Origin of the sequence: Novosphingobium percolationis (assembly GCF_020179425.1) — a bacterium.
In the GTDB taxonomy this organism is placed as follows: domain Bacteria; phylum Pseudomonadota; class Alphaproteobacteria; order Sphingomonadales; family Sphingomonadaceae; genus Novosphingobium; species Novosphingobium percolationis.
Genome location: NZ_JAILYM010000008.1, coordinates 113,337 through 155,240 on the forward strand (window position 1 = coordinate 113,337; position 41,904 = coordinate 155,240).

Annotated in this window: 38 protein-coding genes and 4 pseudogenes (1 of these 42 cut by a window edge); 29 read left to right on the top strand and 13 right to left on the bottom strand. The window is 63.3% G+C overall.

What is annotated here, in order from left to right; translation table 11 throughout:
* Positions 1 to 172: pseudogene (locus tag K3A84_RS20685) on the top strand (IS30 family transposase); it begins 802 nt to the left of the window's first position.
* 127 nt (positions 173 to 299) lie between these two features.
* Here K3A84_RS20685 and K3A84_RS18270 read toward each other — a convergent pair.
* Together K3A84_RS18270 and K3A84_RS18275 are read right to left on the bottom strand one after the other, a co-directional pair.
* Positions 300 to 476, bottom strand: coding sequence for an AbrB/MazE/SpoVT family DNA-binding domain-containing protein (locus K3A84_RS18270; protein WP_225010918.1), 177 nt, complete (start codon positions 474 to 476; stop codon positions 300 to 302).
* A 422-nt stretch (positions 477 to 898) separates the two neighbouring features.
* On the bottom strand, positions 899 to 1,348 hold the full coding sequence (locus K3A84_RS18275; protein WP_225010919.1) for a hypothetical protein: 450 nt from the start codon (positions 1,346 to 1,348) through the stop codon (positions 899 to 901).
* 133 nt (positions 1,349 to 1,481) lie between these two features.
* Between K3A84_RS18275 and K3A84_RS18280 the strand changes: the two genes are divergently transcribed.
* Positions 1,482 to 1,883, top strand: coding sequence for a nucleotidyl transferase AbiEii/AbiGii toxin family protein (locus K3A84_RS18280; RefSeq protein ID WP_225010920.1), 402 nt, complete (start codon positions 1,482 to 1,484; stop codon positions 1,881 to 1,883).
* 56 nt (positions 1,884 to 1,939) lie between these two features.
* Here K3A84_RS18280 and K3A84_RS18285 read toward each other — a convergent pair whose 3' ends face one another.
* A complete protein-coding gene (locus K3A84_RS18285; RefSeq protein WP_225010921.1) occupies positions 1,940 to 2,209 on the bottom strand; it encodes a PilW family protein in 270 nt (89 codons plus the stop codon).
* 620 nt (positions 2,210 to 2,829) lie between these two features.
* Here K3A84_RS18285 and K3A84_RS18290 point away from each other — a divergent pair.
* A pseudogene (locus K3A84_RS18290) lies at positions 2,830 to 3,822 on the top strand (DUF2493 domain-containing protein); the annotation flags it as partial.
* A 1,083-nt stretch (positions 3,823 to 4,905) separates the two neighbouring features.
* On the opposite strand, the gene K3A84_RS18300 reads toward K3A84_RS18290, so the two are convergent.
* On the bottom strand, positions 4,906 to 5,367 hold the full coding sequence (locus K3A84_RS18300; protein ID WP_225010922.1) for a lytic transglycosylase domain-containing protein: 462 nt from the start codon (positions 5,365 to 5,367) through the stop codon (positions 4,906 to 4,908).
* A gap of 462 nt (positions 5,368 to 5,829) precedes the next feature.
* Between K3A84_RS18300 and K3A84_RS18305 the strand changes: the two are divergent.
* A pseudogene (locus tag K3A84_RS18305) lies at positions 5,830 to 5,988 on the top strand (transposase); the annotation flags it as partial.
* 69 nt (positions 5,989 to 6,057) lie between these two features.
* Here K3A84_RS18305 and tnpC read toward each other — a convergent pair.
* The 3 genes from tnpC to tnpA form a co-directional block, all read right to left on the bottom strand.
* Entirely contained in the window at positions 6,058 to 7,635 is a 1,578-nt protein-coding gene (gene tnpC / locus K3A84_RS18310) for an IS66 family transposase (RefSeq protein ID WP_404823185.1), read from the bottom strand.
* 103 nt (positions 7,636 to 7,738) lie between these two features.
* Positions 7,739 to 8,092 (bottom strand): IS66 family insertion sequence element accessory protein TnpB, encoded by a 354-nt coding sequence (gene tnpB, locus K3A84_RS18315; RefSeq protein ID WP_225010923.1) that lies wholly within the window; start codon positions 8,090 to 8,092, stop codon positions 7,739 to 7,741.
* Positions 8,089 to 8,517, bottom strand: a complete 429-nt coding sequence (gene tnpA / locus K3A84_RS18320) for an IS66-like element accessory protein TnpA (protein ID WP_162896113.1) — start codon at positions 8,515 to 8,517, stop codon at positions 8,089 to 8,091. The genes tnpB and tnpA overlap by 4 nt, the downstream gene beginning before the upstream one ends.
* A gap of 75 nt (positions 8,518 to 8,592) precedes the next feature.
* Between tnpA and K3A84_RS18325 the strand changes: the two are divergent.
* A pseudogene (locus K3A84_RS18325) lies at positions 8,593 to 8,757 on the top strand (IS256 family transposase); the annotation flags it as partial.
* Between the two features lie 81 nt (positions 8,758 to 8,838).
* On the opposite strand, the gene K3A84_RS18330 reads toward K3A84_RS18325, so the two are convergent.
* From K3A84_RS18330 to K3A84_RS18340, 3 genes are all read right to left on the bottom strand, one after another.
* Positions 8,839 to 9,159 (bottom strand): site-specific integrase, encoded by a 321-nt coding sequence (locus K3A84_RS18330; RefSeq protein ID WP_225010924.1) that lies wholly within the window; start codon positions 9,157 to 9,159, stop codon positions 8,839 to 8,841.
* Between the two features lie 342 nt (positions 9,160 to 9,501).
* Positions 9,502 to 11,430 (bottom strand): AMP-binding protein, encoded by a 1,929-nt coding sequence (locus K3A84_RS18335; protein WP_225010925.1) that lies wholly within the window; start codon positions 11,428 to 11,430, stop codon positions 9,502 to 9,504.
* Positions 11,427 to 12,386 carry a DMT family transporter gene (locus K3A84_RS18340; protein WP_225010926.1) on the bottom strand — a complete coding sequence of 320 codons (960 nt, stop codon included), beginning with the start codon at positions 12,384 to 12,386 and terminating at the stop codon, positions 11,427 to 11,429. Before K3A84_RS18340 ends, K3A84_RS18335 begins: the two co-directional genes overlap by 4 nt.
* A 129-nt stretch (positions 12,387 to 12,515) precedes the next feature.
* Between K3A84_RS18340 and K3A84_RS18345 the strand changes: the two genes are divergently transcribed.
* The 10 genes from K3A84_RS18345 to K3A84_RS18390 all read left to right on the top strand — a co-directional run bounded on the left by K3A84_RS18345 (position 12,516) and on the right by K3A84_RS18390 (position 23,640).
* On the top strand, positions 12,516 to 13,880 hold the full coding sequence (locus K3A84_RS18345) for an aromatic ring-hydroxylating dioxygenase subunit alpha (protein ID WP_225010927.1): 1,365 nt from the start codon (positions 12,516 to 12,518) through the stop codon (positions 13,878 to 13,880).
* 41 nt (positions 13,881 to 13,921) lie between these two features.
* The gene (locus K3A84_RS18350) at positions 13,922 to 14,446 is read left to right on the top strand and encodes an aromatic-ring-hydroxylating dioxygenase subunit beta (RefSeq protein WP_225010928.1); all 525 of its coding nucleotides are present in this window, start codon (positions 13,922 to 13,924) and stop codon (positions 14,444 to 14,446) included.
* Positions 14,447 to 14,482: 36 nt separating this feature from the next.
* Positions 14,483 to 15,580, top strand: coding sequence for an NAD(P)-dependent alcohol dehydrogenase (locus K3A84_RS18355; RefSeq protein WP_225010929.1), 1,098 nt, complete (start codon positions 14,483 to 14,485; stop codon positions 15,578 to 15,580).
* Positions 15,581 to 15,686: 106 nt separating this feature from the next.
* Positions 15,687 to 18,353 (top strand): pyruvate, phosphate dikinase, encoded by a 2,667-nt coding sequence (gene ppdK / locus K3A84_RS18360; RefSeq protein ID WP_225010930.1) that lies wholly within the window; start codon positions 15,687 to 15,689, stop codon positions 18,351 to 18,353.
* Between the two features lie 51 nt (positions 18,354 to 18,404).
* Positions 18,405 to 19,367 (top strand): dihydrodipicolinate synthase family protein, encoded by a 963-nt coding sequence (locus K3A84_RS18365; RefSeq protein WP_225010931.1) that lies wholly within the window; start codon positions 18,405 to 18,407, stop codon positions 19,365 to 19,367.
* A 20-nt stretch (positions 19,368 to 19,387) separates the two neighbouring features.
* Entirely contained in the window at positions 19,388 to 20,401 is a 1,014-nt protein-coding gene (locus K3A84_RS18370; RefSeq protein ID WP_225010932.1) for a ketopantoate reductase family protein, read from the top strand.
* A 22-nt stretch (positions 20,402 to 20,423) separates the two neighbouring features.
* Entirely contained in the window at positions 20,424 to 21,491 is a 1,068-nt protein-coding gene (locus tag K3A84_RS18375) for a tartrate dehydrogenase (RefSeq protein WP_225010933.1), read from the top strand.
* A 38-nt stretch (positions 21,492 to 21,529) separates the two neighbouring features.
* Complete coding sequence (locus K3A84_RS18380; protein WP_225010934.1) at positions 21,530 to 22,852, top strand: LLM class flavin-dependent oxidoreductase; 1,323 nt, start codon at positions 21,530 to 21,532, stop codon at positions 22,850 to 22,852.
* Between the two features lie 54 nt (positions 22,853 to 22,906).
* Positions 22,907 to 23,194 (top strand): DUF1330 domain-containing protein, encoded by a 288-nt coding sequence (locus K3A84_RS18385; RefSeq protein ID WP_225010935.1) that lies wholly within the window; start codon positions 22,907 to 22,909, stop codon positions 23,192 to 23,194.
* Between the two features lie 26 nt (positions 23,195 to 23,220).
* Complete coding sequence (locus K3A84_RS18390; protein ID WP_225010936.1) at positions 23,221 to 23,640, top strand: BphX family protein; 420 nt, start codon at positions 23,221 to 23,223, stop codon at positions 23,638 to 23,640.
* 38 nt (positions 23,641 to 23,678) lie between these two features.
* Here the strand turns inward: K3A84_RS18390 and K3A84_RS18395 are convergent, their stop codons facing one another.
* Both K3A84_RS18395 and K3A84_RS18400 read right to left on the bottom strand, forming a co-directional pair.
* Positions 23,679 to 24,005, bottom strand: a complete 327-nt coding sequence (locus K3A84_RS18395) for a 2Fe-2S iron-sulfur cluster-binding protein (protein ID WP_225010937.1) — start codon at positions 24,003 to 24,005, stop codon at positions 23,679 to 23,681.
* 29 nt (positions 24,006 to 24,034) lie between these two features.
* Positions 24,035 to 25,312, bottom strand: a complete 1,278-nt coding sequence (locus K3A84_RS18400) for a cytochrome P450 (protein WP_225010938.1) — start codon at positions 25,310 to 25,312, stop codon at positions 24,035 to 24,037.
* A gap of 202 nt (positions 25,313 to 25,514) precedes the next feature.
* On the opposite strand from K3A84_RS18400, the gene K3A84_RS18405 reads away from it, so the two are divergent.
* From K3A84_RS18405 to K3A84_RS18450, 10 genes are all read left to right on the top strand, one after another.
* Positions 25,515 to 26,252, top strand: a complete 738-nt coding sequence (locus tag K3A84_RS18405; RefSeq protein WP_225010939.1) for a FadR/GntR family transcriptional regulator — start codon at positions 25,515 to 25,517, stop codon at positions 26,250 to 26,252.
* Between the two features lie 13 nt (positions 26,253 to 26,265).
* Positions 26,266 to 27,405, top strand: a complete 1,140-nt coding sequence (locus K3A84_RS18410; RefSeq protein WP_263626391.1) for an NAD(P)H-dependent flavin oxidoreductase — start codon at positions 26,266 to 26,268, stop codon at positions 27,403 to 27,405.
* Positions 27,406 to 27,420: 15 nt separating this feature from the next.
* Entirely contained in the window at positions 27,421 to 28,596 is a 1,176-nt protein-coding gene (locus K3A84_RS20585; protein WP_225010940.1) for a thiolase C-terminal domain-containing protein, read from the top strand.
* Positions 28,593 to 29,069 (top strand): Zn-ribbon domain-containing OB-fold protein, encoded by a 477-nt coding sequence (locus tag K3A84_RS18420; RefSeq protein ID WP_225010941.1) that lies wholly within the window; start codon positions 28,593 to 28,595, stop codon positions 29,067 to 29,069. The genes K3A84_RS20585 and K3A84_RS18420 overlap by 4 nt, the downstream gene beginning before the upstream one ends.
* The gene (locus tag K3A84_RS18425; RefSeq protein WP_225010942.1) at positions 29,066 to 30,289 is read left to right on the top strand and encodes an acyl-CoA dehydrogenase family protein; all 1,224 of its coding nucleotides are present in this window, start codon (positions 29,066 to 29,068) and stop codon (positions 30,287 to 30,289) included. Before K3A84_RS18420 ends, K3A84_RS18425 begins: the two co-directional genes overlap by 4 nt.
* Complete coding sequence (locus K3A84_RS18430; protein WP_225010943.1) at positions 30,289 to 31,383, top strand: acyl-CoA dehydrogenase family protein; 1,095 nt, start codon at positions 30,289 to 30,291, stop codon at positions 31,381 to 31,383. Before K3A84_RS18425 ends, K3A84_RS18430 begins: the two co-directional genes overlap by 1 nt.
* Positions 31,384 to 31,404: 21 nt before the next feature.
* Positions 31,405 to 33,018: an acyl-CoA synthetase gene (locus K3A84_RS18435; RefSeq protein ID WP_225010944.1), complete on the top strand. Its 1,614-nt coding sequence runs from the start codon at positions 31,405 to 31,407 to the stop codon at positions 33,016 to 33,018.
* A gap of 5 nt (positions 33,019 to 33,023) precedes the next feature.
* A complete protein-coding gene (locus K3A84_RS18440; protein ID WP_225010945.1) occupies positions 33,024 to 34,622 on the top strand; it encodes a flavin-containing monooxygenase in 1,599 nt (532 codons plus the stop codon).
* Positions 34,619 to 35,599 carry an alpha/beta fold hydrolase gene (locus K3A84_RS18445; RefSeq protein ID WP_225010946.1) on the top strand — a complete coding sequence of 327 codons (981 nt, stop codon included), beginning with the start codon at positions 34,619 to 34,621 and terminating at the stop codon, positions 35,597 to 35,599. The genes K3A84_RS18440 and K3A84_RS18445 overlap by 4 nt, the downstream gene beginning before the upstream one ends.
* A gap of 111 nt (positions 35,600 to 35,710) precedes the next feature.
* Positions 35,711 to 36,496, top strand: a complete 786-nt coding sequence (locus K3A84_RS18450) for an NUDIX hydrolase (RefSeq protein WP_225010947.1) — start codon at positions 35,711 to 35,713, stop codon at positions 36,494 to 36,496.
* Between the two features lie 49 nt (positions 36,497 to 36,545).
* Here the strand turns inward: K3A84_RS18450 and K3A84_RS18455 are convergent, their stop codons facing one another.
* Positions 36,546 to 36,998 carry a MarR family winged helix-turn-helix transcriptional regulator gene (locus K3A84_RS18455; RefSeq protein WP_225010948.1) on the bottom strand — a complete coding sequence of 151 codons (453 nt, stop codon included), beginning with the start codon at positions 36,996 to 36,998 and terminating at the stop codon, positions 36,546 to 36,548.
* A 158-nt stretch (positions 36,999 to 37,156) separates the two neighbouring features.
* Between K3A84_RS18455 and K3A84_RS18460 the strand changes: the two genes are divergently transcribed.
* From K3A84_RS18460 to K3A84_RS18475, 4 genes are read left to right on the top strand one after another with little or no spacing between them, the layout of a single operon-like run.
* Positions 37,157 to 37,570 (top strand): hotdog fold thioesterase, encoded by a 414-nt coding sequence (locus tag K3A84_RS18460; RefSeq protein ID WP_225010949.1) that lies wholly within the window; start codon positions 37,157 to 37,159, stop codon positions 37,568 to 37,570.
* A complete protein-coding gene (locus K3A84_RS18465) occupies positions 37,560 to 39,011 on the top strand; it encodes an efflux transporter outer membrane subunit (protein ID WP_225010950.1) in 1,452 nt (483 codons plus the stop codon). Before K3A84_RS18460 ends, K3A84_RS18465 begins: the two co-directional genes overlap by 11 nt.
* The gene (locus tag K3A84_RS18470) at positions 39,008 to 40,153 is read left to right on the top strand and encodes an EmrA/EmrK family multidrug efflux transporter periplasmic adaptor subunit (protein WP_225010951.1); all 1,146 of its coding nucleotides are present in this window, start codon (positions 39,008 to 39,010) and stop codon (positions 40,151 to 40,153) included. The genes K3A84_RS18465 and K3A84_RS18470 overlap by 4 nt, the downstream gene beginning before the upstream one ends.
* 2 nt (positions 40,154 to 40,155) lie before the next feature.
* Entirely contained in the window at positions 40,156 to 41,691 is a 1,536-nt protein-coding gene (locus K3A84_RS18475; RefSeq protein ID WP_225010952.1) for a DHA2 family efflux MFS transporter permease subunit, read from the top strand.
* The last annotated feature ends 213 nt before the right edge of the window (positions 41,692 to 41,904 follow it).

Below are 41,904 nucleotides of genomic sequence, written 5' to 3' on the forward strand. Positions count from 1 at the left end.
GAGCGGCAATGGTCGCCTCAGGCGTTTCCTGCCCCTCGATACAGACTTGGCGGACGTGCCGGACGAACAGCTGCAGGCTGTCGCAGCGCGCCTCAACCAAACCCCGCGCAAGTGTTTGGGCTTCCGGACACCTCACGAGGTCCTGTCGGAGCAGATCGTGAGATCCCGATGATTTTTTCCGCCGGGGGTGGGGCTCGCCCCACCCCCGGCAAAGTTCTACCCAACCTAACGATCTTCGCACCTCAAATAGAAATCACACAAAATATAGATGTCAGCCGAGGCCCATCGGCCTGTCCGGCTCAGCTTTGGGCACCTTCCTGAACATCTTCGTGCGGCGCATCCTTCAACAGCAAGCCACCTGGAACCAGTTCGGCGACGAGACGCGATCCAGGTCGCCAACCGTGCCGGGCCATGACCTCATCCGGAAGCTGGAGCTCACCGTTGGCGTCAATCGGGACGATCTTGTCTTGTCGCATTGTCAAATCCCTCAGCGCAGCTTCGAGGCTTCCAGACGCGACCATGCGTACCGACCCGCCACGAGGCAAGATTTACCCTGCATTTTGCCAAAGTGGCTTTCTTGCAGGGTAACGCTGGTCGCGCGCGCCGCTGGCGCGACCCACCGAAGACGCCCAGTAGGCATTGCTTGAAATCTTTACGACTTGGGCCTATCTGGATGCCGTAAACGTCGTATGTTGGTTGAACGATGCCGAGGCTTGCGAACCAGATTCTGGCCTCCATTCCAGAGAATGTGACCGTTGATCGCGGCGCGCTCCTGCTGGCGGCTGACTACGATTCGGTCGGACGCGCGCTCAAGCAGCTCGCCCAGACCGGTAAGCTGGTGCGCGTCGGCCGCGGCCGTTACCGCAAATCTGGTGGTCCGGCGACCTGTTCAGCTTCGTCAATTGCAGACCTCATTGCGCAGCGGGTCCGGCGGTGCCGGCGCAACGTGTTCCTGCGGGCCGATTTTGACGCGTTCGGCAGCTATGATGGTGTCGGGCGCGCGCTGCGCCAGCAGGTCCAGGCCGGCCGCCTGATCCAGATCGGCTATGGCCTCTATGCCAAGGCCGAGCCATCGCCGCTGACCGGCAAGCCCGCGCCTGTTGTCGGTATTCGCACGCTGGCGAGCGAAGCCATCAGGCGGCTCAGGAAGTCGGTCGAGCCCTCGCGCTTCGACAAAGCCTATAACAGCGGACGCTCGACCCAGGTCCCCACGGGGCGCACCCTGACGGTGAATGCCCGGATCCGGCGCCGGATCGGCTACGATGGCAATTATCTGGAAGTCGAGGCCCGCAGCGGCAATTCCTTCCTGCAATTCGAAATGAATTACCCGACCAAGCTCGGCGGACATGCGGCGCTGCGCCCGCACATCCTTGCCGAACTGTCCGCCAAGCCGCCCGCCCTCCAGCCGGTCTCACGATCGATTGCCTCGTTTGTCGCGCAGTTCCGTGCAGCGGAACCCGAGGTACCTGCCATCCTCTGCATTGATCCGGTCGACCGCCGCGGACAAGCTGAGCGCCTTTGCCTGGCGCTCGATTGCGCGCGATCGCAGCCACCGCGACGACGATCCAACCATCGTGCGCCACCTTCACGATCTTTCGGCCTTGGAGACGGTCGCCGGCGCCAGCGCGGATTTTCCGGTCCTGCTTCTGGACGCACTTCATGCAGATACGATGCGCGGCCAGGGCGCGGTGCAAGACCTACCCCCGCGAGAACGGCTCATGGCGATGCTCGACCGCGTGAAGCGCGATCCGGACTATGCGGCCGAGTACCGGCAGTTTGTAGAAAGCATGGCCTTCGCAGGAGCCAGTGACATCCCCGATTTCGAGCAAGCTTTCGCGGCGCTCGAAAGGCTCTGCGCCATGCTTGCACCCGAGGTAGCCTAGCAACACCCCTATGTGTTGCACGCTGGGGAGTGACGCCTTTCCTGGACAGGCTGCAATCAGCTGTCCTCGCCGGCATTTGCCTTATCGAGCAGGTCCATGAAGGTCCGCGCCGCTTCGCGGTCGGCAGGGTCCTTGAACGCAACGTCAAGGTCCGGCGCGGAACCCAGCATGTAGAGCAGCGACCACATGGCGAACCTGCGTCCCTTGTCGGTCTCGAGCCCGAACTCGACCCGCATGTGCTCGATCCCGCTGGCAAGCCCTTCGGGCGAAACCGCACCGAGATCATCGGTTCCGAAAAAGCGCCGCATCTGGTCGTCGAATTCCATAGCCATGCTTCAACAAGGTTGAGCGGCCCTGTCAAGTTGGACGCACTCAGTTCCGCGCGACTTGCAGCCGCGCTCCTGCGGGTGCGGTGTTTTTCGCAATGGGCCGCCGGCACTCTTGCCCTCCTCTCCGTCGCCGTCCCCCCCGCCCGTGCGCTGCACCGGGCCGCGGGCCGACTGACAGTCTCCGGCAAGGGGTCCGTCTTTGGTGCTGGCCGCGCTGCGGACATCGCAGCCAGGGCGCCCCGCCTCCAGCCTGAGTCTGACTCCTCGAACGCGCAAAGGCGGAGCGCAGAGGGCATCGAGTTTTGCGGTTAACCCCGAACGCCCGCACGGGGATTCGGGGGCAAAACCGTAATCTCTCTCTCATCTCGGTGGCTGAGCGAAATCAGCATCGCCATAGCATGACGCCTGGGAGATTGGCGGCCGTCAAGGATCGCGGGTGCCCCCCGATTTTGGCCTGCTGCGGCTAGTGCCTTGCGAGCAAAAATCGGCTCCTCCCACGCCCGCGACACGCGGCGGCAGTGCGTGCGCGCCGCCGTCCCTGACTGCCTGACTCCGGCGTCTTTCCGATGGGCATCTTTCATCAGCGTGATGAGAGAAAATTCCATTTGGAGGTTATTATGACGGACCGTTTCTCGAACTTTGCCGACCTTGCCGAGCACTATGCGCGCGAAATCGCCACGCCCGACTACGCCCGGGCATTCATGGAGCAGACCGAACTGGCCAAGCTCTCGATCGAGCATGAGCCGAGCGCTGTCGAAATGCCCGACGCGATGCAAGCGCAGGCGGCGATCGAGATGATGCTCGCGACCGTCTTCGACCTGAGCTGCGACACGCGGATGGAGGACTTCGCGAGCGAAGTCGCCTGGGGCATCGCCAACAGCTTCCATGTCGTCGCCAAGCGCCTCAATGACCGCGAAGACGCGATGGCGAACCGGCTCCAGGAAAAGCTGCGCGAATACGATCCGAGCGAGGTTTACGCGACCGATCTGGAAGACCTCACCATGCAGGCCCGCAGCCTCGCCGAATGCCGCGATGCGATGGAGTGCATGCGTAACCATGCCGCGCGGATCTACCTCGTCGAGACCGGCCGCCCCTTCTCGCCGGTGCTGGGCTCGCGGGTCTCGTCCAGGACCAATGCTTCGATGATCGAAGCGCGCGACTATCTCGCGGCACAGAAAGCGCAGCGGCGCGAGCAGTATGCACCCACCGGCCCCGTCGTCGTGTTCTCGGGCCGACAGCAGTTCACCGACATTGCGCTGGTAGAAGCCTATCTCGATGCGATCCATGCCCGGGTTCCGTCGATGGCGCTGGCAACAACCGCCCAGAACAAGGGTGCGGACGTGATCGCGGCAGCCTGGGCATCGCGCCACAATGTGCCGGTGATCCTGTGCAAGCCCGATACGTCGCGGCGACCTTCGGCGCCCTATCAGCGCAACGCCCGCATGCTCGCCTTCAAGCCGGTCGAGGCGGTGGTGTGCAGCGGCGGCGGCATTCAGGCGAACCTTGCCGACCGGCTGCGCGAAGCCCGCATTCCCTTGCACATCGTGCGCGACGCTTCGGTCCTGAACGAGGCTCCGGCTAGAGGCGGGCCCCGATCACGTCGCTCGCGCAGCCGAGCTGTGGTTGTCGCTCAGCCCCGACAAGCGCGAGGCGACCGCGATCTTCACTGCCGGCGCGATGACCGCGCCGAGATCGATGCGCGGGTCCAGGCGGGATTGCTCAAGGAAGGCACGCTTACTGGGCCAGGCCTCACGCTCACCACCCTGCAGAGCGCCAACACCACGCGCGAGGAGCTTCGCTTCGCCTCGACCTACCGGGTGGGCCAGGTGCTCGACGCGCGGATGGACGTGCGCGAACTAGGGCTGAAGCGCGGGGAGTACGCGGTCCGCGAGATCCGCAAGGACGGCAAGGTCCTGCTCGAGGCCGAGGGACGGCGAGAGCGCGCTGACCCCGTAATAGACCTGCGCGAGCTTGCGGCCCTGGCGCATCTCGTCTTGAACGTACTGCCATTCATCGCGCTGCTCGGAGAGCCGGGGCGGGAATCGGGCAGAGCGGCTGTCGGCAAGGCTGGTCGTGCGCATGACCTTGAGCCCGGCGCGCGACTGGGCTGCCTCCTCGTCTTGGAAGACGAGGCCATCCTGCAAAACCCGATAGCCCGTCGCCGGGCTGAACCCGGCCTTCGCCGCCGCCAGAGCGACGGGGTCATTACGTCTGTTGGTCATAAAAAGTCTCACCTGATGATCGTTGATGTGTCGGCCGGCCACACTTCAGGTCCTCCTCCCCGGAAAACCCAACACATAGCGGCCACCACGACCATCACAGGCACCTCGCAAAGAGGGCCACTGGTGTGTCGGGACAGGCTACGGGCTACGCCCTCCGCCGATCACGACACACCGGATTCTCATCTTGATTGTCGCGCGACAGCCCGAGACCATTCTGGCCTGGCAGAAGCTGTACGGCGCCGTGGCGCTGCTTGCAGCGATCTGCTCCGTGTGTGCGGCGCTCAAGACGTGCTACGATGTCCGAACCGGCGGTCTCTGCCCCCCACCCCCCGTAAATCGGCACTGGGATGGATGGTCTGGTTGCCGCGCGTGTGGTTGCACTTCCAGCTTGCGTACTTCCTTGGTTTTCCGAGCGTTCTGGCGATCGCGGTCCTGTATGCCCACTATATCGGGTTTGCATCGTTCATTCCGTCATAGACCGAAAGATTGACCTCGCGATATCCCGACGATCTGATCGCCAGAGTCGCAGCGCTGACTCTGGCCGCTGCGCCCGTATTCGGTGGAGGCGGCGGCGGCGAGTCTGGCCCAGTTCGTAGTTATCGTGCGTACGTAGCGCAGTGTTTCCGGGATGGCCGGAATATAGCCCGCATTGAGAGACTTGCGTTCAGGTCCCGCGTTGTAGGCAGCCAAGGCTAGGTCCATGCGTCCAAACCGGTCCTTCTGGTCGCGCAGATACCGGGCGCCTGCGCGCATGTTCGCGATTGGATCCCACGGGAGGGCGAGCCCCAAAGTACGGGTGGTTGTCGGCATGATTTGCATCATACCCATTGCGCCCGCAGAACTTATTGCTCTGGGGTTATAGCCGGATTCCTGAGCGATAACGGCGTCTAACAGGCGGGCCGGGAGGCCGAACTCACAGGCTACCTGTGCCATTGCCGGATAATAGATTGCTCGCCGAGCCTCAACAATATGGGGCAGCCACCATGTCGGCCGATATGCTACTTGCTCGCAGGCAGGCACGTTCAACGATGACCAAAACTCCCCCATAGCGATCGGAGTAGGCGGGACCTTTGGCGAGGCCGGCCCAGCGTATAATTCCTGCAGGATCGGCTCTCTTGCAAATGCGCCGCTCGGAATCGCAATCAACAAGAACGAAGCAAGCCGTATTTTAGTGAAGTCCATCACACACCTTTTCAAGGCGTGTGGACCAGTCGAGATTGCGCTCTACGGGCATCATGAAACATTTCGATTTGGCAAGCAACTTTTCGCCTGGCTGCTCGAATCGCAGCCAAGTGAACATCGCGTTAAGTTCTGCTTGCTGCTGCTCGAGCCTGCACCAATCCATCAGGTCGGGATTAGCTTATCATCCTGTCCAGGAAACCGGCACCACCTCAGATCGCCAAGTGGAGCGGCAGATATCCCAAGCTGGCCGACTGGGTCGAAGCGACGATCGAGGAGACCTTCACCTTCTACCGGCTGCCCCGAAGGCATCACGAGCACCTGAAAAGCACCAACATGCTCGAACGCTTCAACGAGGAAATCCGCCGCAGAACCTTAAGCGGTAAAAATCCCCCACTTGCCTTACGGCGCGGCGACGGTGGTTTGCTGTTGTAATGTTTGTTGTCAGGCGGCGCTGGCGATGCCGGTCATTTCGAACACGGTTTGTCCGGCATTTGTATTGACCCAGTTGTACGGCAACAGGTCGTCGACCTGATCAGTGTCCGCACGGCTGATGACCCTGGTAAGCACATCGGTGAGGTAGGCGTAAGGGTTGATGTCGAGCATCTTGCAGGTTTCGACCAGCGAGGCGATCGCCGCCCAGTTCTCGGCGCCGAGCTGGTGTCCTGCGAACAACGCATTCTGTCTCTGGAGAGTCACTGGCCGGATCGCTCGTTCGGCGGCGTTGTTGTCGATCTCGATGCGGCCGTCGTCGAGGAAGCGGGTGAAGCCTGACCAGCGCTTCAGTGCGTACTTCATCGCGTCGCTGGTCGCTGAGCCCGCCATTATGCGCGGAGCCGTGGCCACGAACCAGGCATGGAGTTTGTTGACCAGCGGCTGCGTTCGCTCCCGCCGAACCGCAAGGCGATCTTCAGCCGAACGCCCGCGGATGTCTTTCTCGATCGCGTAGATTGCAGCGATGCGTTGCAAGGCATTCTGGGCCACTGGGGCATCGCTGCCCGCGTCTATAAACCCGCGCCGCAGATGCGCCCAGCAGTAGGATTTCTCGACGCCAGCGTTGGCGCCGTCTTCCTTGCCGAACTGGTCACAGGCTTGCCACGCGTCGACCTGCAGGATTCCCTGGTATGAACCCAGCAACTGCTTGGCCCACATCTTTCCACGTCCCGGCAGGTAGGTGTAGAGCGCCAAAGGCGGATCGGTGCCGCCATGCGTGCGATCGTCACGCACGATGACCCACATGTAGCCGGTCATCGTCTTGCCGGTTCCGGGCGCCAGCACCTTGACTGTGGTTTCGTCGACGAACAACCGCGCGCTTGCCAGCGCATCGGCGCGCATCCGGGTGATGATCGGCAGCAGAGCCGCGATCCCGCGCCCAACCCAACCAGCCATAGTGGCGCGGCTGATGGTGATGCCTTGGCGAGCAAGGATCTGGGACTGCCGATAAAGTGGCAAGTGGTCGCAGTACTTGCCCACCAGGACATTGGCGATCAGCGCCTCGGTTGGCAAACCGCCGGGAACCACATGCTTCGGCGCGGGTGCCTGTTGGACGCCATCTGTACAACAGCGGCAGGCATAGCGCGGGCGGACCGTCACGATCCCGCGGTGTTGCGCCGGGATGATGTCGAGCCGCTCGGAACGGTCTTCACCGATCCGATGCAGCGCGCCGCCGCAGCCGCATTCCAGACTGCCGGGCTCGATGACCACCTCGAAGCGCGGCAGGTGTCCGGGCAAGGAGCCGCGCTCGGCATCAGGTGCACGCCGTCGGCGCGGCTTGCGGTCGTAGCGCTCGGCCTCCTCGTCAGTCTTGTCCTGCAATCCGTCGGCCCCACCGAGCGCCACCTGCTGGTCTTCGAGAGCCAGCGCCAACTGGTCGGCCGGAATCTTTTCGGAACGTTTGCCAAAGGTCGTACGGTTGATCAGCTTCAGGATGTGTTCGAGCCGTGCAGCACGGGCGCGTTCAGCCAGCAGCATCGCCTTGAGCTGCCCAACGTCGTCAGGAAGCTCGTCATATCCGGCTTCCACACCGGTCGCCGCAAGGGGTTCAGGATGCTCCTCCACGCCCACAGTCTAGCCGATTTTGCGTGGCGGGAAACGGGTTTGAGCCCAAGGGAATCGGGCGTAAGACCTACTGTGCGTGCAGCGGCTTGGGCACTCGCGGCACGTGTACACGCGACCAGTCCAGGCCCTCGATCAGCGCGGAAGCTTGCGCCGCCGACAGCTTCATCACGCCGTCTCCCGGCCTGGGCCAGCGGAATTTTCCATCCTGGAGTCGCTTCGTCACCAACACCAGACCGGTCCCGTCCCAGACTAGGAGTTTTATCCTGTCTGCCCGCCGAGCACGGAAGATAAACAGCATCCCCGAGAACGGGTCGAGACGCAGTTCACTCTGCACCAGCGCGGCGAGCCCCACCATGCCTTTCCTGAAGTCTACGGGCTGCGTCGCTACCAGCACCTTCAGCGGCCCCGGCGGAATAATCACGAGTTCGCCTGCACCGCCAGCAATACCCGCTCGATGTGATCCGCGCTAACTCCCGCTGGTATCCGGATCGCCAGCCTCGCAGTCTCGATCACGATCTCGCCGTCTACGACCCGCAGCGTCTCGCGGAAAGGCTCTTCAACGTGCTCTACCATCGCCGGCACGAACAGCGCGGAATCTGGCCGCATCTTTTCCGCGTGCTCCTGAAACCCGCGTCGCCAAGTGTACAACTGCTGCGGATATATCCCGTGCCGACGCGCCACTTCAGACACATTGACCCCCGGCACCAGGCTTTCCGCAATAATCCGTGCCCGCGCCTCGGGCGTCCAGCTGCGCCTCCCGCGCGGCGCGGCAACCACATCAAGCCGCTCAGGCCGAACCAGTGCATTCGTTTCGAAACTCGTTTCGAAATCCGTTTCGTCGCTCATCACCAACCTCGCCATCCATACAGGCGAAACTACCAATCAGCGCACAATTGAAAATGTGGGGTTCTCGACCGCTTACGCAGAACCTACGTCGTGCGGATCTTCCCCAACACCCCCAGTTGCCTTCCCTTGGTCCGGGCGCTCGTGGTCGAAACCCACGAAAACGGGCTCGAAGCCAATCGCTATGTCAACATAGACGACCTGCGTGAGCATAAGAAACCCGAACTACGCCAAGTCGCTTGACCAGCACCATGGCCGCCAATTTGCAGAACTTGACGCACACAACCATCTGTAATGACTGGCACTATTCTGCGCTATTCAGGACTATAGCAACATCGATTCCCTATAGAAACCCCTCGCCCGCATGGTTTTCGAACAATTCTGCCGCGACACCTCCTGCATCTTGGCGATCGAAGCCCCGTTGCGCGCCACCGAGCGATCGGACATCGCCCCCTCGACTACCCACCCCTGCGGATCGATCCGCCAGAACAGCGGTCCGGGCACGGCTCCCCGTATCGCCAGCCAAGCTTGCAGACGCACCACGGGCCTGAGCACCCTGCCCGAGAGCACCGCGATCACCTGCCCCGCGCCCTTCTGGTCGGTTTTCGAATGCCGGATGGTGAGCCGCAGCCCAACGCACTCCATTCAGCCAGCATCTCGTCGACCCAGCGCAAGCTATCGATCCGGCTAATGCGCTTGCGGCGAGGATCGTCCCGCAGCATCTGGCCGCCGAGCGAAAGGTCGCGATCCTGCGACAAATTTGTTTGGTTGAGCGTTCTCCTTAAACACAAATAACCGACTCATCTCCGACCGCATCAAGTCCATGAGTTTGCTCGTCCAGTCGAACACGCCGCTTGGCCGATCTCTGCCTTGTCGCTGACCAAGTTCCTCGCGCCGAGCGATCACGAACGCCTCCTGTCCCGGCCAATGAAATCCTGAAGCGGCAGCGTTGGCTCTAAACGGTCGAAAACTCGTGATGTGGGTCAATCACTTACCGGAATGTGGCGGATGAGGGTCAATGAATCCCAATTCTTCCCGATAAACTGCCCCAATCTTGGCCGGCGTTTCTGGCTCGTCAATTGTCGCGGGGATATCAAAGGGTTCGCGGTTCACGATCTTGCGGAGCAGGCCACGCAAGATCTTGCCAGAACGGGTTTTGGGCAATTGCTCAACGACCAGCACCGCCTTCATCGCCGCGATCGCACCAAGCTCGCTACGCACGGCAAGGACAGAGCGCTCGGCTATGCTCTTGTCTGCCGCATAACCAATCTGCGGGGTGACGAAAGCAATCGGTACCATACCTTTGAGGTCATCGTCCGCACCGACGATGGCGCATTCAGCGACACCTGGTTGGCGCGCCACGATCTCTTCCATCTGTCCGGTCGAAAGCCGATGACCGGCGATGTTGATGATGTCGTCGGTTCGTCCCATGATGTGCATGAAGCCCTCGCTGTCGCGAAAGCCTGCATCCCCAGTTTCGTAGTATCCAGGGAACGTCTCGAAATTCCGGACGAACGTGGTGTTGTTGTTCCACAGCGAACGGAAGGCGCCGGGCGGCAGCGGGGTCTTGATCACAACATTGCCGCTTGCCCCGTCGGGCAAAGCAAATCCTTCGTCGTCGAGGATGGCGAACTGATATCCTGGCACCGGAAAGCCAGCGCTGCCAGGCTTGCGGCGCAGATCCCCCATCGCGAAGCACGAAGCAATGGCCGGCCAGCCAAGCTCGGTCTGCCACCAGTGATCGATCACCGGCAAACCGCTTTCCCGCTCCAGCCAGGCGATCGTTTCGGGGTCGGCGCGTTCGCCAGCCAGAAACACCGCACGGCACGCGCCGATGCCGATCTCCTTCAGGTACCGGGCTTCGGGATCCTCCTTGCGGATCGCCCGAATCGCGGTCGGCGCGGTGAAGAAGCTCTTGACATTATGGCGCGCTATGGTCCGCCAGAATGAGCCGGGATCGGGTGTGCCGACAGGCTTGCCTTCGAACAGGACGGTCGTGGCCCCAACCAGCAGCGGGGCATAGACGATGTAGCTATGCCCCACCACCCAACCGACGTCCGAGGCTGCCCAAAACGTGTCCCCTGCCCCGATGCCGTAGATGTTGGCCATCGACCACGCCAGGGCCACGGCGTGTCCGCCATTGTCGCGCACCACTCCCTTGGGAGTTCCTGTGGTGCCCGAAGTGTAGAGGATGTAGAGCAGATCGCCGGAGGCGAGAGGAACGCATGGAGGCACCGGCATATCGGCGGTCCTCCGCCGCAGATCGTGCCAGTCAATGTCTCGGACGGGCATCAAGTCCGCGGTTAGCTGTTCGCGCTGGACCAGGACGACATGCTCGACCGAGTGGGCGGCAAGGACCAGCGCTTCGTCGACCAACGGCTTGTAGGCAATGGTGCGGCTGCCCTCGATTCCGCACGAAGCGGTGAGCACCAGTTTGGGGGTGGCATCGTCGATCCGCTTGGCCAGTTCGGGTGGGGCGAACCCGCCGAACACAACGCAATGGATCACACCGAGCCGCGCGCAAGCCAGCATCGCGAAAACCGTCTCGGGGATCATCGGCATGTAGAGTATTACCCGATCCCCCTTTTCCGCGCCGAGGCTCGCCAGCATCGCCGCCGTACGTTCGGTTTCGTCCAGCAGTTCGCGGTAGGTGTAATGGCGGATGGTTCCGGTTACCGGGCTGTCATAGGCAAGCGCCAGCGCATCGCCGCGTCCGGCCTGGACATGCCGGTCGAGGCAATTGTGGCATGTGTTCAGGATGCCTTCGGGAAACCAGCCCATGCTTTGGTCGTGGGCGCGCGGCGGATTTTCGACCCAGTCGATCGCCTTTGCGGCCTCGAGCCAGAATTGGTCAGGTCGGTTTGCAGCCCACCGCACTGCGCCATCGTAGGCCATCGCCCCGGTCTCATCACTCATGGTTTCCGCTCTCCCCTGTTTTCTGTCTGGCCCGCCGCTACTCGGCGCGAAACGAATATTGCGGCCACCACAATGGCTGCTCCGACCATGTGATAGGTTTCAAGTCTCTCTCCCAACAGCAGCACCGCCAGAAAAACACCGAACACTGTGGGCAGGTTCATGTGGACGCCGGCTCTTACTGAACCGATCAGGACTACCGCGCGGTTGAAGAACGCATAGGCAATCAGCGAGGGAAAGATGCCGACATAGAGCACCGCGCCAATCACTTCAATTTGTGGCATGGCGACCCCGCTATCGGCCAGGCTGACCAGGTAAGGTACAGCCAGCGTTCCCATGCCGACCGCGAATAGCACCGCGAGCAGAGTGATGTGGTGTATGGTGGGCACCTTGCGCAAGAATGTCGCGTAGGCCGAGTAAAGGAAAACCCCGGTCAGGGCGAGCAAGTCGCCATGGTTGAGCCCGCCAAGATGCAACGCGAAAGGCTGCCCTCTGGTCACGATCCAGACGACTCCGGCAAAGGACAGCGTCGCACTGGCTATCAATAGCGGCCTGATCCGCTCCCCAAAGAGGATGCTCGGCATGACCAGAGTCATGATCGGCATGGTCGATTGCAGCAGCAGGCTGTTGGTGGCTGTGGTGAGTTGCAGGCTCCAGTAAACGATGAAGGCGAACACCCCCACGCCGAACACGCCCAGCATCGCCAGCAGGCGCCAGGACTCTCGCAGGACCCGACGATCGGCCACGACGTGCCGCCAGGCAAAAGGCAGAACGAACAGCAACGCAACCACCCAACGCCAAAAGGCCAGCGACAGGGGAGAAAACAAGTCGCGCGCCGCCCGGCCGACGATGGGGTTCAAGGCCCAGAACAGCGAAGCGAGCGAAAGCAGCAAGAATGGTGAATTCCACAGGTAACGCGGGGCACGCCGCCAGCCTGGAGGACAGTTGGCAGCACCCATCAGAACGAGCGGTCCGGCTGTCTCAATCCCACTTGCGTAGTATCGGCTTTTTGCATATCGTGCATCGCATTGCCCTTAGTGCACGAATCTGCCGAAGACAATCGCAGGTCGTGAAAACCGGAGAGAGCCATGAGTGGCGACACCACACTCGTAGACACAGTCAATTCCAGCCAGTCCCGCCAGATTTTCTGGGACAAGGATGTCTACGATCTTGAAATTGAGCGGATTTTTTCCCGTGCATGGCTGATGCTCGGCCACGAATCGCTTGTGCCCAAGCCGGGCGACTTCATCACGACCTACATGGCCGAAGACAAGGTCATCCTCTCGCACCAAAGCGACGGGACGTTTCGCGCCTTCATCAACTCTTGCAGCCATCGCGGCAACCAGATCTGTCACGCCGACAGCGGAAATGCCAAGGCGTTCGTCTGCAACTATCATGGCTGGGTGTTCGGACAGGATGGATCGCTGGTCGATGTCCCGCTCGAGTCGCGTTGCTACCACAACAGCCTTGACAAGGATGCGTTGGCGGCAAAGTCCGTTCGGGTCGAAACCTATAAGGGTTTCATTTTCGGTTGCCACGATCCCGAAGCGCCCAGCCTTGAGGACTATCTGGGTGAGTTCCGCTTCTATCTCGATACCATCTGGGAGGGCGCCGACGGCGGACTGGAATTGCTTGGCCCGCCGATGAAGAGCCTGCTCCAGTGCAACTGGAAGGTACCGACCGAGAACTTCATCGGCGACGGTTATCACGTCGGCTGGACACATGCCGCCGCGCTCGGCCAGATCGGCGGCGAGCTGGCAGGCCTTTCGGGCAATCGCGCGGACATTCCCTTCGACGATCTTGGGCTGCAGTTCACGACCCGTCATGGCCACGGCTTCGGGGTGATCGACAACGCAGCGGCCGCAATCCACGTCAAGCGCGAGGGCTGGACCAAATATCTCGAGGATACGCGCGGCGAAGTGCGCCGCAAGTTCGGCCCGGAGCGCGAACGGCTCTATATGGGGCATTGGAACTGCTCGATCTTCCCGAACTGCTCGTTCCTCTACGGGACCAACACCTTCAAGATCTGGCATCCGCGCGGACCGCATGAAATCGAGGTCTGGACCTACACCATGGTGCCGCGCGATGCCGATCCAGCCACCAAGAGCATGATCCAGCGCGAAGCGATCCGCACCTTCGGCACCGCCGGAACGCTGGAAAGCGATGACGGCGAAAACATGTCTTCGGCAACCTACATGAACCGTGGCGTGATCACGCGCGATGGCAGAATGAATTCCACGATGGGGGCCGGCTACGAAGGACCGCATCCGGTCTATCCCGGCATCGTCGGAATCAGCTTCATCGGCGAAACCTCCTACCGGGGCTTCTACCGGTTCTGGAAGGAAATGATCGATGCCCCGGATTGGGCGAGCGTGAAAGCAAACGACGACACTTGGGATTCGGTTTTCCCGAACCGCAATTTCTGGACCGAAAAGCTCGACGCCGCCGAGTGAGAGCCAGCGCCGATCCAAGAATCGAGAATTACGGAGAGAACATGTCGTCCGAACAAGTACTGGTGACGCCGGATGTGCACTATGCCGTCGAGGCTCACTATCGCGCCGAGGTCAGACTTTTGCAGACCGGGCAGTACCGGGAATGGCTGCACGGAATGGTTGCCGAAGACATCCATTACTGGATGCCGATCTACGAACAGCGCTTCGCAAGGGACCGGCGCCCGGACCCGACGCCGGACGATGCGGCAATCTACAACGACGATTTCGGAGAGCTCAAGCAGCGCGTCGAGCGGCTTTATTCAGGCCAGGTCTGGATGGAGGATCCGCCGTCCAAGATCCGATACTTCGTTTCGAATGTCGAAGCATTCGAAGCTGGCGACGGCGAACTGGATGTGCTGTCGAACATCCTTGTCTACCGTAACCGCCGCCAGACCGAGGTCACGGTCCATACGTTGGGGCGCGAGGACAAGCTGCGCCGGGACGGCAATGGCTTCAAGGTCTTCCGGCGCAAGCTCATCCTCGATGCCAGAGTCACGCAAGACAAGAATCTGTATTTCTTTTGCTAATAACGCGCGATTTGGCGCAAAACCGGGAGAATGTGAATGGAGGCCTATGCCGCTATCGTCGAACGCCAAGGCGGGGAATTTGTCCTCGATAACGTATCGATCGAAGACCCCCGGGATGGTGAGGTGCTCGTCAAGGTTGCCGCGGCGGGCATGTGCCACACCGACCTGACTGTCCGCGACCAGTACTATCCGACCCCGCTGCCGGCCGTGCTCGGCCACGAAGGCTCGGGCGTCGTCGAAAAGATCGGGCGCGGCGTTTCCACTGTCAAGCCCGGCGACAAGGTGGTCCTGTCGTTCAGCTACTGCGGCACCTGCCCGTCGTGCCTCAAGGGGCATCAGGCCTATTGCCCCAGCCTGTTCCCGCTGAATTTCATGGGCCGCAGGCTCGACGGATCGACCCCGATCACCCGCAACGGCGAGGACGTGAACGCCTGCTTCTTCGGCCAGTCCTCGTTCGCGACCTATTCGATCGCGAGCGAGAACAATTGCGTCAAGGTTGCCGACGACGCGCAGATCGAATTGCTCGGCCCGCTGGGCTGCGGCATCCAGACCGGAGCGGGCGCAGTCCTCAATTCGCTGCAGCCGGCTCCGGGTTCTTCGATCGCCATCTTCGGCGTCGGCTCGGTCGGTCTCAGCGCGCTGATGGCCGCGAAGTCTTCGGGCTGTCTCAAGATCATCGCGGTCGATCGCAATCCGGCTCGGCTCGAAGTCGCGCGCGAACTGGGCGCAACCGATGTCATCGATGCCTCGACCACAAATGCCCAGGAAGCGATTGTCGCAATGACGGGCGGCGGCGCGGACTATGCGATGGATACGACAGCGATCCCGCAAGTGCTGCGTTCGGCGGTTGAAAGCACCCATAACATGGGGGAAACCGCAGTCGTGGGCGGCGCCAAGATGGGCACCGAATTTTCGCTTGATATGAACAACATCCTGTTCGGCCGCAAGCTGCGCGGGGTAGTGGAAGGCTCCAGCACGCCGCAGGTGTTCATCCCGCAGCTGATCGCGATGCAGAAGGCCGGCCTGTTCCCATTCGAGAAGCTCTGCTCGTTCTACGATTTCGATCAGATCAACCAGGCTGTCGAAGACACCGAAAAAACCGGCAGCGCGATCAAGGCCATCCTCCGGATGTAAGGACCGCGTTCGCCAGCCGCCTTGCCGCCCGTGTGGCGGCAAGGCGCGGCAAGCCCGGGGACATGTTTGGCAAGAGCGGCACATTCCGCAGGGAAACCAGCAGCAAATGAAAACGGTCTACACGTTCGGTCCCGGCATTGCCCATGATGACTCGCGCGCCCGCGACAAGGCGGTTGTGGGCGGCAAAGGCGCCAATCTGGGCGAGATGGCGCGGATCGGGTTGCCTGTTCCACCCGGCTTCACCATCACAACCGAAGAATGCCTTCATTTCCTGCGCGATCGCCGCAGCCAGTCCGCGCGCCTCGATGGCGAAGTCAGGTCGGCGCTGACCCATATCGAGCGCACGGTGGGCAAGAGGTTCGGCGATCCGCACGATCCCTTGCTGGTATCGGTTCGTTCCGGCGCCCGGGTCTCGATGCCGGGCATGATGGACACGATCCTCAACCTGGGCCTCAACGACCAAACGGTGCGTGGCTTGGCTGCTTCGTCTGGCGACGAGCGGTTTGCCTGGGACAGCTATCGCCGCTTCGTCCAGATGTACGCAAGCGTTGTGCTCGGGATCGATCACGCACGGTTCGAGGACGCACTGGAAAAGGCCAAGGAAGATCGGGGCGTCTCTCAGGACGTGGACCTGAGCGCCACCGATCTTCGTGACTTGATCGGCGAGTTCTTCGGCATCGTCGAGGCCGAACGCGGGGCTCCCTTTCCGCAGGACGTCGACGAGCAGCTTGCCTCGGCAATCGCCGCCGTGTTCGAATCCTGGGAATCCGATCGCGCCAAGGTCTATCGCCGCCTCAACGGCATCCCCGGCGAATGGGGAACGGCGGTCAATGTCCAGGCCATGGTATTCGGCAATCTCGGCGAAACCAGCGCGACGGGCGTCGCCTTCACCCGCAATCCGGCTACCGGGGACAAGGCCTATTACGGAGAATGGCTGGTCAACGCCCAGGGCGAGGATGTGGTCGCCGGGATTCGGACGCCGCAATATCTGACGCTCGAAGCCCGCGCGGCCGCCGGTGCCAAGCTGCCGTCGATGGAAGAGGCGATGCCCGCGGTCTTCACGGAGCTCGCCGGCCTGTTCGAGCTGCTCGAGCGGCACTATCAGGACATGCAGGACATCGAATTCACGGTCGAGCGCGGCAAGCTCTATATCCTGCAGACCCGTTCCGGAAAGCGCACGGCCAAAGCCGCGCTGAAGATCGCCGTCGATATGGTCGAGGAAGGCCTGATCGCCGAGGAAGCGGCAATCAGGCGGATCGATCCGGCCTCGCTCGATCAGCTTCTGCATCCCACGCTCGATCCCGACGCGCCACGGACCCTGCTGGGATCGGGGCTTCCGGCTTCCCCGGGGGCTGCATCGGGCGCGGTCGTGTTCGACGCCGATACGGCTGCGGTGCGCGCCGAGCTGGGGGAAAGCGTCATCCTGGTCCGGCAGGAAACGTCGCCGGACGACATCCATGGCATGCATGTCGCTCGCGGAATTCTGACTGCCAGGGGCGGCATGACCAGCCATGCGGCGGTCGTCGCGCGGGGCATGGGGCGGCCTTGCGTCGCGGGGGCGTCGAGCCTGGCGATCGATTACCAGGAGCGCTCGGCGGAGATTGGCGGCGTGCACATCGCCGAAGGTGACCTGATCACGATCGATGGCAGCACCGGCGAGATTTTCCAGGGTGCCCTGCCAACCGTGATGCCTGAGCTTGACCGCGAATTCGCGACGGTGATGGCCTGGGCCGATCGGCATCGCCGCATGAAGGTGCGCACCAATGCCGAAACCCCGGCCGATTGCGAAGTCGCCCGCCAGTTTGGGGCGGAAGGTATCGGCCTGTGCCGCACCGAACACATGTTCTTCGACGGCGAACGCATCAACTTCATGCGCCAGATGATCCTGGCCACGAACGGGGCAGAGCGGCTCGTCGCGCTCGATCGGTTGTTGCCCGAACAGCGTAGCGATTTCGCCCGGATTTTCGAGATCATGCAGGGGCTTCCCGTCACGGTGCGGCTGCTCGATCCCCCACTCCATGAGTTTCTTCCCCATTCCGAATCGGAATTCACCGAGCTGTCCGCCGCGGTCGGCATCGGCGTGGATCAGCTCAGACGCCGGGCCGAGGAATTGGCCGAGTCCAATCCGATGCTCGGCCACCGCGGCTGCCGCCTGGGCGTGGTGTATCCGGAAATCTACGAGATGCAGGCCCGCGCAATCTTCGAAGCGGCCTGCGCGGTGAGCCGGGAGACCGGCCAACCGGTCGTGCCGGAAATCATGATCCCCCTCGTCGGCACGGCCCGCGAACTCGACATGCTCAAGCAGATTGTGATCGGTGTGTCGGAAACGGTCTTCGCGGAGCAGGGATTGACGGTTGAATTCACCGTCGGGACCATGATCGAATTGCCCCGCGCAGCGCTGGTGGCGGACGAAATCGCTGCGGTTGGCGAGTTCTTCTCGTTCGGCACCAACGATCTTACCCAGACCACGCTGGGCATCAGCCGGGACGATGCCGGACGGTTTCTTGGCAGCTACATAGACAAGGGCATCTTTGCCACCGACCCATTCGTCAGCATCGATGTCGAAGGGGTCGGCAAGCTGATTGCGATGGCCGCCCGTCTGGGCCGCGAGGCCCGCCCCGACATCAAGCTGGGGATCTGCGGCGAACACGGCGGCGATCCGGCCTCGATCGCGTTCTGCCACAGGGTCGGCCTCGATTATGTCAGCGCTTCCCCGTTCCGAGTTCCCATAGCGCGCCTCGCCGCTGCCCAATCGGCACTGGCCGCTACCTAGCGCGGAACCCGGCCAAGAGCTTAACAGGTCAAAGGGTGGAGGAGAAGAACCATGGACTATGATCGCAAGGACGCCAAGAAATGGGCCACCGAGACAGTCCGGGGGTTTTACCAGTGTCCGATCACCCCGATGACCGCGGACCACAAGTTCGACATCGACGGAATCCGCTACAACATCGACAAATATGTCGAAATGGGCCTTGATGGCCTGGTTGTTGGCGGCTTCATTGCCGAATGCTGGAACGTCACTCCGTCCGAATGGATGCGCTATCACGAGATCGTCGCCGAGGCCAACGCCGGGCGGCTCGATCTCTGGACGATCATCCTCGACCCGTCGGTCCACCTCGCGCTCGAAAAGATGCAGTTCGTCGAGAAGCTGGGTTTCAACGGCGCCGAGGTTATCAATCCGGTCGTCCAGCTGCGCACCGACGACGAGATTTTCGCCTGGTTCAAGTATCTGACCGATCGCAGCAACATGGCGGTCTGCCTCTACCGCACCCCGGTTTCGGGCACGGTGCTGAGCTGGAACCTGATGCGCCGCCTGGCCGATCTCGAGACCGTGATCGGTGTCAAGCAGGGTGCGCTCAATCGCGCCGAGACGATCAAGATCCGCAGCCTGATGCCCGAAGGCTTCAACACCATGGAGCCGTTCGAGTATTTCTTCCTCGAAGACCTTCGGCTGGGCGGGACGGTGTGCTGGGGCGAACTTTCGTTCATGCTCTATGGCAAGAAGCGCCACCTCGCGCGCGACTATATCAACCTCGCCAACCAGGGCAAATGGGAAGAGGCCCGGACCAAGTGGGAAGGCCTGCACGATGTCCGCGAATTTTACCATGACCAGTTCGTCTGGGATATCGCGCGCACCGCGACCTATGCTTCGGCGCTGGCGAACATCAAGGCGTGGTATGAGGCGATCGGCCTCAAGGCCGGCCCGATCCTGCCGCCGGTCGCGGACGTGACCCCGCAGAAGAAGGAAGAGATCAGGGCCAAGCTCATCGAGCTCGGCGTCGCCTGATCGGACGCGGGACATCGGCAATGACCAAACAACTGCACTTCTGCATCCACGGCGCGGGCGGACTTGGTTCCGTCATCGGCGGCTTCCTGGCCCGCGGCGGGCACAAGGTGACGCTGATCGCGCGCAAACCGCATGTCGAGGCAATCCGCCAGGGCGGTCTGCAAATCGAAGGGGTGCGTGCGCAGTTCGTGCAGCGCGACAACCTGTTCGCGGTCGAGACCCCGGCCGAGGTCGAGGACGCGATCGACTATTACATCCTGCTGACCAAGGCGAAGGGCACCGAACAGGCGCTAGCCGACGCGGCGGTGCTGGTTGACCGGACAGCCTGCGCCCTCACCTTGCAGAACGGGGTTGGCAAGGAAGGCAGGCTGCAGGCCGCGTTCGGCAAGGACAAGGTGATCGGCGGGTCGATCATGGACGGCGCAACCCTGCTCGAACCCGGCCGCGCGCTCAACCACATGGCCGTCCCGGTAACCGCCTATTTCGGCGAACTGGGAGGCGGGGAAAGCGATCGCACCCGGACCATGGCCGAGGCGCTGGACTCGGCCGGGATGGGGTCCCGTTCGACTGCCGACATCACCCATGTCCATTGGGAAAAACTGGTCCAGGTCGGAAGTGCTTCATCGTGGAGCGCCAGCACCCTGGGCGGCATCAAAGAGCTCGATTTCATCGACGGTGTAGCGGTACGCGAAGGCGCGGCCCAGTATGTCCTGATCGTCAAGGACCTGCTGGCGATCTACAAGGCGCTGGGGTACGAACCGCAAAATTTCTTCGCGCCCGTCTCACGGCTCGTCGAGATCAACGGAGAAAGCTTCGACGAAGCGCTCGCCGGGGTGATGGCCATGGTCGACCGGTTCAAGCCGGAGAATCGCCCGGTGCGGACCTCGATGCACGATGACTTGGTGGCAGGACGGCGCATGGAGGTTGACGAAATTCTGGGACCGCTCGCCGAGGCCGCCGAACGCCTCGGCGTCGATGCACCGACATTCCTGGGGGCTTACCGGATCCTCAAGACCCTGAACACCTACCTTTGACCTTTCTGCACGGGAAACCCTTTTGAGCCGCTATACCATAGCCAATATTCCCGGCGACGGCATCGGCCGCGAGGTTCTGCTCGCCGGGGTGCAGGTCTTGTCGGCGGTCGCGCAGCGATGCGGCTTCGCGCTCGAGTTTCGCGACTTCGACTGGAGCTGCGAAACCTATCTCGCCACCGGGAAAATGATGCCCGATGACGGGCTCACTCGGCTTGCCGATCATGACGCAATCTTCCTTGGCGCGGTCGGTTATCCCGGGGTGCCCGATCACGTCTCGCTGTGGGGCCTGCTGCTGCCGATCCGGCGCGAATTCGATCAATATGTCAATCTCCGGCCGGTGCGGTTGCTGCCCGGCATTCGCTCGCCGCTGCGCGACAAGAGCATCGGCGATATCGACTTCTGGGTGGTGCGGGAAAATTCGGAAGGCGAATATTCCCAGATCGGCGGCCGCACCGGCACCGGCGAGGATGAAATCGTCATCCAGCAGGCAGTATTCACCCGCCGCGGCACCGACCGGATCCTGCGTTACGCCTTCGATTTCGCGCGCAAGCTTGGCCGGCCGCATGTCACCTCGGCCACCAAGTCGAACGGGCTCTACCATTCGATGCCGTTCTGGGACGAGCGTTTCGCGGCGATCGGCGCGGAATATCCCGGGATCGCCACCGACCAGTACCATATCGACATTCTGGCCGCCCGCTTCGTGATGTCACCCGAACGGTTCGATGTGGTGGTCGGATCCAATCTGTTCGGCGACATCCTGTCCGATCTCGGTCCCGGCGTAACCGGGACGATAGCGGTCGCGCCGTCGGCCAATCTCAATCCGTCGCGGCGCTATCCGTCGATGTTCGAACCGGTGCACGGTTCGGCTCCGGACATTGCCGGCCAGGGCATTGCCAATCCGATCGGACAGATCTGGTCGGGGGCGATGATGCTCGACCATCTGGGAGAAGCGGAAGCCGCAGCGATGATGCTGGCCGCGATCGAAGCGGTCCTGCGCGATCCGCAAGCAGTCCTGACCCCCGATCTGGGCGGCAACGGCAGTACAGCGGTCCTGACCCGCCAGATATTGGAAAAGCTGCCGGGAAGGTGATCCCCGGCAGTCTTCGCGAGCCTGAAGGAACGAAACGCATGAGCCAGCAACGCCAGCTTCACCTCGGCGCGTTCATGCGGCCGGTCAGCATCCATACCGGCGCCTGGCGCTACCCCGGGGCAATCCCGGATGCGAATTTCAACTTCGCCGCGATCCGGCAATTCGCCCGCAAGCTGGAAGCAGGCAAGTTCGACGCCTTTTTCATGGCCGATCATCTCGGGGTCCTGAATATGCCGGTCGAGGCGCTGCGGCGCAGCCACACCGTCACCTCGTTCGAACCCTTCACCCTGCTGTCGGCGCTGGCTGGCGCCACCGAACGGATCGGGCTGGTCGCGACCGCTTCCACCACCTTCGACGAACCCTTTCACGTCGCGCGCCGCTTTGCCTCGCTTGATCACCTCAGCGGCGGGCGGGCCGGCTGGAATGTCGTGACCACGTCTAACCCCGACAGCGCCAAGAATTTCGGGTTTGAGGTGCAGCCCGATCATTCCGGCCGCTATGGACGCGCGCGCGAATTCTACGATGTCGTGACTGGCCTGTGGGACAGCTTCGCGGAAGACGCCTTCGTCTGCGATGCGGAAAGCGGCATCTATTTCGATCCCGCACGGATGCACGTCCTCGATCACAAGGGCCCGCATTTCTCCGTTCGCGGGCCGCTCAACATTGCCCGCCCTCCGCAAGGCTGGCCGGTCATCTTCCAGGCCGGGGCCTCGGATCCTGGACGCCAACTTGCCGCCGAAACCGCCGAAGTCGTCTTTGCCGCCGGATCGAATTTTGCCGCCGCCAAGAGCTTTTATTCCGATGTGAAAGGGCGGATGATCCCGATCGGACGCAATCCCGATCATCTCAAGATCCTGCCCGCCGCGCTCGTCGTTGTCGGTGACACGGTCGAGCAGGCCAAGGCCAAGCGCGCTCACCTGGACAGCCTGGTTCACTATGAAAGCGGGATTCACTCGCTGTGCGGCATGCTCGATCACGATGTTTCGGGGTTCGACCCCGATGGCCCCCTCCCCGAGATACCCGATACCAACGCCAGCAAGACTTCTCGTGAAATGCTGGTCACGCAAGCCCGGCAGTACAACCTCACGATCCGCCAGCTCGCCGCGAAAGCCGGCAGCTATGCCGGGCTCGCCTTCGTCGGCACTCCGGCTTCGATCGCCGACGAGATGGAGCAATGGCTGGAGGAGCGCGGTTCGGACGGGTTCGTCGTGATGTTCCCCTATCTGCCGGAGGGGCTCGACGATTTCGTCGATCGGGTCGTGCCCGAATTGCAGCGCCGGGGCATTTTCCGCAAGGACTACCAAGGCACGACCCTGCGCGATCATTTCGGGTTGCCGCGCCCCGGCAATCGATTCTTTTGACGCGGCGAACCGAAAGCCGCAGACCAGACCGCTAACGACACGGAGGGAACAACCATGGCCGCCTATTTCATCGCTTCCGTCACCTCGCACGACGATGGCTGGGTTGCGGACTACCAAGCCAATGTTCCGCCGATGGTTGAGCGGTTCGGCGGCGAACTGATCTGCCGCTCCAACCAGTTCGAACGCTTCGAAGGCGAAGGCGCGGCGCCGCACTATACGGTGATCATCCGCTTCCCTGCGATGGCGGATGTCCAAGCGTTCATGGCCTGCCCCGATTATGCGCCGTTCAAGGTTGCACGGATCGCCGGCGCAACGTCCGACATTTTCGCGGTCGCCGACTGACCGGCGCAGCCTTTGGAGATCGAACCATGCAAAGCCTGCGCATCTTCTTCATCGCCAGCGGAATCTGGTACCTGTGCAATCTGGTCCTGCTCTGGCCGCCGGTTTATGCGGGGGCAATGCCCCTGATCTATCCGGGAATCGATCTGGGCCAGGGCAAGCCGGTGTTCGGCCTGCTGCTCGATGCCTGGCTGATCGTCGGGATACAGCTGGCCGCGATCGGTGTTGTCGCCCTGTGGGGCGCGCGGCAGCCGTGGAAATACATCGCGCTGGTCCCGGTGATCGTGCTGACCGAAGCGGTCGGCGCGGCCTGGGACGTCTATTCCCTGTTGTGCAGCGGCGAGGCGGCGTGGGTCGTCACCACAACGTTGGCGGCTCATGCGGTGATCGTGCTCGGCGCCTGGTACGCCTGGATTGCGGCGCACCGGGACAAGGCTCAGCAAGGCTGAGGAGCCAGAGCGCCGACTGGGGGACCGTCAGCCCCGGTTCAATATTGTTGCTCGGGGACGTGAAGCACAATTCCGTCAAGCCGGGCGTCGAGCTTGACCTGGCAGGCCAGTCGGCTTTGCGCCGTGGTGCCCTCGGCAAACTGGAGCAGATCGGCCTCCATGCTGTCTTCGGCAAGGCGCCCGACCTGGTCGATCCAGGCGGGATCGACCAGGACGTGGCAGGTCGCACAGGCGCACTGGCCGCCGCAATCGCCGTCGATGCCCGGAACATCGTTGAACAGCGCCGCCTCGCGCGCCGTCAACCCTTCGCCGATTTCGACGGGAAAGGTGCGGCCATCGCTAGCTATAAAAGTGACCTTGATCATCGTACCTGAACTTTCCCTTGGCGCTCACGTCAATGCGCGTGAAGCTTGACCGGCAGGCGGGTGATGCCGCGAACAAGGTTCGACAGCAGCCGCTCGGGCTCGCCAACCACCTCGACGAAATGGAACCGTTTCTGGATTTCTTCCCAGATGATCCGCAATTGCAGTTCGGCCAGGCGGTTACCCATGCAGCGATGGATGCCATAGCCGAACGAAAGGTGCTGGCGCGGGTTCTTGCGGTCGATGATAAATTCTTCCGGCTGCTCGATCGCTGTTTCGTCCCGGTTGCCCGAAAGGTACCACATCACGACCTTTTCGCCCTTGGCAATGCGCTTGCCGCCGATCTCGCTGTCTTCCAGCGCGGTCCGGCGCATGTGGGTGAGCGGGGTCTGCCAGCGGATGATTTCCGGCACCATGCTGCCGATCAGGGCCGGATCGCGCCGCAGCTTGTCATACTGGTCGGGATGCCGGTTCAGCGCCAGGACACCGCCGCTGATCGAATTGCGGGTGGTGTCGTTGCCGCCGACGATCAGCAGCAGCAGGTTGCCGAGAAACTCAAGGAACGGCATGTCGCGCGTGGCCGGGGAATTGGCCATCATCGAGATCAAGTCGGTACCTCCGGGCTGATCGGTCCGCTGGTCCCAGAGCCCCTTGAAATACATCGCGCACTCGATCAGCTCTTCGCGGCGCTGTTCGAAGGAATCGACAATTCCCGCCCCCGGAATGGCGGTGGTGACGTCCGACCAACGTGTCAGCCGCGCCCGCTCGTCCCAGGGAAAGTCGAACAGGGTGGCGAGCGTCATCGTGGTCAGTTCGACCGAGACGCTCTTCACCCAGTCGATCTCCTCGCCAACCGGCAGCGCATCGAGAATCGCGCCGGCGCGCTCGCGGATCACCGGTTCGAGCAGCAGCAGGTTGGATGGCGCCACCGCCGGCGTCACCGCCTTGCGCTGGGCATCGTGTTTGGGCTGGTCCATCGCGATGAACATCTCGAGTTCGAGATTGCTCTGGTCGCTATGCATGTCCTGGATTGCGATTCCGCCAAGCTTTGCTTCGGAGGAATAGACCTTGTGGTTGGTGTCGACCGCCATGATGTCGTCGTATCGGGTGATCGACCAGTAGGGTCCGTAGGAGCTTTCGGCGCAGTAATGAACCGGATCCTCGCGCCGCAGCCGCTCGAAGAAGGCTCCGATCTTGTCGCTCTGGAACAGGCTTGGGCGGGACACGTCGATTTCCGCAAGCGGGATTCCGGCAACAAACCGGGACAATTCCGCGCTATCCTGGTCGGGGCTTATCGTCAGTGTGGTCATGGCCGCCTCTTTCACCTCGGTCTGCGCCGGGGATGGTAGCGACAAATGGCAAGTTGGTCAATAAATAGGATCAGATTAACCTACAAGATTTCCAACATGAGCGTTCTCATGAGCGGAGATTGACAGACTTCTGATAAATTCTTATCAGAATATCATGCACTCAGATGACACCTCCCCTCACCCCCCTTCATCTGACGCAAGCTTGGGCCGGACCAAGGCCAAGCGCGCATTGGTGCTGGCGCGCGAGATTGTCGAGGATATCGAGAGCAACGCGCAGGGGCCGGGCGACCGGCTGCTCCACGAGGATGCCATGCTGGCGCGTTACGACGTGGCGCGCGCGACGCTGCGCGAGGCGTTGCGTTTTCTCGAACTTCAGGGCGTAATCCATCTCACCAAGGGACGGGGCGGCGGTCCGGTCGTCGCCCGGCCCCAGACCGCCGATTTCGCCAGCTCGATGGCGCTGATCCTGCAATTCATGGATGCCGACCTCCACGCGCTGCTCGAACTGCGCGAAGCGGTTGCCCCGACGGTGGCGGCACGAGCGGCGCAGATGGCCACCACCGCCGATCTTGCCGCGCTCGAGGATTGCCTGGCGCAGCTTGAGCGCGAACGTGACGGTCCGCAATTCGAGGAGACCAACCGGCGGTTCCACGACCTGCTGGGCTGGGCCAGCGGAAACCCGACCTTTGGCTTGCTGATTTCCGCCCTGCACTTGCTGACCCGCAACATGTCGGAGGGGCTGGGCTATTCGGCGCAGGAGCGCGACACCCAGTTGCGGTGCCTGGGTCGTGTGCTTCACGCCGTGCGCATGCGCGATGTGGCGGGTGCGCGCCGCCAGATGGACCGGCTGATCGCCGGATCGACCCAATACCTGGCCGAGCGCAGTCCCGACCTGCTCGCCCAGAAGGTCCGCTGGGGGAACGCAAGCCGGGAAATGTGAAGGGAGAGAAACGATGGCCTTGAACAGCCGCATCTGCGACATGCTGAAGATCGAATACCCGATCGTCCTCGCCGGGATGGGCGGGGCAAGCGTTCCGGCGCTGGCGGCTGCGGTTTCCAATGCTGGCGGGCTTGGCGTGCTGGGCGCCGCAGCCTGCGCACCCGAACGGCTGCGGGCATGGATCCGCCAGACCCGCGAATTGACCGACAAGCCGTTCGGGGTCGATACCCTGCTGCCGGCTTCGGTGCGCCGGGGCAAGCCTCCACAGAGCGGCGCCGCGCCGATCGATCCGATGGCGCTGGCAGCCGAATACCGCCAGTTCACCGAGGATTTCATGGCCCGCGAAGGGTTGGCCAAAGCTGACGGCGAGGCAGCTCGGCGCGCGATCGGCGGACGCGATGCCGAAGGCGGCCCGCCGCTGTTCTCGAAGGAGTTCTTCGAAGCGCAGATGGAAGTGGTGATCGAGGAAAAGGTTCCGGTCTATGCTGCGGGCCTTGGCAACCCCGGCCCGTGGATGGACCGGCTCCACGCGAACGGAACGGTCGTCATGGCCGTGGTTGGCAAGGTCCAGCATGCGCGACAGGTGGTGGAAAGCGGGATCGACGTGATCGTCGCCCAGGGCCACGACGGCGGCGGGCACAATTCGCCGATAGGGACCATTTCGCTGATCCCGCAGGTGGTCGACGCGGTGGGTGACCGGGTGCCGGTGCTGGGCGCTGGCGGCATATCCGACGGGCGCGGCGTGGCCGCCGCCTTCATGCTGGGCGCGGAAGGCGCGTGGGTCGGCACGGCGTTCCTGGCCACCGAGGAGGCGGGAATCGAGGACTTCCAGAAGGAGGCGATCGTCGAGGGTGGTGATGCCGATACCGTGGTCAGCCGGTCGATCACCGGCAAGCCGGCGCGGATGATCCGCAATAAATGGGCCGACGCCTGGGTCGGGGCCGGCAAGGAACCGCTGCCGATGCCGTACCAGTCGATGATCGCCGGTCCGGTCATGGCGGCCGGAATCGCTGCCCGGCGCAAGGACATTCTGCCGGGTTTCGCCGGCCAGGGGATCGGGCTGATCCATGCCGTGCGCCCCGCCGCCGCGGTCATGGCGGAGCTTGTGGCCGATGCCGAAGGCGCGCTCGCGCTGGCCAGCCGTTTCCGCTGACCGGGGGCAAGGCGCGTGACCGCATTTTCCGACAAGGCCGCGATCACCGGGATCGGCGAGACCGATTTCGTCAAGGGCACCGAACGCAGCGCGGTCGACATGATGCTGGAAGCCTCGCGCCGCGCGATCGCCGACGCGGGGCTCAAGCCCGGCGACATCGACGGCATGGTCCCACCGCCGATCTACACGACTTCCGAGGAGATGGCGGCCAACCTGGGGATCGACGTGCTGCGCTATGCCGCGACCGTCCACATGGGCGGCGCCAGCCCGACCACCGCGCTGCAAAATGCGGCCATGGCCATCGCCGCCGGACTGTGTGACCACGTCCTTGTCACGCTTGGCTGGAACGGATTCTCCGCGCTGCGGCCCAAGCCCGGCGCACCGCCGACCCGGCCGATGAACATGACCACGCTGACCAACACGATCCAGGGCTATTACATCCCCTACGGCGTCTTTCTGCCGGTGCAGATGTATGCCTGGCTGGCGACCCGCCACTCCCGGCTGTTCGGGGTCGGGCCAGAGGCAATGGGCGCAGTGGCGCTGGCCTGCCGCAAGCATGCCCAGCTTAATCCAAAGGCATTTACCTACGGGCGGCCACTGGACTGGGATACCTACGCGTCCTCGCGCTGGATATCCGAACCCTTCCGGCTTTACGATTGCTGCCTCGAAACCGACGGAGCCTGCGCGGTGGTGGTCTCGCGGATCGACCGCGCGCGCGATATGCCGCACGTGCCGGTGACGATCGCAGGAGCGGCGGAAGGGCACCCCTATCCGGCAGACGATATTCCCTCGCGTCCCGATCCGTTCAAGATCGGGCTTTCCTACGCTGCGCCCAAAGCCTTCGCGATGGCCGGAATGACCCGCGAAGATATGGATTTCCTGCAGATCTACGACTGTTTCACTTACGTCGTCCTGCTCCAGCTCGAAGCGCTGGGATACTGCGAGCCGGGCGGACAGCTCGATTTCGTCAGGGATGGACAGATCGAACTGGGCGGGCGCTATCCGCTCAACACCCATGGCGGGCTGCTCAGCGAGGCCCACGTCTGGGGCCTCAACCACGTGGTCGAGGCGGTCCGCCAACTGCGCCACGACTGCGGTGACCGCCAGGTCGAGAACGCCCAGACCGGCCTCGTCACCGGCTGGGGCGACCTGGGCGACGGCAGCATCGCCATCTTGCGGAGGTTCTCATGAGCGAGGATGCGGAACTGCCATCCAAACTGCGTCCCGATGCGCAGGCCCTTCCCGCCAAGCCGCGCCCGCGTCCTCAGGATCCCGTCGAACAGGAATTCTGGCGGCTGTGCCAGGACGGCCGGCTGCATTTCCAGCGCTGCTCCTCGTGCGGCACCTGGCGGCACCTTCCGCGCTATATGTGCGCACGCTGCGGCTCCCCCGAATTCGCCTGGCAGCCCAGTACCGGCAGAGGCACCTTGTTCTCGTGGACCGTTACGCATCAGGCCCTGCACCCGGCTTTCGCTCACGAAATTCCGCTTGTTGCGGCTGTGATCGAGCTGGAGGAAGGGGTGCGAATGGCGACGAGGCTGATCGATTGCGCGCCGGACGAGCTTCAACTCGACATGCCGGTCGAACTGACTTTCGAGAGGCTGGGGGACGATTTCCGGTTGCCGGTGTTCCGGCCGGCCGTGCCTGGAGAGAACGCGCGATGAACCTCGAATATGGCCCCGAGCATGCGCGCTTTCGCGACGAAGTGCGCGATTTTCTGGCCCGCAACGGCCACCGCGCCCCGCACGCGTCGCAGCGCGCCGCCCGGCCGGATGCCGCCGCGGTCGCCTGGCAGAACCTGTTGATCGAGCATGGCTACACCGCCCGATCCACTCCGAAGGAATACGGCGGCTATGGCGCCGAACCCGACATCCTGAAGTCCCGGATCATTGCCGAGGAGTTCGCCCGCGCGGGCCTGCCGGGCGGGCTTTCCAACCAGGGTATTTCGATGCTGGTGCCCACACTGCTCGAACTGGGCACCGAAGAGCAGAAGCGCCGCTGGATCGAGCCGACCTTGCGCGGCGACATCGTCTGGTGCCAGGGCTATTCGGAACCCGGCGCAGGATCGGATCTTGCCAGCCTGCGCACCAGCGCGCGCGAGGAAGATGGTCACTTCGTGATCAACGGGCAGAAGATCTGGACCAGCACCGCGCGGCAGGCCGACATGATCTTCTGCCTGGTGCGGACCGAGGCCGAAGCGCCCAAGCACGCAGGCATCTCCTATCTGATCTTCCCGATGGATCTGCCGGGGATCGAGGTCCGTCCGCTCAAGACGATGACGGGGCACGCCGAATTCAACGAGACATTCTTCACCGACGTTCGGGTGCCGGTCGACCAGATTGTCGGGCAGCGCGGCCAGGGCTGGTTCGTCGCCAATGCAACGCTCGGCCATGAACGCGGGATGCTGGGCGATCCCGATGCCCTTGAAAACCGCCTGCTGGCGCTGATCCGGCTGATGCAGGAGGAGCGGATCGGATCGGCCCGCGCGATCGACAATCCCGTGCTGCGCGACCGCCTTGTCGCGCTGCAGGCGGAAGTCGCGGCGATGAAGTACAACGGGATGCGCGTGCTTTCCAGCCAGCTCAAGGGCGACGCCGGGGGCATGGCCAAGCTGATCGTCAAGCTGCAGAGCTGCGAACTGGCGCACCAGATCTCGGCCCTGGCAATCGACGCGCTGGGCGAAATGGGCATCCTCTACGCCGACAGCCCGCGTGTGCGCGAAGGTGGGATGTGGCAATGGAACTACATGTTCCAGTTGGGCCTCATCATCGGCGGCGGCACCGCCCAGATCCAGAAAAACATCATCGCCGAACGCGGCCTTAACATGCCGCGCGAGCCGCGCCTTGCGCTGGCCGCTGCCCAGGGCCGGAAGGAAGTTGCCTGATGGATTTCGGTCTATCCTCCGAACAGGAGATGCTCGGCGACACGATCAGGCGCTGCCTTGCGGATACGTGCCCGCTCGATCACGTGCGGGTCTGCGTGAATGCGGGCAGCGCGGTCAGCGACCGGGTCATGGCTGCGCTCGACGAAATCGGGCTGACCGGCCTGATCGTGCCCGCAGCGCATGGCGGGCTGGGAATGACGCTGCTCGATGCGGTGGTGGTCGCCGAACAGCTTGGCCGGGCGGTGGCTCCGGCACCATTCCTGGCGCGCAGCGTGCTCGCCCCGCTGGCGCTGATGCTTGCCGGCTCCGCCGCGCAGCAGGCTGAATGGCTACCCCGGATCGCTTCGGGCGCGGCGCGCTTCGGCGTCGCGATCGCGGGCATTGTCGAAGAACGCGACGGCGTGACGGTGCGGCACGACGGCGGCAGGCTGAGCGGCACCGCGCTGTTCGCGCTCGACTTCGAAGGGGCGGACCATTTCATTGTTGCCGATGCTTCGGGGCGCCTTCATCTGCTTGCCGCCGCGACGGCCGGGGTCGAACCGATCGCCTTGCAGACGATCGATGCGACCCGCGGCGTCGGCGAATTGCGGTTGACCGGCGCGGCGGCCGAACCCCTTGCCGACGATGGCGGCCTTGCGGCCCGGCGACTGCGCGACGCCGGCCGGATCCTGCTCGCCGCGGACAGCCTTGGCGCGGGCGAGGCGATGATCGAGCAGGCGGTCGCCTATGCCGGGGAGCGCGAGCAGTTCGGGCGGGTCATCGGCAGTTTTCAGGCGGTCAAGCACATGTGTGCCGAGATGGCTGCGCGGCATGAGCCATGTCGTGCTCTGGTGTGGTATGCCGCGCACGCCTTCGACGCCGTTCCCGTCGAGGCGGCACTGATGGCCTGCCACGCGAAATCGCACACCGGCGAGGTCCACCGCTTTGTCGCGCGAACAGCGACCGAGGTGCACGGCGGCATGGGCTTTACCGACCTGCTGGGCCTGCACTTCTGGTTCAAGCGGATCGGGTTCGACCGCCAGGTTCTGGGCGGACCCGAGCGGGTCAGGGAAGAAGCGGCGCAGCTACAGGGATTGACCGCAACGGCGCAGTAAGATCGACCGGGAGAGAAGACGATGACCGAGTGGAATTTCGGCGATATTCTTGATGCCATCGAACCGGCGCTTCCGCCCGATGCCCCTGCCCTGATCCATGGGGATCGGCGGATCACCTGGCCGGAAATGGCTGCGCGGTCCAACAATCTTGCCCGCGCGCTGCGCGGCCGGGGGATCGAAGCCGGGGCCAAGGTTGCCTTCTACATGCGCAACCGGCCCGAATACGGCGAAACGATGGCCGCCTGCTTCAAGGCCCGGCTGACCCACGTCAACATCAACTACCGCTACAAGCCGGACGAGGTCTTTTACATATTCGACGATTCCGATGCCGAAGTGATCGTCTACAGCAGCGAATTCCGCGATTGCATCGTCGAATTGAAGGAGCGGCTCGGCAAGGTCCGGGTCTTTGTCGAAATCGGCGATCCGGCAGGAATCGCGCCATTTGCCGAACCCTATGAGGCGCTGGCGAGCCAAGGCGACGGTTCGCCGCTCGGCATCGCCCGGTCGCCAGATGACCTGCTGTTCATCTACACCGGCGGCACCACCGGCATGCCCAAGGGTGTGATGTGGCGGCACCAGGATTTGCGGCAGGCGCAGCTCGATTCGGCCGGCCTGCTTGGTCCGGCGCCCCGGGACATGGCCGAAACCGTCGCGATGCTTGCCGCCGATGGGCCGGGCCGGGTGTTCCTTCCGGCCTGTCCGATGATGCATGGCACCGGCCTCCTCTCGGCCCTGGGCACCATGATGGCCGGCGGCTGCATCGTCACGCTCGACAGTCCGTCGTTCGATGCCGACGAGCTGTGGCGCGCGGTCGAGGAACACCGCGTGCAGTCGGTCGCGATCGTCGGAGACGCCTTCGCCAAGCCGATGCTCGCCGCGCTCGACAAGGATCCCGGACGCTACGACATGACGAGCCTGATCTCGATCGTCTCATCAGGCGTCATGTGGAGCCGCGAGGTCAAGGAGTGCCGGATCAGGCACATTCGCCAGGTCGCGCTGATGGACGTCTTCGGCGCTTCCGAGGGGCTGGGCTATGGCCTGTCGGTGACCACCGCACTCGGTTCCGTCCAGACGGCCAGATTCGTGATCGGCGAGCATTGCGACGTGTTCGACGAGCACGACGCCAAGGTTATGGCGGGCAGCAGGGTTCCGGGCTTGATCGCGCGCAAGGGCGCGATTCCGATGGGCTATTACAAGGATCCCGAAAAGTCCGCGAAGACATTCCGGACGATCGGCGGCGTGCGCTACTCGATCCCCGGCGACTGGTGCCAGGTCGAGGCAGACGGCAGTCTGACCCTGCTCGGGCGGGGCAGCGTCTGCATCAACACTGCCGGGGAAAAGGTCTATCCCGAGGAAGTCGAGGAGGCGCTGAAGACCCACCCATCGGTGGCCGATGCCCTGGTGGTTGGCGTGCCCGACGAAAAATGGGGCCAGGCCGTGACCGGTGTGGTGGTTCTGGAGCGCAGCGCCGACTTCGACGAGGCCGCACTCAAGGCCCATGTCCGCCAGCAACTGGCTGGTTACAAGACTCCGAAGGCGGTCTATCCGGCCGGCATCGCGCTGCGCGCATCGAACGGCAAGGCTGACTATGCCGCGGTGAGGGACTTCGCGATCAGCCGGGGTGCAGCGAGGTGAGCGGAATGTCGGACGATGACTGCGAAGCGCTGATCGTCGGCGCCGGGTTCAGCGGCCTTTATCTCCTTCACCGGCTTCGCGAGGCCGGCATCGATGCGAGGCTGATCGATGCGGCCGAAGAGCCGGGCGGGATCTGGTACTGGAATTGCTATCCCGGCGCACGGGTCGATTCGCAGGTGCCGCTGTACGAACTGTCGCTGCCCGAGCTGTGGCGCGACTGGACCTGGAGCGAGCGTTATCCCGGCTGGCGCGAGCTGCGCGCCTATTTCCGCCATGCCTGCGACCGGCTTGAGCTGTGGCCGCACATGGCGATGGGACGCCGCATGACCGGCGCGGCATGGGATGAAGGCCAGCGCAAGTGGCGGATTACGACAGGGTCCGGCGAGACAATCGCGGCGCGCTATCTGCTGCCTTGCCTCGGCTTTGCCGCTAAGGCCCACGTGCCCAAAATCGCCGGACTGGAAAGCTTTGCAGGCGAATGGCACCATATCGGCCACTGGCCGCAGCAGGGACTGTCGATGGCCGGGCGCAAGGTGGCGATCATCGGCACCGGAGCGAGCGGAGTCCAGGTCGCGCAGGAAGCCGCAGCCGAAGCGGCGCAGCTCACCCTGTTGCAGCGTACGCCGATCCTGGCGCTGCCGATGCGGCAGGAGGCGCTGAGCGAGGAACAGCAAGAACGGGAGAAAGCCGATTATCCGGCGCTCTTTGCCGCCCGCCCGCTGACTCGCGGCGGGTTCGATGTGAACGGTGTCGAGATTTCCGCGCTCGACGTCGACGAAGCGGAACGCCGCCGTCTGTTTGAAAGGCAATGGCAAGCCGGGGGCTTGCGCTTCTGGTACGCCAACTTCGCCGATCTGCTGACCGACGAACGGGCCAACCGCCACGCCTATGATTTCTGGCGCGACAAGACTAGGGCCCGGATCACCGACCCCGCGCTGCACGAGATCCTGGCGCCAAGCGAACCGCCCCACCCCTTCGGCACCAAGCGGCCGTCGCTGGAACAGCACTACTACGAGATTTTTTCGCAGGACAATGTCTCGCTGGTCGATCTCAAGCGGGCTCCGATCGAGCGCATCGTCCCCGAAGGGATCCTCACTGCGCAGGGCCTGGTCGAATGCGACCTGATCGTGTTCGCCACCGGCTTCGATGCCGGCAGCGGCGGCTTGACCCAGGTCGAGATCAGGGGCCGGGATGATCGCAGTCTTGCTGATGTCTGGCGCGGCGGAGTGGCAGCCTATCTGGGCGCCGCAGTCCATGGCTTTCCCAACCTGGCCTACCTCTATGGCCCGCTCAGCCCTTCGGGCTTTTCCAACGGCCCGACTGCGGCGGAGATCCAGGGCGACTGGCTGCGCGATTTCCTGGTGAAACTGCGCGACGGGGGTCTGACGCGCTTCGAGGCTAACGCCGAGGCGGAGCGCGAATGGACCGCAAGCGTCGCCGCGATCGGGGCCATGACCCTCTTCCCGCGAGCGAAGTCCTGGTACATGGGCGACAACATTCCGGGCAAGCCGCGGCAGTTGATAAATTACCCGAGCGTGGTTGGTTACACGAACTATTTGGACGAAGTAGCGGCGGACGGATACCGGGGCTTTGCGCTGGCATGAACGAGGCATCGCAATCCATGAAATCGGCGACATCCGATATTGTGCCGGAATGGGCGCCGGACACGTCAGTGCTGCCAGGCTGGTTCACCGATGCTCTGTCCGTTCCGCGCGAAGAAGGCTTCGTCACAGTCGGCGGCGTGCGGATGCACTACTTCCGCTGGGGCAATCCGGCGGCACCACCGGTCCTGATGACCCATGGTTTCCTCTCCCACGCACGCTGTTTCGCGTTTATCGCCCCACTTCTTGCCGACGATTACCACCTGGTCGCTTATGACCTGTCGGGCATGGGCGACAGCGACCCGCGTCCGGATTGCGACATGACCGCGCGCGGGCAAGAAATGATCGGGATTGCCGAAGCCCTGGGCCTGTTCGGGCACGCGCGAAAGCCAATCGTGGTCGCGCACAGCTTCGGTTCTGCCGTGGCAATACGGGCGCATGAACTCGCGCCAACCGCATTCGCCGGGGCAGCGATCTGCGACATGATGATCCTGCGGCCATCGGAGCTGGAAAGATACTGGAGCAGTGGCCGAACCCGCCCCGGCTCTGGCGATCCCGACCGCCCCCATCGCTGCTATCCCGATTTCCCGAGCGCACGCGAGCGATACGTCCTGGCCCCGCCCCAGCCGGTGGGCGAACCCTTCCTGATGGATTACATGGCTTATCACGCGCTGCGCCGCGATGAGGCCGGTTGGACCTGGAAGTTCTCTCCGAGTGTGTTCAAGCGCGACAATTCGCACCGCTTGTGGCTTGAGATCGGTCCGCGCGTGGTTGCCGCCCCCGGCAACAAGGCGATCATCCATGGCGAGCAGAGCCAACTGTTCACGCTGGATTCGCGCCGCTATCTCCGTGAGCTGGGAGGAGGCGAGATCCCGGTCATCGCCGTTCCCGAAGCGCGCCATCACCTAATGCTGGACCAGCCATTGGCATTCGCGACGGCCCTGCGCGCGGTCATGGAACCATGGTCCGGGAACGACTGATCGAATTCCAACCAACCCTGCCTTGCCCCCGAGCCGGACAGATGGGGACCGGATTAGCCCGCCGACGCGTACAGCGATGCGCCTCACCAAAGCTGCAACCAGGAGCCCGGAATGACCACTTCAGATCAAGCCCCCGAACCGAGACCCGCAGCAACGGTGCTTTTGGTCCGCGACCAGCCGGAATTCCAGGTGCTGATGGTCAAGCGTCACCACCAGATCGATTTTGCCTCGGGCTCCCTGGTTTTCCCCGGCGGCAAGACCCATGACGGCGATGCCGACGCGCGTTGGGCTGGGCACGCGGTGGGCTGGGACGATCTCGACCCGGTTCAACGGACCTTGCGGATCGGGGCGATCCGCGAGGCGTTTGAGGAAACCGGAATTCTGCTGGCTCAGACCGCCCAGGGTACGCCGTTCGAGGACCCCTGCGACGCGGCGGTGCGAAGCGCGGTCGACGCCGGCGAAATCGCCTTCATCGATGTCTTGCGCGAGCTGGATGTCCGCCTCAGGCTGGACGAGCTTGCCATCTTTGCCCGGTGGATTACTCCGATCTTCATGCCCAAACGGTTCGACACCTGGTTCTACGCCATGAGCGCGCCGCCGGGGCAGGTCGCGGCGTGCGATGGGCGCGAAACAGTGGATGCGGAATGGATTTCGCCGTCAGAAGCCATCCGGTTGGCGGCTTCGGGCGAGCGGACCATCATTTTTCCCACCTTGATGAACCTCAAACTGCTCGCCGAGGCGCAAAGCGCGCAGGATAGCATTGTCCGCGCGCGGCAACGCAGGCTCGTCACAGTGCTACCCGAGGTCTCCCAAGAGAACGGAGAACCCGTTCTGGTCTTGCCGCCCGACGCCGGCTATGGCGCAGTTTCGCAGCCGCTGAAGACACTCCGCGCCTGACTTGACGAGACCTGCGTTGACACCATTCGCGGTTAGTCGAATTCCCGCTTCAATCCTCGAGATTTGAAGACATGATCTCGAGCATTTTCTCGAAGGCGCTTACCTGTTCCTTGGCGAGGCCGGACAGGACCCGATCGTAGATCCTGTCGGCTTCCCTGCGCAATGAAGGAAGCAGCGTGATTGCCTTGGGAAGCAGATGGAGCGCCCAGATTCGGCGGTTGCCAACGGCGGCCCGGCGCTCGACAAAGGCGGCCTTTTCGAGTTGATCGATCACGTGGCCGACACTGGCCCGCTCGATCTCGAGATGCCTGGCCAGCTCGGTCTGCGTGAGGCCGGGGGTACGGTAGATATAACCCAGCGCGCGCCACTGGGTGCGGGACAGGCCGAATTTGGCGGTACTCGCGTCGAACAGCTTGCGCAGCTTGCGCGGCACCTCCTCGAGCAGGAAGACGATCTCGTCAGCCCCTGTCAGATAACCCTTTCCCGGAGCGATGCTTTTCATGGAAGCGGTGGCTAGCACATACGGCAGTGAATTAAAAGGCTTTACTGTAAGATATATTACAGTATGGGGTGCGCGTGCTCTCGAACCCGACAAAGCGGCGCGTCTGGAGTGGCGATTACCGAATTCCTGATCCGCACTCACCAAATGAGCAAAGCAAGATGACCACCCCTGATAACAGGATCGAACTCGCCGACCTGCGCAAGATGCTTCACCTTGCGCCGTTTCACCGCTGGCTGGGTCTTGAGGTTGTCGATCTGACCGAAGCGGAGTTGATCGTCGAGATGCCGTGGCGGGACGAGATCGTCTCCAATCCGGTGATCGGGTCGGTGCACGGCGGCATCCTTTCCGCGTTGATCGACCTGACCGGACTGTACACCATCAACGCGCTGGGCGGAACGGCGCGGGCGACCGCCGATCTCCATGTCGATTTTCACCGCCCGGCGACCTCCGGTCCGCTCCGCGCGACGGGCCGTGTGGTCAAGCTCGGCAAGCAGTTTAGCGTCGCGGAAACCCGGATCGAGGATGCGGCGCAGCGCTTGCTCGCCAGCGGCAGGGGCGCCTATGTCGGTTGACCATCGCCTCCTCCCTGCCGTCGCACTGGTTCTGGCGCTGGCTGGGTGTGTTGCCGTCCCCGATAGCGGGACCAGGCCGGTTGACCTGACTTCCGACTCAATCGACGCTGCGCAGACCCTGGCCGCACGCGGGACCATGGATTGGCCGCCCGACCAGTGGTGGCGGCTGGCAGGCGATCCGCAGCTGACCGTGCTGATCGAGGAAGGCCTTGCCAACTCGCCACAAGTGGCGGTCGCACTGGCCAGGATCAGGCGTGCGGAAGCCGAGGTCCAGCGGGTCGGCGCGGCGCGGCTCCCGACCGTTACGGGCGAAGCGGAAGGCGGCCTGCGCCGCCAAAGTGGCAACAACGGCATTCCGGCACAGTTCCTCCCCGATGGCTGGCACGACTATGGCCAGGCCTCGCTAGCCTTCGGCTTCGACCTCGATCTGTGGGGACGCAATCGCGCCGCTCATGCCGCCGCGACTTCGGAAGCGCGTGCGGCGGTTGTCGATGCCGCGCAGGCGCGGCTGGTCCTGTCGATTGCCATAACCGCCGCCTATTCCGAACTGGGTCGGCATTACCGCGAACGGGACACCGCCGAAGCCGTGCTGGCCAACCGTCAAGCGGCGATGGAACTGGCCGTTCTGCGCGAGCGCAATGGACTGGACAATCGCATCGTTCTGCGCCGAGCCGAAGCGGAACAGGCGAGTGCCGAACAGGACCTGGCGGCGGTCAACGAAAGCATCGGCCTGCGCCGGAACCAGCTCGCCGCGCTGCTGGGCGCTGGACCCGATCGCGGGCTGACGATCGCCCGGCCCCAGCTCTTTGCATCAACGCCGCTGGGACTTCCGGCTGGCGTGACGACGGAACTGCTTGGCAGGCGGCCGGATATCGTTGCCGCGCGTGAGCGTGTCGCGGCGGCGGCCAGCCGGATCAAGGTGGCGCGCGCCGGATTCTTCCCCTCGGTCAATCTCAGGGGGCTGATCGGCTTGCAGGCGCTCGGCCTTGGCAACCTCGTCGATTCCGGGTCGCTGATGGGAACGGTCGGCCCGGCCATCAGCCTGCCGATCTTTCAGGGCGGCGCGCTCAAGGCGCAATATGGCCGGGCCGGAGCGGACTATGATGAAGCCGTTGCCAGTTACAACCAGACGGTCGTCGCCGCCTTCCAGCAAGTGGCCGATGCAGTCACGCAGCGCGAGGCTGCCGAAAAGCGGCTGGCGGCGGCGCGCTCTGCCTTGCAGGCCAGCGAAGATGCCCTAGCGCTGGTGCGCAACCGGCACACGGCAGGCTTGGCCAGCAGGCTCGACGTGCTCGCCAGCGAGCGGAGTGTTCACGATCTCCGGCGCGCCGTGATCGGACTGGAAACCTACGAGCGCGGCGCAACCCTGGCCCTGATCCGGGCGCTCGGCGGCGGATTCGCGGCAGACCTTCAAACTTCACCGGAACCGATAGCCCCATGACCGATCCCTCTCCCGAAGCGCCTGCCGTCGATCCGGCCCTGTCCGAGTCCCGCAAGGCTGCGCGCAAGCTATGGCTCGGGCGGCTTGCCGTTGTCCTGGCGCTGATCGGACTTGGGTGGGGAGTCTGGTATCTGCTGGTCGGCCGAAATTTCGTGACCACGGACAATGCCTACGTCAACGCGCAGATGGCCCAGGTCACGCCGCTGGTGGCGGGTCCGGCAACCCAGGTTCTGGTGCGCGACACCCAGCAAGTAAAGGCCGGGGAGGTGCTGGTGCGGCTCGATCAGGCCGACGCCAGGATCGCCCTCGCCCAAGCGGAAGCGGACCTGGTCGCAGCGCGACGGCGCTTCCGCCAGACCCTGGCCAACAACACCGCCTTGGCGGCCCAGGTCGATACATCGGGCGCCGGCCTGACCCAGGCACAGGCGCAGTATCGCACGGCCCAGGCCGAGCACGAGAAGGCGCGGATCGACTTGCAGCGCCGAGAGAGCGTCGCGGCCAGCGGGGCGGTGTCGGGCGAAGAACTTACCCAGGCGCGCAAGGCCTATGCCACCACGCTTGCGACGCTCGATGCAGCGCGCGGCGCGATCGACGAGGCCGGTTCGTCCCGGCGCGCCGCGCAAGGGCAACTTGCCGCCAATACGGCGCTGGTGAGCGGGTTGAGCGAGGAAACCGATCCTGCCGTGCTTGCCGCAATCGCAAGGCGCGATGCAGCGCAACTCGATCTCGATCGCACGGAAATCCGCGCCCCGATCGCTGGCGTCGTCAGCAAGCTGCAAGTCCAGATCGGCCAGCGGCTGAATCCGGGCCAGACGATCATGACGATTGTGCCGCTGGCCGATGTCTATGTCGAAGCCAATTTCAAGGAGAGCCAGTTGCGGCGCGTGCGGATCGGCATGCCTGCCGAGCTGACGGCCGACATCTACGGTTCGAGCGTCTCCTATCGCGGCAAGGTGATCGGGTTCTCCGGCGGCACCGGTGCGTCGATGGCCGTGATCCCGGCGCAGAACGCCACCGGCAACTGGATCAAGGTCGTCCAGCGATTGCCGGTGCGGATCGAACTCGATCCTGCCGACCTGAAACGTCATCCCTTGCGCGTCGGGCTGTCGATGGAAGTCGAAATCGACGTGTCGGGCGACTGACAATGGCCGATGGTTCCGTGACGGCTTCGACCGGCATTCCGCCTTCACTGAGGCTGATCGCCGGGTTGGCCCTCGCTTTTGCAAACTTCATGGTGATCCTCGATCTGACGATTGCCAATGTCTCGATCCCCCATATCGCCGGCAGTCTCGGCATAACGCTCGAACAAGGCGCGTGGGTGATCACTTCCTATGCGATTGCCGAGGCGATCTGCGTTCCCCTGACCGCGTGGATCGCGTTCCGGTTCGGCTCGGTTCGCACCTTCCTGTTCAGCATGATGGGCTTCGGCCTCTTCTCGCTGCTCTGCGGGTTGTCCGTATCGATACAAATGCTCGTGATGTGCCGGATAGGGCAAGGTATCTTCGGGGCCTTTCTGATGCCGATGTCGCAAACCCTGCTGCTGCGGGTGTTCCCACCGGAACAGCAGAATATCGGCATGGGCATGTGGGCAATGACGCTGCTGCTGGGGCCTGCGCTTGGCCCGATTATCGGCGGCTGGTTGACCGACAACTGGTCGTGGAACTGGATATTCCTGATCAACGTTCCCGTTGCCCTGCTCGCCATTGTCGGCGGAGTAGCCCTGCTGCGGCCTATCGAAACCGAGCGTCAGATTTTGCCAATCGATTATGTCGGCCTTGTGCTGCTGGTGATCTGGGTCGGCTGTTTGCAGGTCATCCTCGATATCGGCCGCAACCATGACTGGTTCGGCGACCCGCTGATCGTCGTGCTGGCAATAACCTCGGCAATCGCCTTCCTGATCTTTGTCGTGTGGGAGCTCACCGAAGACCATCCCGTGGTCGATCTGCGCATTCTGCGGCACCGGGGGCTGAGCGTCAGCCTGGTGGTCCTGGCAATCAGTTTCGGGGCCTATTTCGCGGGTTTCGTGATTATCCCGCAGTGGCAACAGGCATGGCTTGGCTATACTGCTTCCCAGGCGGGCTTTTCGTCGTCGTTCACGGCCATGGCGGGGCTTCTGACCGCACCCCTGGTTGTCTACCTGATGCAGCGATACGATGCACGCGTCCTGGTTTCAGGCGGCGTTTTATGGGTTGCCGTGGTTGGCTTGCTTCGAACATTCTGGACCAGCGACAGCGATTTCTGGACCCTCAGTCTACCCCAGTTCGTATCAGGACTCGGCATGACCTTCCTGATGCTGCCGATCATCAACTTGACGTTGAGCACGGTCGAAGAGCACGAGGTAGCATCAGCTGCCGGATTGCAAAGCTTCATGCGTACCATTGCGACGGCCTTTGCCACCTCGGTTTCACTGACCTACTGGGGCGATACCCAGCGCGCGGCGCGCAACGACATCGTCGGCGCGCTTGAACCGGGAGCAGCTGGCGGATCGATCGCCGGGCTGGGCCTTTCGCCCGAAGCGGCCCTTCAAACGATCGGCAACCTGGTCGAGGTTGAGGCGACGACGCTGTCCGTTATCCATGTATTCTGGACAACCTCCACGATCCTGTTGATCGCCGCAGCCTTGATCTGGTTTGCGCCGCGTCCCAAGCGGCCAGGCGGCGGCATGCCGATGGGGCATTGACGCTGCCCCATTTCCAATTGACGTGATGGGGTGGACGGCCCCCGCACCGAGGTAGGTGTGTAGGATGCGGCTGTCGGAAGCCACGTCTAGAGCGTTTTTCGACCGTTTTGAATCGCGAGGGAATTCCCGTCGGATGTGATTTCTGATTCAGAATCCGTGCTGGTGAAGGAGGCCGGCATGGATGGCTCACACCCTTTCGATGGATTTGCGTTC

What these genes read in the sequence shown, in the direction of transcription:
- K3A84_RS18270 (WP_225010918.1), bottom strand. Translation starts at nt 476, where the DNA reads ATGCGACAAGACAAGATCGTCCCGATTGACGCCAACGGTGAGCTCCAG.
- K3A84_RS18275 (WP_225010919.1), bottom strand. Translation starts at nt 1,348, where the DNA reads ATGTCCGCCGAGCTTGGTCGGGTAATTCATTTCGAATTGCAGGAAGGA.
- K3A84_RS18285 (WP_225010921.1), bottom strand. Translation starts at nt 2,209, where the DNA reads ATGGAATTCGACGACCAGATGCGGCGCTTTTTCGGAACCGATGATCTC.
- K3A84_RS18300 (WP_225010922.1), bottom strand. Translation starts at nt 5,367, where the DNA reads ATGGCACAGGTAGCCTGTGAGTTCGGCCTCCCGGCCCGCCTGTTAGAC.
- tnpA (WP_162896113.1), bottom strand. Translation starts at nt 8,517, where the DNA reads ATGAGCGACGAAACGGATTTCGAAACGAGTTTCGAAACGAATGCACTG.
- K3A84_RS18330 (WP_225010924.1), bottom strand. Translation starts at nt 9,159, where the DNA reads ATGGAGTGCGTTGGGCTGCGGCTCACCATCCGGCATTCGAAAACCGAC.
- K3A84_RS18335 (WP_225010925.1), bottom strand. Translation starts at nt 11,430, where the DNA reads ATGAGTGATGAGACCGGGGCGATGGCCTACGATGGCGCAGTGCGGTGG.
- K3A84_RS18340 (WP_225010926.1), bottom strand. Translation starts at nt 12,386, where the DNA reads ATGGGTGCTGCCAACTGTCCTCCAGGCTGGCGGCGTGCCCCGCGTTAC.
- K3A84_RS18345 (WP_225010927.1), top strand. Translation starts at nt 12,516, where the DNA reads ATGAGTGGCGACACCACACTCGTAGACACAGTCAATTCCAGCCAGTCC.
- K3A84_RS18350 (WP_225010928.1), top strand. Translation starts at nt 13,922, where the DNA reads ATGTCGTCCGAACAAGTACTGGTGACGCCGGATGTGCACTATGCCGTC.
- K3A84_RS18355 (WP_225010929.1), top strand. Translation starts at nt 14,483, where the DNA reads ATGGAGGCCTATGCCGCTATCGTCGAACGCCAAGGCGGGGAATTTGTC.
- ppdK (WP_225010930.1), top strand. Translation starts at nt 15,687, where the DNA reads ATGAAAACGGTCTACACGTTCGGTCCCGGCATTGCCCATGATGACTCG.
- K3A84_RS18365 (WP_225010931.1), top strand. Translation starts at nt 18,405, where the DNA reads ATGGACTATGATCGCAAGGACGCCAAGAAATGGGCCACCGAGACAGTC.
- K3A84_RS18370 (WP_225010932.1), top strand. Translation starts at nt 19,388, where the DNA reads ATGACCAAACAACTGCACTTCTGCATCCACGGCGCGGGCGGACTTGGT.
- K3A84_RS18380 (WP_225010934.1), top strand. Translation starts at nt 21,530, where the DNA reads ATGAGCCAGCAACGCCAGCTTCACCTCGGCGCGTTCATGCGGCCGGTC.
- K3A84_RS18385 (WP_225010935.1), top strand. Translation starts at nt 22,907, where the DNA reads ATGGCCGCCTATTTCATCGCTTCCGTCACCTCGCACGACGATGGCTGG.
- K3A84_RS18390 (WP_225010936.1), top strand. Translation starts at nt 23,221, where the DNA reads ATGCAAAGCCTGCGCATCTTCTTCATCGCCAGCGGAATCTGGTACCTG.
- K3A84_RS18395 (WP_225010937.1), bottom strand. Translation starts at nt 24,005, where the DNA reads ATGATCAAGGTCACTTTTATAGCTAGCGATGGCCGCACCTTTCCCGTC.
- K3A84_RS18400 (WP_225010938.1), bottom strand. Translation starts at nt 25,312, where the DNA reads ATGACCACACTGACGATAAGCCCCGACCAGGATAGCGCGGAATTGTCC.
- K3A84_RS18410 (WP_263626391.1), top strand. Translation starts at nt 26,266, where the DNA reads ATGGCCTTGAACAGCCGCATCTGCGACATGCTGAAGATCGAATACCCG.
- K3A84_RS18420 (WP_225010941.1), top strand. Translation starts at nt 28,593, where the DNA reads ATGAGCGAGGATGCGGAACTGCCATCCAAACTGCGTCCCGATGCGCAG.
- K3A84_RS18425 (WP_225010942.1), top strand. Translation starts at nt 29,066, where the DNA reads ATGAACCTCGAATATGGCCCCGAGCATGCGCGCTTTCGCGACGAAGTG.
- K3A84_RS18430 (WP_225010943.1), top strand. Translation starts at nt 30,289, where the DNA reads ATGGATTTCGGTCTATCCTCCGAACAGGAGATGCTCGGCGACACGATC.
- K3A84_RS18435 (WP_225010944.1), top strand. Translation starts at nt 31,405, where the DNA reads ATGACCGAGTGGAATTTCGGCGATATTCTTGATGCCATCGAACCGGCG.
- K3A84_RS18440 (WP_225010945.1), top strand. Translation starts at nt 33,024, where the DNA reads ATGTCGGACGATGACTGCGAAGCGCTGATCGTCGGCGCCGGGTTCAGC.
- K3A84_RS18445 (WP_225010946.1), top strand. Translation starts at nt 34,619, where the DNA reads ATGAACGAGGCATCGCAATCCATGAAATCGGCGACATCCGATATTGTG.
- K3A84_RS18450 (WP_225010947.1), top strand. Translation starts at nt 35,711, where the DNA reads ATGACCACTTCAGATCAAGCCCCCGAACCGAGACCCGCAGCAACGGTG.
- K3A84_RS18455 (WP_225010948.1), bottom strand. Translation starts at nt 36,998, where the DNA reads ATGAAAAGCATCGCTCCGGGAAAGGGTTATCTGACAGGGGCTGACGAG.
- K3A84_RS18460 (WP_225010949.1), top strand. Translation starts at nt 37,157, where the DNA reads ATGACCACCCCTGATAACAGGATCGAACTCGCCGACCTGCGCAAGATG.
- K3A84_RS18465 (WP_225010950.1), top strand. Translation starts at nt 37,560, where the DNA reads ATGTCGGTTGACCATCGCCTCCTCCCTGCCGTCGCACTGGTTCTGGCG.
- K3A84_RS18470 (WP_225010951.1), top strand. Translation starts at nt 39,008, where the DNA reads ATGACCGATCCCTCTCCCGAAGCGCCTGCCGTCGATCCGGCCCTGTCC.
- K3A84_RS18475 (WP_225010952.1), top strand. Translation starts at nt 40,156, where the DNA reads ATGGCCGATGGTTCCGTGACGGCTTCGACCGGCATTCCGCCTTCACTG.